This window comes from Bacillus sp. z50 (assembly GCF_058313585.1).
In genome coordinates, this window is record NZ_JBZFQL010000003.1 from 288,357 (window position 1) to 346,027 (window position 57,671).

Sequence of the window (57,671 nt, forward strand, 5' to 3'; positions counted from 1 at the left end):
AAGAAAGAAAGACAGTGATATTGAGCGTGGTAAACGCCAGCAGGAGATTCTGACAGCTATAATTGACAAGGCAGCTTCAGCTAAATCGATTACGAAATATGCTGATGTCATTGAAGGTATCGGTAAAAATATGAAAACCAATATGACCTTCAAAGAGATGAAGAGTTTCTCTAGCTATGTACTGGCAGCATCCAACCTTCAAATCGAATCCATTAGTCTGGAAGGGAAGGATTCTTACATTGGCGGTACGTATTATTATGAGTTAGATGAGCAATCCCTGGAAAATATTAAACAGGAGCTCCAAGCTCATCTTGATTATAAAAAGGATGCGGAAACAGATTCCATTCCTAATGATTCAGTTATAGTTGAATAAAGATTAATAAACATCAACCCCTAATTCTTAAATAGAATTAGGGGTTTTTTTAGCATTTCAAGAGATATTGGTAGGTACAAGACTGTATTCATTATGCGCAAGCTCAAAAGAATAGCAAGCGTATGGTATTTTTAATGTGCATTAATGAAATGAAGCGGAAGCGACAGTTTCCAGGTCCAATAATTAAAATCTCATTAAAAAGCTGCCATATATTTTTATGGCAGCTATAACAATTATTATTAAAATCTTTCTTTTGAATCAGCCGAACGTAATGCTAAAAGTTTGTGCAAAGGTTTATGATTTTCGCCAAGAAGGCCAATTCGTTCAACCATCAATTCAAGTGCTATAAGCAGAATAAAACTGAAGAATATTCCGCCCCATAGTGTGGCCATACTAAAGATGAAAGCAGCCAGTCCAAAGACAGCAGCCATTGCATAAATCATCAGTACAGTGGTTCTGTGGGAATAGCCTAATCGCAATAAGCAGTGATGCAAATGAGACTTATCCGGTGCATGTAATGGTTTCTTCTGCAGGAACCTCCGTACCATTGCAAAGAACGTATCAGAAATTGGTACACCTAATATTATAATCGGTATGATTAAGGAAATTACCGTAATATTTTTAAATCCTAACAGGGATAGTACGGATATCATGAATCCAAGGAACATAGCTCCTGTATCGCCCATGAATATTTTGGCTGGGAAGAAATTGAATTTCAAGAATCCTAATGTACTTCCAGCAAGAATCAAAGCAATCATGGCAACGAATATATCGCCAATTCTAAATACCGCCATCGCGGAGATGGTTAATAAAGCTATTGTTGAAACACCTGCTGCCAATCCATCCAATCCGTCAATTAGGTTAATAGCATTTGTAATGCCCACAATCCAAATAACGGTGATTGGGATCGCCATAAATCCAAATTCAATCGTTTCCCCAAACGGTGTATTAATATAGTTAACCTGGATATCGCCGACAATAACAATAATTAAAGCGGCAGCAATTTGCCCGATTAACTTCACTTTTGCATTCAATTCATATTTGTCATCAAATATACCAAGAATCAAGATGACGGCTGCACCCAAAAACATGGCTGAAAATGTGTCTGAACGGGCAATTTCCGGTGAAAAAATCGGAAGCGTTATAATAAAGCTGAGGAAAATTGCTAATCCGCCCATGCTTGGCATCACTTTTTTGTGCACTTTTCTATTATTGGGAGCATCGGTTGCTCCTATTTTATGCGCTAATTTAATTACAAATGGGGTGATGAGTATGGTTAGGCATATGGCAACTAAAAAAGCTGCAATTAACAAATTGTCCACCCTCTATCTTATAAGTCTGAATATAAATACCCAATATGATTATTTTTAAACCAAATTGCAGTAAATATAATAGTAGATTGAAATAGTTGTATAAATATATCAACCTCAACTATCAATTATATACGGTTTATGTCAAAACCTCTACTAAAAATTGATTTTTCCCCAGTGTTCTTACAAAATATGTAACTTATAAATATCTATTTTTAGTTAACTCTATAGAACTAGGATAGAGGGATGTGAAAAATTAACAAAATGAGCTGAAAGGGAAAAGATTTCCTTTCAGCTCATTTAAGCAATTTATGTTTTAAAACTCTTAGAAGAAATAAGGGAAGAACCAGCATCCGTTTCCAACGACTTGGCTGCTTTAGCAATCTATACAGCCATTCGAGATTTAGCTTAATCCAAAATTCGGGTGCTCTTTTCAGTTTGCCGGAAAAAACATCAAAGCTGCCGCCAATACCAATGAAGACCCCCTTGTTAAACTTATCATAGTGTTTGGTAATCCAGTTTTCCTGACGTGGAAAACCCATGCCAAGTAGAACGAGATCAGGTTCTAATGCACTAATTTTCTCGGCAAATTGACTATCATCTATATCGATAAAACCATGATGGTATCCAACCAGTTCAACATTGGGGTAGGATGCTTTGATTTTTTCAGCACAATTTTTGATTACTTCAGCTTCAGCTCCAAGCATATATATGCGTAATGGCCGCTTTGTATTCATTTTTAAAAATTCAAGCATCATATCATAGCCAGTTATTCTCTCTTTTAATGGTTTATTGAGAATTTTTGAAGCTATAATAATGCCAACTCCATCCGGTGTGATATAGTCAGCTTGAAGAATTATTGAACAGTAATCATCATGACTGCGTGCATATTCAACTATCTCCGGGTTGGCAGTGACAATAAAGGTTTTTTGCCCTTCATCTATCCGTTTTTTAATCTCTATATGAATAAAATCTTTCATTGTTGATGAATAAAAAGGTATATCTTCTATATAAACCACATTCTTCTTCATATCTTTGAGTCTGCCCTTCTAAAAATCGTACTTTCCTTATTTTACTTCACTGAAGGTTAAAAAGGAAATATCATTATTAATTCTCCAATAATAAGGTAAGGATAAACTGCCATTTGTTTGATTAGACAAGAATATAGGGAGTACTTCTCGAATTGAGTCTCTGCGAAGTAAGTGCTCGTTACATTGGGATTAATCAGAGTTGGTAAATTATAGCTTGAATAGCAGTGGAATATATGCACGATTTTTGGTAATATATGTTACTATTTTATTTATAATTGATTTTATTGCCAAGAAAAAGAGAGGGAAGTACATGTTATTTAGTTCGACTGTTTTTTTATTCTTATTCCTGCCCATAGTTTTAGTGGCATACTTCATGGTCCGTCCAGGACTTAAAAATATAGTGCTGTTGGCGGCTAGTCTGTTATTTTATGCCTGGGGTGAACCAAGATTTGTAATTGTTATGATTATATCGATTATAATGAATTACCTGTTTGCCTTATTTGTAGACGCTAAAAGGGACAAAAAGATTCAGGTTAAATGGATATTGGGAATTATGGTTGGCTGTAATCTATTACTATTGGGAGTTTTTAAATATGCTAACTTCCTAGTGGATAGTATCAATGGGATTCTTAATACTTCCATTTCTATACCAATCATTCCGCTGCCGATTGGTATATCGTTCTTTACATTCCAGGCTATGAGTTATGTAATAGATGTTTATCGGAGAGACGGTGATGTACAGAAAAACCCTCTTAATATGGCTTTATATATCTCTTTGTTTCCACAATTGATTGCCGGCCCTATTGTGCGGTATCAAACAGTGGCAGACCAAATTAAAGTACGCTTTGAAAACTTTGATAAATTTTCTGAGGGCGTAAAAAGATTTATCATTGGTCTCGCAAAAAAAATGCTGCTTGCCAATAACTGTGGGCTAGTAGCTGACCAAATATTTGCATTGCATCCTTCAGAGATGTCAACTGGTCTGGCTTGGATTGGAATTATTGCGTACTCCCTGCAGATTTACTTTGACTTTTCAGGATACTCTGATATGGCAATTGGTTTAGGGAAAATGTTCGGGTTTGAATTTTTGGAGAACTTTAATTATCCATACATATCTAGGTCAATAGCTGAATTTTGGAGAAGATGGCATATATCTTTAGGATCCTGGTTTAGAGATTATCTGTATATTCCATTGGGGGGTAACCGTAAAGGGAATTTAAATACTTATAGAAACCTACTAATTGTTTGGTTTGCCACAGGTTTATGGCATGGAGCAAGTTGGACTTTCATAGCATGGGGTCTATATTATGGATTATTTATTATGATGGAAAGAGCGTTCCTTGGTAATCTGCTAAAGAAATTACCAGCGGCTCTGCAACATGTATACTCACTAGTTATTGTAGTTATAGGTTGGGTTTTCTTTCGATCAGAAACCTTTGATTATGCATTTGCTTATATACAGACCATGTTTGGTCTTAATGGAACTGGCATATGGGATCTTGAGGCGAAATATTACAGTTTTGAATATGGAATTATTATTTTAGTGGCTATTATAGCTGCGACACCTATATTTAAATTACTACAAGAGAAATTAGTGTTTTCATCATCCAAATTGATGATTGGTGGAAGAGAAATGATGTCTGCTGTCTTTTACTTAGCTATATTTTTCCTTTCAGTTACGTATGTTGTATCTAATACTTTTAACCCATTTATTTATTTCCGTTTTTAAAGGAGTAATCACATGGAAAAAAAAGCGAGCCAATATTTTATAGCAATATTCTTCTTATGTTCTATTTTCATTTTTGGCATATGGTCCTTGATAGATAATGATCGTGTAAGTTCAGAAATGGAAGGAAGGACTTTGGAGAAGCGACCTGATTTAAATTTAGAAACTGTAACCTCCGGCGATTATTTCAGTAGGTTTGAGGACTATTATAATGATAGTTTTCCTTTGCGTAATCAGTGGATTGAAACTAATTCATCTGCGAGTCATAAAGTTTTTGGACAACACCTCTTCAAGGGTGTTTATATTAACGATGATGGATATCTGATTAGCACTGTGGAATTGGATAATCCTCAGGAATCCATCAAACGCGTCCATTCGAAGATTAATGATTTCACAACTGAGCTAAAGGAAAAAGATATTCCTGTCTTTTTTGCTTTAACTCCCAATAAGACAACGATGCTAGAGTATCAATTGCCTGATTATATAGAGAGTAGAGCCAATGAATTGTCTGACGAGTTATCCAAAGGTTTTAATGAAGATGTGAATTTACTTGATTTAAGATCAGCTATTGAGCCGCACATGGATGAAGAAAATATGTACTTTTATACCGATCATCATTGGAAGCCAAAGGCAGCGTATTATGCTTATAGTGAAATTATAAGAAATATGAATATGCAAATTCCCGATATTGGACAACCTTTACCAATGTCCTCCTACAATTGGAGGGAAGATATAACACCCTTTTATGGATCTGAGGCGAGAAAGGTTGGTAGAGAAAATATATCCCAAGCTGACACAATTACTATAGTGGAGAAAAAGTCAGAAGGAAAACCTCTTGAAATATCCTATAGGGGCAAAAGTAATCAACCGCTTTTTAATGAAGAGGTATTGAAAAAAGAAGATGTTTATACGAATCGTTATGTTAGTTATTTTTCTGGAGATGTACCAGAGGGTATTATCCAAAATCCAAACGTGCAAAATGGAAAAAGAGTATTAATCCTTAAAGATTCCTATGCTAATGCGATGATTCAATTCTTCCCTTCCCATTTTGAGGAAACAAGAATACTGGATTTAAGGTATTATAAACATATGACTGTTAAGGATTATATTAATAAAAATGACATTGATGCTGTGGTATTTGTCCACAATATTAATTCTATTCTCATTACCCCACAGTTAATTAAATTTTGATTTCTCGTAATAATAAAGAAAGGGTTGCGCTCTAAAATTCATCTACGGATTTTGGAGTGCAACCCTCTTTTTCTATTTAAATGGTAAATGATACATAACTTTCTCATTTAAAAATGAAGGTCACTATAATACCATACTCGAAAAATTGTCCTTTCCCCACTGTAAAAATCCTGCGAATTTCCTTTTTTAAGTTAGCTTAAATTCCAATGATTGTTTAATAAAGGTGATAAGTATTTCCCACTCTGTAATCAAAATCACTTAAAAAACCTGGTTTTCTTATACCTTATTTAACCAAAAATGGGTGCTATTTTTTTGGTATTTTCATTGTGAAAGAAGTTAAAATCAATAGGTGTGTTGTTGATGTTTTTACAAATTCTGACTGGATTCCTTGTTTGCTTATAACACAAAAAAACAGATAATACTGGGAGGGTACTAATGAGAAGGTTTGTAGCAACATTTCTGATTGTAATGCTGGTTCTTAGTTTGGTGGGACCTTATTATGCAGAAGCAGAGGGAAACACAACAGACAGCAGTCAAATTGAAACGGGAAATGAAGATACACTTACTAAAGAGAGTATAAATCCTGATTCAACAATTAACCAATCAGAAATAGAAAATGCGTCAGAGAGCGAATCAAATGAGAGTGATTTAATTGAATCTATTGATAAAGAAGAAACAATGATAGAGGATATTACAATAGATCAACCCGATAGCTCGACTATTGGAGAAACAAGCGAATCTGCAGAAGAAGATAAAAATAAAGTGCATGAATCTAATGATATAGATAGTGAACAAGTTCCTTTAGAAACACAGAAGGAAACAGCGGAAGAGATTGTAAATACACAGGAACAGGATGCAACATTAGATACTGAAATAAAACAGAAAATATTAGAATCATCTATAAGTAGGCTAGGACAAATTAAAAGTACAACTGCTAAAATATTCAAAGATTTAAATAATACCTCTTCTTTTTTCACAGCAGGTTCATCGTATACAAATTCCGTATATTATATAAAAAAGCAAGCTGATATGGAGGGGCAAACATATTATTTAATCAGTACTAAACCCAGCTCTGTGAATGGAGTAATCGGTTGGGTGAATGCTTCCGATCTAATATCATATACCCATGTTGGAGTAGATAAAAATGCCAAAACCCTTTATATAAAAGGGGATGGAAAAGCGTATAGTAAGGCATGGGGCGGAAGTAAAGATATTGTCTATTCTTCGCTATCTAGCTATAAAAATAGTGAATTTGCGGTGAATCTAACAGAAAAAGTCGGAAATAACATATGGTACCGTGGTATTTTAGGAGGCAAGACAGTTTGGATTCACTCAAGCTATCTTGCAGAAAAAGTTGAGAGCAATACAAGCCGTCTGGGTCAAATACTAGATTCCAAAGTTAAGATTTATAAGACAATAGGAGATTCTTCATCTGCTTTTACGGCTGGAACAAAGTATATTAATTCAGTTTATTTTATTAAGAAGCAAGCAAAAATTGGTGATCAAGTTTTTTATTTGATCAGTACTAAACCCAGCTCTGTGAATGGAGTAATTGGTTGGGTAAATGCATCGGATCTAAAATCTTATACCCATGTTGGAGTGGATAAAAACGCCAAAACCCTTTATATAAAAGGGGATGGAAAAGCGTATAGTAAGGCATGGGGCGGAAGCAAAGATATTGTCTATTCTTCACTATCTAGCTATAAAAATAGTAAATTTGCGGTGAATCTAACAGAAAAAGTCGGAAATAACACATGGTACCGTGGTACTTTAGGAGGCAAGACAGTTTGGATTCATGAATCATATGTTCATGAGGGGAGTGTAGTATTAAAGTCATATACTGACTATAATATAAGCCTTAGTAGCATGTTAGATATTCAAATGAAAGTTTCTCCAGTTTCTCCACAAACCGATAAGAGCTATAAGCTTTGGATTAGGGAGGATGCCTTTAAGTCAGGGAGTATAGCAAATGGTAAAGGGACGATACAGGGAGATAAATGGAATTTAAGAAGGGGACCTGGAACAAATTATATGGCTGATGGCCAAGTTAGTGGCGGGACTGTTCTTACAATTTATGACAATGCAGAGGGGGCAGACGGATACACATGGTATCATGTGAAAAATACTTCCGGATGGGTTAATGCTAATCCTGAAGATGTAAACCACTATTTAAATCCTACCAACTTTACAGGAACTTTAAAAGACTCCATGCAATTCGTTAAACTCTCCGAGAGTGCAAATTTGAATATAAATGAGGTTAATCAGAAAATATTAGCTGGTAAGGGAATATTGGCTGAGAAAGCAAAAGCTTTCATTGATGGTGGTAAGGCCAATGGTGTAAATGAGATTTACCTAATCGCCCACGCTTTACTGGAAACAGGAAACGGAACTTCTCAATTAGCAACTGGTGTCGAAGTAGGACGCGATAGTAAAGGAAATTTAGTTGTGGCTAATGATAGTAATAGAAAAAATTTAACAGCTATCAAAAAGACTTATAACATGTATGGAATCAATGCTATTGACAGTAATCCATTAGTAGGTGGTGCAACTTATGCATATGAGATGGGTTGGTTTACTCCAGAGGCTGCAATTAAAGGTGGAGCTGGATTTATAGGTAATGGCTATGTGAATAGAGGGCAGGATACTCTTTATAAAATGCGTTGGAATCCTCTATATGCTGCAACTTATGGGACAGCCTCACACCAATATGCTACAGATATTGCATGGGCATATAAACAAACCACTAGAATGTACCAGTTATATCAATTATTGGACGAATATCATATTGTTCTGGATATTCCTAGATATAAATAGTACTTGGTTTATTTTAAATACGTGTGAACAAATAGAAGATGTAAAAATATAAACCAATTAAAATAACCTATTTTAGGCCATCTTGAAGGAGATGATCTCTGTATTAAACAGGGATCATCTTTTTTTGTCTTAAAAACTATTCAATTGTTGTCGAAAGGATATTCTAATATTTAGATAAAAATAAGTACCTTACAAAGTGAACTTTTTTAAATGTTCTGCTCTGTAAGGTACAAATGAAATTTGCAAAACCTTTTTTGAAATTTTTACACACTAGTTAGGTTTCATTAGTTATTACCTTGTTTCAATTTATTAAATAAATCAATCCATTGTTTTTTTACAATTTCATTTGAGTAGTGTTCTTCTACTTTTTTTCTGCCCATTTCTCCTAATTTTTCAACTTTTTCTGGATCATTAAGCAATTTAATAATTGTTTTTGCGAATTTAGCGCTATCACCTTCACGAATTAAATAGCCATTTCGCTTGTGTTCGATAATATCGCTTGGCCCATATTTTACATCGTAGCTAATGAATGGTGTTTTATTTAATAAAGCTTCAATGATTACGATTCCGAAAGCCTCGTATTTTGAAGTCAAAATGACAGCCTGTGATTTAGCCATCTCATCATGTACATTGTTGCAATATCCTTTTAAAAAGATATTATTTTCCATGTTTAATTCTTTAATTAGCTTTTGATATTTGTCATGTCCATTACCGCTACCCCAAATATTTAAAATAGCATTAGGCTGTTTTTTAACAACGTTGCTGAAAATTGTTATTGCCTCAGGTATTCCTTTTGTATCAATAAGTCTTGAAAATAAGGATACTAGGTAAGGTTGTTTTTCGATTTTTTTTGAATCAATATCATTTAGTGCAATGGAATTAGGAATGACATCTAAGTTACCGGGATCACCGAACTGTTTGATGATATCCTTTTTTTGTTTGTCGGTAAGAATGACAATCGATTCTGCAGTGTTATAATGATCAAATAAAGCTTTATGATCAGGTCTAATTGGGCTGCCTACAGTCCTTGGCTCATCTAAGTGATTGGTGTGTATAGGGATAATTTTGTGTACAAACTCATCATTTACTTCAAATAATTTCGAAGAAGTTCCTATACCATCACATATAACAAAAGGCTTTTTTTCATGCCCCTTAAAGAAGTTATTTAACCAATGTATATGCAACTCCCTTAAATTGTTAAATCTATGAGATGTTGCGGAATCTCGATCAAAGAGAAATACATTTTGAATACTTTCTTTTTCATGATTATACCAGATGGATAGATAACAAAAACCATCAGGTGTATAGAATATTTCTTGATTCTTTTTATTAGAGTTTAGGTTAAAATAAGTATCCTTGTGATGGTATCCATTTTGTTTAAATTCAGAACGCTTTGTTCTGCATCTATTTTCATTAAAATAATCAATAAATAGCAAATTACCTTTAGTATCCCATTTTTTATACTTTGTATAGCTCCCATTTAGAAAGTAGCGGGCATAATTTTTTTGTTCAAATTCATCATTCTGGACTATTAAGGACTCTTCTTGCAAAGTATTTTCTTTATCGTACAAAGTCTTGTCTATACTTGCACCATTTGAATATTGCTTTATCAACTCATCATAAATATTTATAATTGATACATTTTCGTTTAATCGACCTATTTTTCTAAGTTCGTCTTCAATTTCAGAATAATTTAGAGTGAAATCTAATGTTAGAATATCCGCTTTCCATTCATTGTCGTTTAGCATATTTGCTCTGTTCATTAATGCCTGAGTTGCTCCACCTCGATTAAGTTTAATGTCATTAATTAACATATATACATGATCTTTCATATGAATTATTCTCCTTATTTTGTATGTCTAAAGAAATATTATTATTCTTATTATTATCCGTGTCTATTAAATTTTAACATAGTAATTATATAATGATTAATGAAAGCATCACGGAATTTGAATTCGTTAAATAAAATGCTTTATATTTCAGAATAGTTATAATAGAGGGACGCTTGAAATAGTAAATAAAAAAGTGTATAGTTTACATGGATTTTTAATATGTATACCCATGGTGAATTTTAATCCTTTTTGTCATAAATTTGAATAAAAATGAAATGAGGTAAGGTAATGATATATGCAGAAATATTAGCAGGTGGTAAAGGCACTCGTATGGGTAATACGAATATGCCCAAGCAGTATTTACCTTTAAATAATAAGCCCATCATCATTCATACAATTGAAAAATTTATGTTAAATGATCGTTTTGATAAAATTCTAGTCGTTACACCTAAAGAGTGGATTAATCATACTAAAGATATAATCAGGAAATTTATTGGTGTAAATGACCATATTGTAGTTGTGGAAGGCGGTAAAGACCGTAACGAATCTATTATGAGTGGTATTCGATATATAGAGAAGACATTTGGAATCAATGACGATGATGTCATTATTACTCATGACTCTGTACGTCCATTTTTAACTCATCGGATTATTGAAGAGAACATTGATGCCAGTCTTAAATATGGTGCGGTTGATACAGTAATTGAAGCAATAGATACAATCATTCAATCTGAAGATGGAGAAGTCATTTCAGACATCCCTGTTCGTGATACCATGTACCAAGGGCAAACTCCACAAAGTTTCAATATCAAAATGTTGACTGAACACTATAATTCTTTAACAGACGAACAAAAACGAATTTTAACAGACGCTTGTAAAATCTGTGCATTAAAAGGCGAAAAAGTTAAAATTGTTAAAGGAGAAGTGTTTAATATTAAGGTTACTACTCCATATGATTTGAAAGTGGCGAATGCTATTATACAGGGGCGAATAAACAATGATTAATCAGGTATATAGACTTGTATCTCCTAGGCAATTTGAAGTAGCTTATAATGATCGTTCACTACAGTACCATGAAGATTTTGTTGTAGTTAGACCAACGCATCTATCTATTTGTGCTGCTGACCAACGATACTATACTGGATCTCGAGGGAAAGAAGCAATGGCGAAAAAGCTGCCAATGGCTTTAATCCACGAAGCTATAGGTAAGGTCGTCTACGATCCTAAGGGTGAAATTAAGAATGGTACAATGGTCGTTATGATACCTAACACACCGACAGAGAAAGATGAAGTAATTGGTGAGAACTACTTGCGTTCCAGCAAATTCCGTTCAAGTGGCTATGATGGATTCATGCAGGATTATGTCTTTATGGGACGGGACCGCATTGTTGAATTACCAGAAGGAATTGACCCGTATGTTGTTGCATTTACGGAATTGATGACCATTACAACTCATGTTTTATCCAGATTTGAGAGTCGGTCTCATAAACGCCGCAATGTATTTGGCGTATGGGGAGATGGAAACCTTGGGTTCATTACGACTCTATTCCTTAAAAAAATGTACAAAGACTGCAAAGTTATTATTTTCGGTAAAACCGGATATAAATTGGACAACTTCTCCTTCGTGGATGAAGTTTATACAATTGATGAAATCCCGGAAGATTTGAGAATTGATCATGCATTTGAATGTGTTGGTGGGAAAGGAAGCCAATATGCGATTGACCAGATGATCGACCACCTTCATCCGGAAGGTTCTATATCTCTAATGGGGGTATCTGAGTTCCCAGTTGAGGTTAATACAAGAATGATTTTGGAAAAAGGAATCACACTAATTGGAAGCAGCCGCAGCGGACGTGAAGATTTTGTGAGAACAGTTAACTTCCTAAAAGAAAACCCGGATGTTGTTGAGTATCTGGGAACATTAGTTGGTGAAGTACAAGAGGTTAAGACAATCAGCGATATTCTATCTGCGTTTGAAAAAGATTTGACGTCCTCTTGGGGTAAGACTGTGATGGAGTGGAAAATATAAGATTTACTTTTAAGAGGGGCAGGAAGGCAAATAAATGAAACACTTACGTATATTACCTACATTATTTACTAAGTATCTTATTCAGCTTGCCTATTTCCTGACCTCTCTTTTTTTTAAGGTTGATCACAATAAAATAACGATTGCTACTTATCGCTCCACCGGTTTGGAAGGTAACCTAGCTTTTATTAAAGAAGAAATAGATCAAAATTATCCCAATATCAAATGTATCGTCCTTGCAAAGAAGTTTAATAGCTCTCTGGCTGGCAAAATAGAATATGCCATTCATTTAATAAAGGCTAGTTTTCATATGGCCACTTCTCGATTTTTTATTATTGATGATTTTTACTTCCCTGTATACGTTATTCATCCGAGGGGAGGAACCGAGATTGTACAAGTTTGGCATGCAGCTGGAGCTTTTAAAAAATTTGGTTTAAGTACGATGGGCAAGTCATTTGGTCCAAGTAGTGATTATTTAAAACATGTTAAAATTCATGGCAATTACTCAAGGGTTTACGTTAGTTCAAAAGAAGTTGTACCACATTATGCTGATGCTTTTGGAATGGATGAAGGACGTATATACCCGCTGGGTGTGCCGAGAACTGATTATTTCTTTGATGAAGAAAGGCAGAATCTTGTTAAGGAAAAGTTATACCGTTCATTTCCTGATTTGAAAAATAGAAAGTTAATCTTGTATGCTCCAACATTTAGAGGGAAAAGTCATTACCAGGAGACATTTAATATTCCTATTGATATGAGGTTAATGAAGGATAGTTTAAGTGATGAGTATGCCCTTTTAATTCACTTACATCCGTATATGACCAATGGGGTCAGATTAGATGAAAATCTAAAGGGCTTTGCCTATCATATTCATAAAGATTTTTCTATCGAAGAATTATTACTTCTTTCAGATATTCTTATAACGGATTATTCCTCTATCATATTTGATTACAGTATTCTTAATAGGCCAATCGCCTTCTTTGTTCATGATTTGGAATCATATTTAGAGGAAAGAGATTTTTACTATTCTTTTGAGTCGTTTGTTCCAGGTCCCATTCTTTATGAGAGTGAAGCTTTGATTAAATGGATAATCGATGAATCAAAAGATTTAGAGAAGATTAAATGCTTCCGTCAACGTTTTTTTGATCAGTTAGATGGAAAAGCGTCTGAGAGAATTGTAAAAGACCTTTTAGGTTAAAATTAAAAAGGGGTATATACCCCTTTTTTTTTATATAATATACGAAAAAAGTTTTTCTTTTGCATGTTTTTTTATACAATTAAATAAGAGTATTCTGATATAGATAGGAGAAACAACCATGTTTTCAAGAATGAAAAGAGTCATCAAGAGAATGCTATTTGGAAATAAACAATCCTCAACACCAATTGATCAAAACCCTGAGGTAATTTCAGACGTTTATTTGGAAGAAGATCCTTTGGTTATAAATGATAATGAAGTGATTGTAAAACGGGACATGTTAGAGGAATCCTTGCCGATTATTGAAAGACTTGCAAATCTAGAGGAAAAGCTTATTCCAAGAAGGAAAGTAACTTCTTTGGATTGGAATGGACCTATCATGGAAGTCGGTGGTTACTTTTATTTAGAGGGCATCCCTATGTTAGATGAAGATCTCGTTAAAAAGAGACTATTATTAGTAAATACAAAGGCGAATAGCAGCATCATTATCCCTTTAACAGATGTTGCTATAACAGAAGTTATTACAGAAAAAGACATAATAGATGAACAATATCATTGGGCTGGTTTTAAAGGTAAAGTTAACTTTGCTACTATATCTGATAAGAATATGCCTCTTTATCAAGGGGAATACCGTGTGTATTTAGAGGTAGAGGTTCATATACTTGGTGATCGAAAATATAGTAAGAGTTTTACATTGGGAAATGTCAATGAATTTTTGGCTAACGGATTCCATTCCACCAAAATGGAATACTTTACAGCAAAAAGAGAAATGGCTTTTAATTTGTTGGTAACATATGACCTGCCTAAGAAAACATTAAAAATCACCTCTACTAAATTAAAGGATATGGATCCAGCTGAGATGGCATTGGATGCAGAAGAAAAAGAAAGAGGATTTGTTTATAAAGCCTTATCTAAAGCTTTGTTTAATACGGCGTATCGTTTTTATTCCTTATATCCCTTAAAAGAAAATAAAATTGTGTTTGCTTCAGATAGCCGCGATGACCTCAGTGGAAACTTTCAATTTGTCTATGATGAGTTATTGCGTAGAAATGAAGGTTTTGAATTTAAATTTATGCTGAAAAGAGCGGTAGATGAGAAGAAAACATATAGGGAATTAATAGACCTTGCTAAACAGTTGGCTACCTCTAAATATATATTACTGGATGATTTTTACCCGCTGATTTATCCATTGAAAATTCGTGAAGGAGCCGAATTAATACAATTATGGCATGCTGTGGGGGCTTTTAAAACATTTGGTTTCAGCCGTCTTGGCCGTCCAGGTGGTCCTTCTCCAAAATCAATTAATCATAGGAACTATACGAAAGCGATTGTAAGCTCTGAAAAGGTCGCGAAGCATTATGCTGAAGGCTTTGGAATTGATCAGGAAAATGTTATTCCGACTGGTATTCCGAGAACAGATGTATTTTTTGATACTGAATATCAGCAAGAAGTTAGAGAGAGATTATATGAGGAATATCCATTCCTGAAAAATAAAAAAGTAATTATGTTTGCTCCAACTTTTAGAGGAAATGGACAACAATCAGCTCATTATCCTATGGAAGTCCTTGATTTAAAGAGACTTTATGAGAATTTAAGTGATGAATATGTATTTTTATTTAAAATTCATCCATTTGTTAAAAATGATATCAGTATCCCATATCAATACAGTGATTTTTATTATGATTTTTCTTCTTATAGAGAAATTAATGATTTGTTATTTATCACTGATATATTGATTACGGATTATTCCTCGGTTTGTTTTGAGTTTGCTTTATTAAACAAGCCAATGCTATTCTTTGCGTATGATGTAGAGGAATATGTGAGAACGAGGGACTTCTATTATGAATTCCATTCTTTCATCCCGGGTCCGCTTGTCAGAACGGCTGAGGAAATTGTTGCCGCCATTGCCGAGGGTGATTACAAAATGGAGAAAATACCTCCTTTTGTTAATTATTTCTTTGGGGAATTAGATGGTAAATCGAGCGCAAGGGTAGTTGATCAACTGATTTTAAATAAGAATCCGGAAGAAGATGCAGAATAGACTGACTAAAATAACTCCAATCTTTAATTGGGGTTATTTTTTTTATAAAAATTTTCCACACAAACAAAGGGTTTTTCCCTAGGTGTGTTGTATTTATTAAAAGATGTAATTTTATTACTAATAAAATTGGAAGAAGTGAAGACAACTATGTTAAAGTTCATAGCTGTTTCCAAAAATGTAGTACAAAAAATAGAAAGGAATAGAGGGAATTTATTTTATAGGTTTTTTCGAACCTATATATTTAAGTTACTTTATTATTATTTCTGTTTACTACCATTAAAAAAGAAAATATTGTTTATTTCTGATAGTCGTACCGAAATGGGGGGGAACCTAGGTTATATATATGAAAAGCTAATGGCAAGCGATAAAGAGTTTCGCTGTCATATGTTGTTTAAGGAAAGTACAGCTGCAAAAAAAACTTATAAAGAAATGCTATTACTTGCTTATAATCTTGCAACATCTAAGGTGATATTTTTGGATGATTTCTATCCTATGATCTACCCTTTGAAAATAAGAAAAGGAGCAGAATTAATTCAAGTATGGCATGCAGTAGGGGCTTTTAAAAGGTTTGGGTTTAGTCGTTTAGGTATGCCAGGAGGGCCTGAACCTGATTCGCAGAACCATAGAAACTATACTAAGGTTATTGTAAGTTCGAAAAATGTCATAAAGCATTATGCAGATGGTTTTCGAATAGATGAGAGTAAAGTGATTGCTACTGGTATTCCAAGGACGGATCTTTTTTTTGACGAGAAAAAAGGATCGGAAATTAAAGATAAATTATATAAACAGTTTCCCGCTTTTAAAGATAAAAAAGTAATTTTGTTTGCTCCAACTTTTCGGGGGAATGGGCAACAATCAGCTTACTATCCATTAGATTTTCTTCATCTTGAGAACATTTATCAAAATTTAAAAGACGATTATATTTTTATTTTTAAGCAGCATCCATTTGTCAAAGATAAGTGGGAAATACCAACGGAATATAGTTCCTTTTTTTATGACCTTACCGAGTATAGTGAGATTAATGATTTATTATTTATCTCGGATTTGCTCATTACGGATTATTCATCGGTTTGTTTTGAATATGCATTGTTAAACAAACCGATGCTATTTTACGCTCCAGATTTAGAAGATTATACGTCTGATAGAGACTTCTACTATGATTATAAAGAATTTATTCCAGGTAGATTAGCTACATCACAAGGTGAAATGATAAAGATTATTTCTGAAGGAGATTTTCAAAAGGAAAAAATTCAATCCTTTAAACAATATTTCTTTGATGAATTAGATGGTAAGGCTAGTGAAAGAATAGTTGATTTAATAACTGTAATTTTAGAAAAATAATCCCAACTCAGGAAAGGTACAACAATATGAACCAGGTTAAGGTAAGTGTTATCACCCCAGTCTATAATGTAGAAGAATATATTGAAGAAACTTTGGAGTCATTAGTAAAACAAACATTATCACCTATAGAAATAATTATGATTGATGATGGATCAAGTGATAAGAGTGCTGAGATAATTAAATGTTATCAGAAAAAGTATGCGAATATAATATACTTAAAGCAGAATAATGCAGGACCGGGAACAGCAAGAAATACTGGGTTAGATATAGCTAAAGGTGAATATATCAGCTTTGTAGACTCGGATGATATCTTGCCCACTGACGCCCTGGAGAATCTATATAAGGCGGCTATTGAAAAAAAGGTTGAATTAGTGATTGGAGCTTCTCAAAGTTTTAATAAACATGAAACCTGGTTTATTGCAAGCCATTATAATAATGGTGTATATACTGAAGGGTATAAGAACCTTATTTCCAATCAGGAATTACTATATTCTTTAGGTCCCTGTAATAAGCTCTATAGTAAATCTTTAATCCGGGATCTGAGATTCCCTACTGTAATTAAGGTCACTGAAGATCAACCGTTTGTAATTGAGGCCTATTTACGAGCGGGGTTTAATATATATACGATTGATAAGGTCATTTATCGCTATCGTACACGTGAAGCAGCAGATAACTTGTCATTATCACAAACTGTATTGGTTAATTCGGTTCATGTTATGCAGGATATCATGAAGAGCATCCTTGTTTCGAACCAGCTTTGGGAAAACTATATCGAAAATAAAGTTTCCCGTTATCATTTAAAGAAATATTATTATAATCGATTAGTATCTGCAGATATTTGGCCGGCTTTACGGAATGCTATAGACAGTCGGAATATTAAAGCCCAACTAGATACTATGGAGATTTTTTATTCATGGGTAAAAAATCTTGATATGACTTTATTTAATGATATTCCTGCATTGCATACGGTTATTTATAAGAATATCGTAAATCGTTATGATTTACTTACCAGTCCAGTTAAAAGACTGTATTTAAAATTAGTAAGAATGGCTCATTCAAAAATTTCATTAAAGAATGAAGTGAACATCAAGATTTATCAAGAATCATTCAACGCAGTATTAAAGGCAGGAAGAAAAAATAGTATGATTCCAATACTTCAGTATATTTATAAAAGAAAATATCAAAGAGCCACTTCAAAAATCAAAACGGCAATCTTAAGACATATAATATTTCCGGTAAGCGGATATATGCCTCAACAAAATAAAATTACTTTTGTTACTAATAAAACACAAGAACTGCAGGATTCCTTTGAATATATTTATAATCAACTGATTAAAATAAGGCCTGAATATAAGGTAGTAGGGCATTTTAAAAAGAAAAGGTCTTTTAGAGATTTCGCCAAATTATATTATGACATTGCTACATCAAAATATGTCATTCTTGATGATTATTACCCACCATTATATAAATTGAGGGCCAGAAAAAGAACAGAAGTGATCCAAACCTGGCATGCTGCCGGTGCCTTTAAGAAATTTGGCCATAGTGCAGTAGGTTACCGCGAAAGCAACACGGAAGAGTTTGAAAATCAAGCTCATGGTTCTTATACGAAAGTGGCTGTTACGAGTAAGGAAATTATCCCTCACTATGCGGAAGCCTTTAAAATATCTCATGAAAATGTATATCCGGTTGGCCTTCCGAGAACAGATGTCTTTTTTGATCAAGAAGGAATTGAATATTTAAGGCAAAAATATGCGGCGGTTTACCCAGCTATGCGTAATAAAAAAATTATTACGTATGCCCCAACCTTCAGAGGAGGTCCGGGAAAGCGCTCCAGCTTCAATATCCAGCTTGATTTGAAGAAAATGGCTAAAGAGCTTTCTGATGAATATGTATTGATCTTGAAACTTCATCCATCTGTTACAAAAGGTGTTGACATTCCGAAAGAAGTAAAGGATTTCGTACTAAATTTAAGTAAGAATGATATCAATAATGTTCTTTCCATTACAGATATACTAATCAGTGATTATTCATCCGTTATTTTTGAATATGCACTGCTTGAAAGACCGATGATCTTCTATGCGTATGATTTAGAGGAATATTTGCAGGATAGAGGGTTCTATTATGAGTATAGGGATTTTATTCCTGGTCCTCTTGCAGAATATACCGAACAAGTTATATCTCTGGTTCAACAAAATTCCTTTGATATTCAAAAGGTTAAAGCTTTTAAAGAACGATTCTTTGAAGACTTTGATGGACAAGCGTCCAAACGTTTTGTTGAAACATTAATAAAACCAATTAAAAAATCATGATCAATTCGATCATGATTTCCTTTTTTTGTGAGGTGAATTCACTCTTCTGGCATGTTATAAACATATATACCATCATGCACTGCAAAAAAACTTTATGTTACAAATAATACATGATTACGTTATAATTTAGATTGTATTCGACACAGGTTTGAAAGTTTTATGTATGAGTTATATAATTAAGAATATGTTTTTTGATGTTACTGTACGTTGCTCGTTTTTTGGTCAGTTACCAGTTTGTTAATGAACTAGGTAAGGAGATGTAGAAATGAAAAAGATTATTACGTATGGCACCTTTGACTTATTACATGTCGGTCATATCAATATTTTACGAAGAGCCAAAGAAATGGGCGATTATTTAGTAGTGGGCTTGTCCACTGATGAGTTTAATAAGGCGAAAAATAAAAAAGCTTATCATAGCTATGAAAATAGAAAACTGATTTTGGAATCAATCGAATTTGTTGATGAAGTGATTCCAGAGGAAAACTGGGAACAAAAGATTAAAGATATTAAGGAACATGATATAGATGTTTTTGTCATGGGAGATGATTGGGAAGGCCATTTCGACTTTCTGAAAGAGCACTGCCAGGTCGTTTATTTACCAAGAACGATCGGTATTTCAACATCTCAAATCAAAAAAGATTTATTTAAGGTGAAAAATGGCTAAAGAACTAGTTATTCAGTTGTATTTGTTGATCTTTAAAATAATATTTAATATTTTTAATCTATTTCCCCTCAAAAACAAGGTGGTATTTGTTGTATCTTTTGGTGATAACACTCAGTATGTGTATGAAGAAATGCGTCGGAAACATATTTCTTTTGACGTGGTTTTTTTATGTAAGGGTGCAAGCTATAAAAGATTTCAGCAATATGAGGATGCCACTATAGCTTTGATTGAAAATAAAAATCCGGTTGATTTCATTCAATCTATATATCATTTAGCCACATCTCGCTATGTAATGGTTGATAATTATTATGGTTTCTTGGCAGCTACTGACTTCAGACCTGAAGTGGAATGTGTTCAGCTTTGGCATGCCTCAGGAGCCATTAAGAAATTTGGTCTGGAAGATGCATCTGTTCAAAACAGATCTGATCAAGCAGTAAAACGATTCATGGATGTGTATAAACGCTTTAATAAAGTGGTTGTTGGTTCTGACATCATGGGCACTTATTTCATGAATGCATTTGATTTAAAGGGAGAAAATATCCTTAGAACTGGTATCCCCCGAACTGACTTTTTTTATAATCAGGCTGAAAAAGAAAATGTATTCAATCAATTAACTAAGGAAAACAGATTGCTTTGGGATAAAAAAGTAATATTATATGCACCAACTTATCGTGATAACGAACTGAATGAATTTCAGTTAGAATTAGATTTAAAAAAATTATATGATGAATTGCATGATGAATATGTTGTTATGTTACGTTTACATCCAGCGATTAAGAATATTCCGGACTATACTAAAATCTATCCCGATTTTGTCCTGAATTACTCTAAACCAGAGTACGATATTAACGAATTACTGGTGGTTGCGGACATTTTAATAACAGACTACTCCTCTATATCATTCGAGTTCTCTTTATTAAAGAAACCGATGATTTTCTTCGCCTATGATTTAGGTGAATACACAAAAGACAGAGGATTATGGGATCAATATGAAAAAATGGTCCCAGGACCAGTAGTAAACAATTCAGAGGCTATTATAGACCTCATTAAAGAGAACAGTTTTGATATGGACACGATTGAAGAGTATGCAAATAAATGGAATAAGTATTCAAAAGGACATTCCAGCGAAAACTTAATTTCATATTTGTTTGATGAAAAAACAATACTATCCAGACAGAGAGCGTTATAATAGACTCTTTGCTATACATGTATCTGTTGTAAAATAGTGGGGAAGGATATTCAAAATTTATGAAGTCTATGTTTACGGTCATACAAGAACAAATACGTTCATTTTATTTAATTCGACGATTGTCTGTATTTGAATTAAAAAGTGCTAATAACAACAATTATTTAGGTATATTATGGGAGTTCTTGAATCCCTTGATACAAATAGGAGTATATTGGGTAGTGTTCGGGATGGGAATCCGGGGAGGCAGAGAAATTGGTGACGTACCGTTTATCTTCTGGATGTTATCCGGGATTTCTCTGTGGTTCTTTGCTAATCCTGCCATTATGGATGGGACGAAATCGATTTATACGAGGATCAATTTTATCTCTAAGATGAGTTTCCCTATGAGTGCTATTCCCTCATATGTCATTATGTCGAAATTTTATCAGCATATTGTCATCGTGATTATTGTATCCATCATTTTGCAATTTGGTGGATTCCCAATATCCATTTATTATATACAGTTGCCTTACTTTATGGCTGCAGCGGTTATTTTGCTCTTTGCCGTTGCGCTTGTCACATCCACACTGGCTACCATTGTTCGAGATGTAACGATGATTGTACAAGCTATTATGAGGATGCTGATTTATTTAACGCCTATATTATGGGTATCAGATAGTTTGCCAGGATTTTTGCAAATGATTATAAAATTTAATCCACTTACCTATTTAGTGGAAGGGTATCGTGCAGCGATGTTAGGCCAATCCTGGTATTTCATCGAGCATTCACACTATACCTTATATTTTTGGGGAGTAACGATTGTGTTACTCATGATTGGATCAGCGCTTCATTTGAAATTTAGAAATCATTTTGTAGATTATTTGTAAAATGGAGTGAGGTCTACTATGAAAACAGTTATTGTAGAAAATGTTTATAAAAGATATAGAATGCATAGCAAAACCTCGGAAAAATTACTTGATATCCTTCTGCCGGGAGGATATGGAGATGATTTCTATGCGCTTCAAGATATAAGTTTTACAGCCAGTAAAGGCGATGTTATTGGACTGATTGGCGTTAATGGATCAGGAAAATCAACATTATCCAATATAATAGCGGGGGTTGTTCCTCCTACGATGGGTTCAGTTAAAACAGTTGGACAAACCTCCTTGATTGCGATTGCTTCCGGTTTGAATAATCAGCTGACAGGCCGGGAGAATATTGAGTTGAAATGCCTAATGCTTGGGTTCAATAAGAAGCAGATTAAGGAATTGGAGCCGGAAATCATTGAATTTGCTGATATTGGCAAGTTCGTTGACCAACCTGTTAAGAAATATTCCAGCGGGATGAAATCAAGACTTGGTTTTGCAATTTCCGTAACAGTTGATCCTGATATTCTGATTATCGACGAAGCTTTATCAGTAGGTGACCAAGCTTTTGCTGAGAAATCCAAAAAGAAAATGTACAGCTTTAGGGATCAAGGAAAAACGATTTTCTTTGTTAGTCATGCAATTGGACAAATTAAGGATTTCTGTAATAAAGCTTTATGGCTTGAGTATGGAGAAATAAAAGACTTTGGTACAGTTGAAGATGTTGTACCAAAATATGAGAAATTCTTAAAAGAATATAGAACTATGACTCCAGCTCAACAAAAAGCATTTAGAGAAGCTGCTATCCAAAAACAAAGCAGCTTGACGATTACATCTAAATAAAATACCTGAAAATTATTTTCATCAACAAGCTATCATCTCAGGATGATAGCTTGCTTGCGTTTTTTAAACTAAATCTGAAGATGGACACTAAAAGCGACCAAGGAACGGGTATTGTCAGATTAGAGAAAGTAACAAGTAATGTATAAGTTTGGAAGAAGGTGAGAAGACCGGATATGTCTTTCGTAATAAATGTAAAGGAATAGACAAGTGGCCATTATACAATTAGTTAACAAAGGAAGGAAAAGTAAAATCAAGATGAGATTAGCTTTTCTAGACAAAAAGAGAAAGAAGCAAAATTTCTAATATATATCTTGAAAATAGAACCCCTTAAGAGTAAATCTACCCCTTAATAAAATGGAGAAATCGATTACTGATCACATAAAACACACCAAAAATAAAAAGAAGACTTTATTCCTCATAAAGAAATAATACTACTATTCAACATAAATGTAATTTCAGCATCCTAACAACTTTGTTACGCAAATTTAGGATGTTGAAATTACATTTTTATAGATAGCCATGATTGATACCCTTGTTTCCTTCGGATAGATGGGCAAGCCTTCGCCAAGACGAACCTCCTCCAGCCCACCAACTCTCCATAATTTCTAAAATAACATAATTTAAGTTCGTTATAGTTTGATATGATGGGCTTATTTTTAGTGGTTATATTTAGGTGAATTACTAAAAAAGGAATAACAATGACCGATACATAGATTGTTAGTAATTTTGCTAATAGAAAATGGAATAACAAGATGTCATATGAACTGTTTTATATATTATGCAAAATAAAGGGGGATGTCCTATTGGATAAGCGAAATAGAATCTCGGCTATTGTTGTTAGTACTATGCTTCTTTTATTTGCAGCATTTACAACGGGGGAATCGGTTATAGAAACTGCAGGTTTTGGCAGCACTCACGTGGAGGCAGCTGCAACAACTTATTATAAAACAACAGACAAGTTGAATTTGAGAAGCGGCGCGAGTATAAAGAAATCTGTTATAACTACCATTCCTAAAGGAAAGCAAGTTGCGTACATTTCTAAAACTGGGGACTGGTACAAGGTTAAATATGGTTCTAAAACCGGTTATGTCAGCAAAAAATATTTGAGTAAGGTAACAAATTCATCTTCATCAGTAGCCAAATCCTCTTCAACTTCTACATCAAAAGCAACTTATCAAACAACTGCCAATGTGAATTTGAGGAAGAGTGCATCCACTAAAGGCAAGGTCCTGCTGACTATACCGAAAGGCAAAATGGTTGCCTATAAATCGAAGTCAGGCAGCTGGTATAAAGTGAGCTACAAATCCAAGACCGGTTATGTAAGTTCTAAATATATCAAAAAGACAACTACAAAAACCACAAAAACGGTCAAAATCACAAAAATAGCAGCAACCAAATTTAAAACAACCGCCAAATTGAATATGCGCTCCACATATTCAACAAAGGGAAAAGTCCTGGTTACCATTCCGAAGAACAAAATTTTGTCCTCAGCCGAAAAGTATGGCAGCTGGTATAAGGTGAAGTATGGATCAAAGACCGGCTGGGTCAGCGGCTCCTATATGAAAGAATACTATCAATATATAACAACGAAGACAGCCTATTTATCTAATAAAAAAACAAGTTCGTTACATTCCACACCAGATACAAAAAAGCAAAGGTATACTCGATTCCTACTAATAATGTATTTACATCTACCCAAAGAATCGTAAATAGCAAAGGAGAAACTTGGTATCGAGTATCTTACAAAGGCAAGAATTATTATGTCATTTCCAGCTTGGTTAGTAAGATAACTCCTGCTAATCTGACTGAAACAAGCTATCAGGCAAAGTCGAACACTTTCTTATATAAATCAGCAGGAGCTACGCATGGCAGTCTGCTGACTGTACCTAAAAGTACAGTCGTGAAAACAAATTATCGCGTGGGCAACTGGTATAAGGTCACCTATAAAGGGAAGACAGGCTATATTGATATCAGTAAATTTTCTAAATATACGGCACCGGCAGTAACTCCAGCTCTTGCACCCAAGCCAGTTCCGAATCCGCTGCCAAAGCCAACTCCAAAACCGGTACCCAAGCCCGTGCCCGTGCCTGTCCCTGATCGGCTAGCTGGAAAAGTGATTAATAAGAGTACTTATGTATTGATTACAACAGGTGCTGACTACTATGCGTCAAATGACACGAGTTCTAAAAAACTTGGAACGATACCTGGAGGGGAAGCTATTTCCAGTGCGTATCGAACAAATAACGGTTGGTATGAAGTGAATTATGGGGGCGAAAAAGGTTATGTGCCGGGGACGTATTTACTCACGCAAGCAGAGATGGACCGGGTTAAAAAGCTAGAGGGAAATAAAAATAGCTATCTGTTTATGGATTTACGTACTAAGTCCTCGGTAAACGCTAAACAAATAAATGATTATATTACCAAGGGAGCTAATGGTAAGAGTAGTGCCTTAGCTGGTCAAGGGCAAGTCATTATTGATGCAGCTAAAGCCAATGGAGTGAATGCCCTATATCTTGCAGCCCACGCTATTCATGAAAGCGGCTATGGAACTTCCGTTATTTCAATGGGTAAAAAGAATTTATTTGGTTTTGGCGCTTATGATCTAGCCCCTTATGTAGGAGCTGTTAAGTTTTCATCGATTGAAGCTAACATCGACTATATCGCCAAAGAATTAAAGGCTACCTATTTAAATCCAAAAGAATGGAGATATAACGGGGCCTATCTGGGATATACCGTGAAAAATATCAATGGTGCCAGAGTAGACAGTATGAGTAAAGGTATGAACTTTTACTATGCGAGTGACTCCAAGTGGGGAGAGGGGATTGGCAGACATATGTCCGGAATTCTTGCCTATAGCAAGGAAGGGGCGAGGAACGAAAAGGCTAATACATCTGTTCCAACGAAGCCAGCTAGGCCAAACACGTATGACAGTTTTCCTGCGGGTACAAAAGCAGTAGCAAATGACAATATCAAGCTTTATAGCAAAAAGGGAGATACCAAAAAAGTAGCAGCAACCATTAAAAAAGGAGCTAGCTTTAACCTAGTGAAAAAATGGAATGACTACTGGCTGGAGGTTACATATGGCGGTAAAACCTACCATACAAATGCGGTCAGTTTAAGCAAATATAATGAGTATATGACAGTTTTAAACCTAGCTCATATTACGACAACCACATTGAATGTTAGGAAAGCAGCTAGTACTGACTCTGATAAACTTGGTACATTTAAAAACTATCAATATATTGAATTAGTTTTGGATAAGGAATATAAACCAGAATTAAAAAACAATATGTATAAGGTCAAATACTCAAAAGATAAGATTAAGTCAGGCTGGGTTTCCAAATCTTATATTTCAATTGATTTAAATAAAAGTAAATAAGCAAGTTCAAAAGATGACAACTGAACTGTTCAGATGTCATCTTTTTTGCGTTTGCTGCTTTAAAAGATAGAAACGGTAGGTAATGAATTTTAAGAGATTGATTTAATAATTACCAATAAAACATATTTTGAAATATAGTGATATTATTTTAAAATAATAAATTATATAATTTGAAATGTGGTTTATTTATATATCAAGAGTTATAAGGAATTATAATTTTATTAAAATAATATTTATGTCTGATATTTTGTTACAAAGGAGGATCTTAATGAATAAAAGAAATAAGCTGCCATTCAAGGTCATGGCAACATCCGTTCTTTTATCTACCGGACTGGTTTTGGGTGGTGGTGTTGGGCCAACAGGTAGTTTAACGGGTATACAAGTAGCTGAAGCGGCTGATACATATTATAAAACAACCGATCATTTGAATATGAGAAAGTCTGCAAGTACAAAGGCGCAAAAAATCACAACAATTCCAAAAGGAAAACAGGTTACTTACATATCTAAAAGTGGCAGCTGGTATAAGGTGAAATACGGAACTAAAACTGGATTTGTCAGTTCGCAATATTTAACAAAAGTGACGGCGAGTTCAACAGTTTCATCTTCTGCCTCCACAACAAGTACTTCTGTATACACAACAACAGACAATTTACGTTTGCGTAAACAGGCATCAACCAGTTCAGCTACGTTATTGAGCATCCCAAAAGGGAAAACAGTGACGTATGTATCTAAAAGCGGCAGCTGGTATAAGGTGAAATACTCATCAAAAACAGGATATGTTAGCTCCAAATATATAAAAGTTTCTAAAAAAACAAGTTCCTCAGCTTCTGCGTCTACGTCTACATCTACAACGATGAAGGCCACTAAATACAAAACGACAGAAAAATTAAACATGAGATCCAACGCATCAACGAGTGGTACACGGATCCTTACTATACCAAAGGATAAAGTCGTCATAGCCACGGCGAAATCTGGCTCCTGGTATAAGGTATCTTACGGTGGTAAGACCGGTTGGGTAAGCGGCTCGTATTTACAAGAATATAATCAAACTACGACGACAAGCACGAATTACTATAATACAAAGGCTGCAAGTTCCTTATATAGTGCTGCTAATACAAATAAAGCAGCTGTTTATTCCATTCCAAAGAATAATGTATTTACTTCTACGCAACAGGTCGTTAATAGTATTGGAGAAACCTGGTATCGAGTTTCCTATAAAGGAAAAAACTATTATATTCAATCCAGTTCAGTAAGTAAGGTGACTGCAGCCCAGGTTACGAGCACCTCCTATACGGCAAAGGAAGCTACTTATTTATATTCCTTTGCAGGAGCAACACACGGAACACTAGTTACCATTCCTAAGGGAGCTAAAATAACCACTAATTATCGAATTGGTGATTGGTATAAAACATCCTATGGCGGAAAAACAGGTTACATTGATTTGACTAAATTTACAAAAATAGTTGCTACTTCGGAAACATCGATTAAGGCTACAAAATATAAGGTTACGGCTAATTTAATTTTACGTAAGACAGCTTCCGATTCCGGTGCGAAATTAAATACAATCCCTGCGAATACTGTTGTCACAGCTACTGCAAAATCTGGCTCCTGGTACAAGGTTTCTTACAGTGGTCAGACCGGTTGGGTAAGTGGTTCGTATTTGCAAGAATATAATCAAACAACGACGACAAGCACAACTTACTATAATACAAAGGCAGCAAGCTCCTTGTATAGTGCTCCTAATACAAATAAGGCAGCTGTTTATTCTATACCAAAGAATAATGTGTTCACTTCTACCCAACAGGTCGTGAATAGTATAGGAGAAACCTGGTATCGAGTTTCCTATAAAGGAAATAACTATTATATTCAATCCGGTTCAGTAAGTAAGGTGACAGCGGCGAACGTTACGAGTACATCTTATACGGCAAAAGAAAATACTTACTTGTATTCCTTTGCAGGAGCAACGCACGGAACTTTGGTTACTATTCCAGAGGGAGCTAAAATAACCACTGATTATCGAATTGGTGATTGGTATAAAACATCCTATGGCGGAAAAACAGGTTACATAGATTTGACTAAATTCACAAAAACAGTCACTTCAACGACACCGTCTTTTACGGCTACGGAGTTTAAAACAACGGCTAATGTGAATTTACGTGAGACACCTTCTACAACCGGTGGAATACTGGATACAGTACCCGTTAATACGGTTGTCACCGCTACAGCACAATCAGGCGATTGGTATCAAGTTACCTACAATGGCCATGAGGGCTGGGTAAGCGGTGCTTATTTGACAAAGTATACGATTAACCCCGGTAATAACGCCGGTGATCAAACAAATTTACCGAGCGGTTCTGCTATAACTGAAACAATGTATGTGCCAATCAGTGAATTGAATATCCGTGCTTCCGATTCAACTTCATCAGCTAAAGTTGGTTCAATCCCTAAATATACACAGGTGAAATCTACCTATAAAACAAGTAAGGGTTGGTACCGAGTGACATATGGTGGAGTAACGGGTTTTGTATCGGGAGAGTATTTAATTACAAAAGCGAATTACGATAAAATGAATTCTTATGAGGCAAATAAGAATTCCTATATGCATTTGGATCTACGTAAAAAATCCTCTGTGACAGCTGAACAAATAAATGCTTATATTGCAAAGAATGCAACTTCTGCTAATAGCGTTCTATATGGTAAAGGCTCTGCATTTATTACAGTGGCTAATAAATATGGGGTGAATGCCTTGTACTTAGCGGCCCATGCCATTCATGAAAGTAATTATGGGAAATCTACGATTGCGTTAGCAAAGAATAATTTGTTTGGTTTTGGATCCTATGACATTACGCCATTTGTAGGTTCAGTTAAATTTTCTTCTATTGAAGAGAATATTGCCTTTATTGCACAGGAAATGAAAGCCACCTATTTAAATCCATCTAACTGGAAGTACAAGGGGGCGACACTTGGATATACGATTAAGGACGCTAATGGAAATCGTATCACTGATTTAAGTAAGGGAATGAACTTTTACTATGCCAGTGATTCCGATTGGGGAAATAAGATTGCCAAACATATGTCTAACATCCTGGCTTATGGGAATGAGGGGGCAGTCAGCCAAAGTCCAAATACAATGGTTCCAGCCAAACCTAGCTATCCAAGCGGCAAGGATGTGTTCCCGACAGGTACAATCGCTGTTGCCAATTCATCTATTAGTCTAAGAAACTCAAAAAGCAGTTCAGCGACTGTGGCCGCAACGATTAAGAAGGGTGAGACCTTTAATCTACTGGAAAAATGGAATGATTATTGGCTAACAATCAGTTATAAAGGCAAAACGTATTATACAAATACGGTTAACCTAAGTACTTATAATAAATATATGACTGTGAAAAATTTAGCCCGTGTAAATGGTACCAGCACGCTGAATGTCCGTGCATCAGCTAGTACAACAGCCGCTACAGTAGGAACTTTAAAAAACCATCAATATGTCGAGCTTGTGGTAGACTCAAGCAATAATCCAGTTACTAGTAGCGGATGGTATAAGGTTAAGTTAGCTAATGGAACAGTTGGCTGGGCATCAGGTTCTTATTTAGCAAGAGAATTAAATAAATAGGATTTAGAAAAGAGGTTGTTGACCATGTCAACAACCTCTTTTTTCATTAAGTAAGCCATTAGTTATAGCGAATACGATGGAGATTAACTATTTAGACATAATATTTGATTGGTTAATCAGAAATTAATATATGTTTTAAAGTTGATTAAATCTGGATATTTACAAAATATTTGATAATTTTAAAACTTTATATAAAAATAAAGATATATAAAAATAGTAATTTAGTTTGGTGTCTTATTTACTAAAGAGGGAGATTTTATTGCAATGAATAACAGGTATAATCAACCACTTAAGGTTATGGCAACATCCGTTCTTCTATCTACGGGTCTAGTTTTGGGGAGCAGTCTTGAACCGACAGAAAGTTTTCTGGGAATGCAAGTGGCTCAAGCTGCTGAATCATATTATAAAACAACAGCCAATCTAAATATGAGAAAAACAGCCAGTATTAAGGGCCAAATTATCATAACCATTCCCAAAGGAAAGCAAGTCACCTATATATCTAAAAATGGAAGTTGGTATAAGGTGAAATATGGATCGAAGACAGGTTATGTCAACTCCAACTATCTGAAGATTGTATCGAGTTCGACCGCTCAGTCAACAAGTACATCCGTATATACAACGACAGCCAATTTGAATTTACGCAAAACAGCTTCAACCCGTTCGGTAATCTTAACGACCATCCCAAAGGGGAAAACAGTCTCGTATCTATCGAAGAACGGCAGTTGGTATAAGGTGAAATACGGAACAAAAACCGGTTATGTCAGTTCCAAATATATAAAGGTTACGAACAAAACAAGTGCACCTACGTCTGCGTCAACAACGATTAAGTCGACTAAATATAAAACTACATCCTATTTAAATATGAGGTCTAAAGCCACAACGAGCAGCAGTCGGCTCTTAACGATACCAAAGAATAAAGTTATTACAGCCACAGCAAAATCGGGCTCGTGGTATAAGGTCTCTTATAGTGGTCAGACCGGTTGGGTCAGCGGCTCGTATATAAAGGAGTACAATCAAACTACAACGACAAGTATTGCTTACTATAAGACGAATGCGACAAGCTCCCTGTATAGTGCTGCCAATACAAATAAAGCAGCTGTTTATTCGATTCCTAAGAATAATATATTTTCTTCTACCCAAAAAGTAGTCAATAGTATAGGAGAAACCTGGTATCGAGTTTCTTTTAAAGGGAAAAATTATTATATTAAAGCTGGATCAGTAAGTAAGGTATCTGCAGCAAATGTTACAAGTACCTCCTATACGGCAAACCAAAATACTTACTTATATTCATTTGCTGGGGAAAAACACGGGACTTTGGTTTCTATTCCAAAGGGAGCCAAAATAATAACCAGTTATCGCATTGGAGATTGGTATAAAACAACGTATGGTGGAAATACGGGGTATATCAATATGGCTAAATTCTCGAAAACGGTAACTTCATCAAGCACGTCTATTACGGCTACAATGTTTAAGACTACCGCCAATCTGAATTTAAGAAAGACAGCATCTACTTCCGGAGAGAAATTAGACACAATACCTAAAAATACGATTGTCACAGCTACTGCAAAATCTGGCATTTGGTATAAAGTGAGTTACAATGGTAAAACCGGCTGGGTAAGCGGTACGTATTTGGCAGCGTATAGTAGTTCCAGCAACAATACTAGCAGCAGCAACCCGAGTGGTTCTGGTGTTACGGAAAACATATACTTGCCGATTGCTAAGTTGAATATTCGTGCCTCCGATTCGACAACATCGGCTAAAGTTGGTTCAATCCCTAAATATACTCAAGTGAAATCTACCTATAAAACTAGCAAAGGCTGGTATCGGGTTACATATGGTGGAGTAACAGGCTATGTTTCAGGAGATTACCTAATTACAAAAGCGAATTACGATAAAATGAACTCTTATGAAAATAATAAGAATTCCTATATACATATGGATTTACGTACAAAATCATCTGTAACGGCTGCGCAGATTAATGCCTATATTGCAAATCATGCAACATCGACTAATAGTGTTCTCTATAATAAAGGATCTGCATTTATTACAGCAGCCAATAAATATGGTGTGAATGCCCTGTATTTAGCAGCACATGCCATTCATGAAAGTAACTATGGGAAATCTACAATCGCATTAGCGAAAAATAATTTGTTTGGCTTTGGATCCTACGATAGTACGCCATTTGTGGGCTCCGTCAAATTTGCTTCTATTGAAGAGAATATTGCCTTTATTGCACAGGAAATGAAAGCAACCTATTTAAATCCATCTAACTGGAAGTACAAGGGTGCAACGCTAGGTTATACAATTAAGGATGCGAATGGAAATCGAATCACTGATTTAAGTAAAGGAATGAACTTTTACTATGCGAGTGATTCCGATTGGGGAAAAAGGGTTTCTACCCATATGTCGAATATATTGGCTTATAGCAAGGAAGGGGCTGTCAGTCAACGTCCAAATACGACGGTACCAACTAAACCAAGCTATCCAAGCGGAAAGGATGTATTCCCAACAGGTACGATGGCTGTTGCCAATTCATCTCTTAGTCTAAGAAACTCAAAAAGCAGCTCAGCGACTGTGGCCGCAACGATTAAGAAGGGTGAGACCTTTAATCTACTCGAAAAATGGAATGATTACTGGTTGAAAGTTAGTTATAAGGGCAAAACATATTATACAAATACGGTTAGCTTAAGCACATATAATAAGTATATGACTGTAAAAAATTTAGCCCGTGTAAGTGTTGGTGGTACGAGTACCTTGAATGTACGTGCATCCGCTAGTACGGCAGCGGCTAAGGTGGGATCTTTATCGAACCATCAATATGTCGAGCTTGTGGTGGATTCAAGTAAAAGTCCAATCACTAATGGCGGTTGGTATAAGGTTAAGCTATTAAATGGAAAAGTTGGCTGGGTATCGGGTAGTTATTTAGTAAGGGAGTTAAATAAATAAGTTTAAGAAAGAGAGGCTGTTGATCATGTCAACAGCCTCTTTTTGTTGGTCATCATTAAGAAAGTGGGCACGAATAAGATTGAAACTATTATGGGAAGAGAATGAAATGCTAATGAAGAAAGTAAGCATTATTATAAGGAAATTGATGAATGAATGAATTAATTCAGTGCTTACCCTTAGAAAAACGCACCATTATTCGTAATTCTATTAATGGGGGGATTATATGTTTATAAGAGAATAAAATATATATCTAAATAATAGTTTAGTACGGTGCGTCTTATTTACTAAAAAGGGAGAGTTCAATGAATAAAAGCTATAGGCAACCAATTAGAGTTATGGCAACATCCGTTCTTCTATCTACTGGTCTGATTTTTGGACCTGAAATTGGATTGAAGGATCGTTTTTGGGAGGTAAAAGTAGAAGCAGCTGCGGAGACATATTATAAGACAACAGCTAATTTAAACTTGCGAAAGTCCGCAAGTAAAACTGCATCAATACTTACAACGATTCCAAAAGGGAAACAAGTTACATACATATCGAAAAGTGGCAGCTGGTATAAAGTTAAATATGGAACAAAAACAGGATATGTCAGTTCTAGTTATTTAAAAGCCGTTTCTCAAACAAGTACATCAGTATACACAACGAAAGCTAATTTGAATTTACGAAAAACAGCTTCAACCAGTGCAGCTATCTTAACGACCATCCCAAAAGGGAAAACGGTCTCGTATCTATCAAAGAGCGGCAGCTGGTATAAAGTAAAATATGGAACGAAAACAGGATATGTAAGCTCAAAATATATCAAGGTCACTAAAAAAACGAGCTCCTCTGCTTCTGTTTCGATTAAGTCGACTAAATTTAAAACGACAGCAAATTTAAACATGAGGTCAAAAGCATCAACAAGTGGCACTCGACTCCTTACTATACCAAAGAATAAAATTATCACGGCTACGGCAAAATCAGGCTCATGGTATAAGGTCTCTTATAGTGGTAAAACAGGCTGGGTAAGCAGTTCGTATATAAAAGAATACAATCAAACTACGACTACAAGTACCACTTACTATAAGACGAATGCGACAAGCTCCTTGTATAGCGCTGCCAATACAAAAAAAGCTGCGGTCTATTCTATACCAAAGAATAATATATTTACATCTACTCAAAAGGTAGTTAATAGTATAGGAGAAACTTGGTATCGAGTTTCCTATAAAGGAAAGAATTATTTCATTAAATCCGGGTCTGTAAGTAAGGTGTCTGCAGCTAAGGTTACTAGTACTTCCTATACGGCAAAAGAAGCGACGTATTTATATTCCTTTGCTGGGGAGAAACATGGAACATTGGTTGCTATCCCTAAGGGAGTCAAAATAACAACCACTTATAGAATTGGGGATTGGTATAAAACAACGTATAGAGGAAAAACGGGTTATATCAACATAGCTAAATTCTCGAAAACGGTATCATCAACAGACACGTCAATTACAGCTACAAAGTATAAGACGACGGCCAATCTGAATTTACGAAAGACAGCGTCCACTTCCGGAGAAAAAATGGACACTATTCCTGTAAATACAATCGTGACGGCCACAGCAAAATCAGGAGATTGGTATAAAGTGAGCTATAATGGTCAAACTGGTTGGGTTAGCGGCACTTATTTGGTTGCATATAGTAGTACCTCAAGCAACACTCCGAGCGGTTCTACTATTACTGAAACAACCTATTTGCCGATTGCTGATTTGAATATTCGTGCCTCCGATACGACATCGTCTACTAAAATCGGTTTAATCCCCAAATACACACAAGTAAAATCAACCTATAAAACCAGTGAGGGATGGTATCGGGTAACGTATGATGGAGTAACAGGCTATGTATCAGGAGATTACTTAATTACAAAAGCGAACTACGATAAAATGAACTCTTATGAAGCGAATAAGAATTCCTTTATACATATGGATTTGCGTACGAAGTCCTCTGTTACAGCTGCACAAATTAATACTTATATTGCGAAGAATGCAACATCGAGTAATAGTGTCCTCTATAACAAAGGCTCGGTGTTTATCACTGCCGCCAATAAATATGGCCTAAATGCCTTGTATTTAGCAGCACATGCGATTCATGAAAGTGATTTTGGAAAATCGACGATTTCTTTGGGGAAAAACAATTTATTTGGTTTTGGATCCTATGATCTAGCACCATTTGTAGGCTCTGTAAAATTTTCCTCCATTGATGAGAATATTCTCTTTATTGCACAGGAAATGAAGGCGACTTATTTAAATCCATCTAACTGGAAGTATCAGGGGGCAACACTTGGATATACCATTAAGGATGCCAATGGAAATCGGAGTGCAGATTTAAGTAAAGGAATGAACTTTTACTATGCCAGTGATTCCAATTGGGGAAGTAAGATTGCCAACCATATGTCCGAGATTTTAGCTTACAGTAAGGAAGGGGCAGTCAGCCAAAGTGCAAATATGACAGTACCAGCCAAGCCAAGCTATCCAATTGGCAAGGATGTATTTCCGACAGGTACAATTGCTGTTGCCAATTCTTCTATAAGTCTAAGAAATGAGACAAGCAGCTCTGCGACTGTGGCAGCAACAATTGGAAAGGGTGAAACCTTTAATCTATTGGAAAAATGGAATGATTACTGGTTGACAGTCAATTATAAAGGCAAGAAATATTATACAAATACGGTCAGCTTAAGCAAATATAATCAGTATATGACTGTTAAAAACTTAGCTCGGGTGAGTGTCAGTGGTTCGAGTACCCTGAATGTACGGGCAACAGCGAGTACTGTGGGCGCTATATTGGGATCATTGCCAAATCATCAATATGTCGAGCTTGTGGTGGATTCAAGTAAAAACCCAATTAAAAGTGGATCTTGGTATAAAGTTAAATTATCAAATGGAACACAAGGCTGGGTTTCTTCTGCTTATCTAACGATGGAATTAAATAAGTAATATCTTTAAAAGTTGTCGGAATTCTGACAACTTTTTTGTTTACATCAGGGGGATTTTGCATTTTTTGACCATCAAATCACTTTAAACTAGGCACAAGCTCTATCAAATTAGGATCGTTCAGACTTCCCCAGTAAAAATAGGTAGATATAATCTCTTAATTTTTGTATGATTTTGTTAAATGATATTATTTCTATTTAAGGAATTAAATGTTAATAATCTAGTCTTATGGATTTAGTAAGTATTCTAGTTTGAAATGGGGGTAAACAAGTGATTTATGCAGAGATTCTGGCAGGTGGGAAAGGTACCTGAATGGGTAATACCTTACTGCAGCTATACCCATTTATAATGTGGCCAGGCATTTAAATGGAATTAATCGAAGCAATAAAGCAGGATCGTTTCGATTAAGCTATACCGTGCGCTCTTATTTTACAGAAAAATTTGACAATATATCTCAGTGTAAAACTGCCGTCTACAGTTATGAATAGAATGGTGGAGGGGTTGGGATGATGAAAGCCAGGACAAATAAAAGCGATGTTTACAATATGCACGGCCTTCTGTGAATTCTATTGTCGTTCATCACTATACAGAAAGTGGAGTAGAGTTAACAATCTATCCCAGTGTAAAAGGTTGGTATGAACTACGCCCGGTGGATACGGACGGAGTAATGAATACAGAATTTGTTCAAGTGAGTGATGTTGACTATTAAGGAGGATGGAAATGAAGGGAATTATATTGGCAGGCGGAAGCGGTACCCGACTATATCCATTAACCAGTGCTATTTCTAAACAAATGCTGCCGGTTTACGATAAACCGATGATTTATTATCCTTTATCCATATTGATGCTGGCAGGTATAAAGGAAATCTTAATCATTTCAACTCCAGAAGATACATCACGTTACGCACAACTGTTAGGAGATGGTTCCAATATTGGCATAAGCCTTTCCTATGCTGTACAAGAAAAACCGGAGGGGCTAGCACAGGCTTTTATTATCGGTGAAAGCTTCATTGGCGAAGATTCTGTTGCGCTCATTTTAGGGGACAATCTATTTTATGGACAGGGATTATCCAAAATGGTACAAAAAGCGGCATCGAAGGAGTATGGAGCTACTGTATTTGGCTATCATGTACATGACCCAGAACGCTTTGGTGTAGTAGAGTTTGATAATAAGATGAAGGCTATATCCATAGAAGAAAAACCGAAGAACCCGAAGAGCAATTATGCTGTGACAGGTGTCTACTTTTATGATAATAGAGTGGTAGAATATGCGAAAAGAATTGAGCCATCTGCCAGAGGTGAATTGGAAATTACAGATTTAAACAGCATCTATCTCGAAAATGGCGAGTTGACCGTAGAAATCATGGGACGCGGTTTTGCTTGGTTGGATACAGGTACGCATGAGAGCCTGCTCGAAGCATCCACATTCATAGAAACAGTGGAAAAAAGACAACGGCTTAAGATTGCCTGCCTAGAAGAAATCGCCTATCGAATGGGCTATATTGATGCTGAGCAGGTCAGACAATTGGCTGAACCACTTTCGAAAAATGAGTATGGGCAGTATTTGATGAGGATGATCGAGCAAGATCAAATGACGCCTAAAGAAGAGGTGGAATTATGAATGTTATTGAAAGCGGATTGAAGGGTGTTAAATTAATCGAACCTGCCGTTTATGGGGACCATCGTGGTTTCTTTACGGAAAGCTATAATGAAAAGCTATTTCATGAACATGGCATCCTTGATCAGTTTATACAGGATAATCATTCCCTTTCAAAGGAAGCCGGCGTATTGAGAGGGATGCATTACCAATTGGAACCTAAGGGCCAAACCAAATTAGTACGTGTGGTAACAGGAGCAATCTATGATGTAGTGGTAGACATACGAAAAGGATCGCCAACTTTCGGGCAATGGGAAGGATTTATTCTCAGTGAATTTAATAAGCGCCAATTATTCGTTCCAAATGGGTTTGCACATGGATTTTGTACCATTACGGAAAATGTAAATGTACTTTATAAGGTGGATGAATTATATTCACCTGAACATGACCGGGGAATTGCCTGGAATGATGAGGAGCTAGCTATTAAATGGCCAGTTTCGGTTCCAATTTTATCTGATAAGGACCAAAAACATCCGATGCTTCATGGAGCTGATTATAATTTTGTTTGGGAGGATGCCTAATGAACATTTTGGTTACAGGAGGAGCGGGCTTTATTGGAAGTAATTTTGTCCGTCATCTATTAACTACCTATCCTGATTATCGAGTTATTAATTTGGATTTACTAACTTATGCGGGTAATATACATAACTTGGATGATGTGATGGAGAATCAAAATCACTATTTTGTCCAAGGGAATATCACGGACCGTGAGCTAATCAAAAGCTTAATCGAACAATATGATATCCAGGCAATTGTTAATTTTGCGGCTGAGTCACATGTGGACCGCAGTATTTTGGATCCAGGAATATTCATTGAAACGAATATTCAGGGAACATTGGCTTTATTGGATGCAGCGAAGGAATGTCATGTACAAAGGTTTTTACAGGTATCGACGGATGAGGTCTATGGATCGCTGGGGGAAACAGGGTATTTTACGGAAGAGACACCGTTAGCACCGAACAGCCCATATTCAGCAAGTAAAGCAGGAGCAGATATGCTCGTCCGTGCTTATCATGAGACTTATGGCTTGTCGGTTACTATCACACGCTGCTCAAATAATTATGGGCCTTATCATTTTCCTGAAAAATTAATTCCATTGATGATAACGAATGGAATAGATGGGGACATGTTACCGATTTACGGAAATGGAGAGAATATCCGCGATTGGCTGCATGTTACCGATCATTGTGCCGCGATAGATTTAGTGCTCCATAAGGGGAAAAGTGGAGAAGTGTATAATGTTGGCGGTCATAATGAGCGGACCAACAATGAGATCGTTCAAAAAATTGTAGAGCATCTCGGTCTCTCAAGTGATAGGATTCACTATGTAGAGGATCGGCTCGGGCATGATCTCCGTTATGCGATTGATCCCACAAAGCTCGAAACTGAGCTAGGCTGGAAGCCAAAGTATACCTTTGATACGGGGATTGTGGAAACAATTGATTGGTATGTCAATCATGAGGAATGGTGGCGTCCATTAAAGGAACGCGCCAAACTGGGTAAATAAGATGAAGATACTAGTAACGGGAGCGAATGGCCAACTCGGGACTGAAGTTGTTACCCTGCTAAAGGAGGATGGGATACACACGGTATTCCCCTTTATTAAGGAAGAGTTGGATATATCTAATGAACAGGAAGTTTCCGAGACCATATCTTCCATTCACCCGGACTGGGTTTTGCATTGTGCAGCTTATACGGATGTTGAAGCTGCGGAGGAAGAAGGCAGGGAAGCGAATTGGAGAATTAATAGAGATGGATCTGCTTATATTAGTAAAGCGGCAGCGGAGACTGGGGCTCGAGTTATTTATATAAGTACAGATTATATATTCGATGGAACAAAAGAGGCGGCCTATTTACCGTCAGATCAAACAAATCCTATTAATCAATATGGTGCGGCTAAACTTGCGGGTGAAGAGGAAATTTTAAAATACAGTCCTTCTGCCTACATCATTCGTACTTCTTGGGTATTTGGAGAACATGGCCGTAATTTTGTTTATACCATGCTAAATTTAGCTAAGAAAATGGATACGATTAAGGTGGTCAATGACCAATATGGAAGGCCGACCTATGCGCATGATTTAGCGGCATTCATGGTTTATATTGTGAATCATGAAGTCGAGGCAGGTGTCTATCATTTTTCGAATGATGGAGTGACAACATGGTTTGAGTTTGCTAAAGAAATATTAAAAGGTAAACGGGTAGAGGTTTTGCCTGGGACATCAGCTGAATTCCCACAAAAGGCTGCAAGGCCAAAGCATTCTGTCCTGTCCTTGGATAAAGTGAAGGATACAGGTTTTATCATACCAACCTGGAAGCATGCACTAGAGCGCTTTATGAAGCAAAGAGTCCATTGACCGATCTGATCATGACAAACTAAAAAGCTGCGATTATCCTAAAAAACGGATAGTGCGCAGCTTTTTTAGTTCTGGTGATTTATTTACTCAAGCTTTATCTATTTGTGACCAAGTATTTGCTAGAAGTCTTAAAGGAAAATGCGAGAACTATTTTCTTTGTCAGCCATTCCATTAAGAAAACTATAGAATCAACTATAAAATGAGAGTGTTGATTACATGAGCTAGGCTATAAATACCTATACTTAATTAGAGTGCGCCTAAGAAGATACGTTTTCTTAGACAGCTAATTTAAGATCCTATAAATTAATAGTTATAGTACCAACCGTTATAGGCGTACTCGTATTTATTCCCCAGTTCATCCTTATAGGATAGTACATACATTAAATCGATATAACTATTATCAGCAAAGAGATTGTCAGGTACAAGATAATTCAAGGTGTTTTGCCCTATTTGGAAGTTATATGTTTGCTGATCATAATAGCTACTAAGATTGCCGGAGTTATAATGATTATAATCATAGACAGTTATTTGCATCTCTGTATCTTTTGATAAGTTTGTTACTATATCGATGCCCGTATTATGTGTATCTACGGAATGACTTTGAATCCACTCTGGATATTCCTCATAATAATTGCTTAAGATAGAGCCGGTTACTTTTGTTTCTCTGCCCATCTGTGTTTTGGCTTTAATAACGTAATTGAGAGGTTCGTAATACCAATAATCGTTGCCATCGTCACTTACTCCATCCCACGTGAAATTCTGAATTCCCGCCTCTTGTTTTACATTTTTACTGATAGTCTTAACTAGAGAATCATCTCCGTCATAAATTTCAACCGTGACGGTAGCAGGATCAGAGAGTTTATAGAAGACCTCAATATCTGTTTCATAATACTCTTTAGATTTATTTTGTACGTGCTTCGGATACTCAACTTTAATAACTTGGCGATCCACATTAAGATTTGCACTGTAAGTTGCGTTATTTTTATACTTGTCAGATGCGTTGATTCTGTAGGTATAAACTCCATCTCCAATATACTCACCATTAGAATTGGTTCCATTCCAAGAGAAATCATAGCTGCCAGCCTTCTGGTCCTCATCTTTTAGGATTGTTTTTACAAGTGTCGAGCCTTTATAAACATTGATAGACACACTGGAAGCTTTAATGAGTGTATATGGAATAGCAACGTCCGTATTACCGGTGATATTCTTTGTTCCTTTGCCACTTACAAAATTAGCACGATGATCTTCGAGGTTGAAAGTTTTACTCTTAATCGTTTTTTTATTACCGATGAGATCTTTTAACTCATACTGAAAAACATAAATTCCTTCTGTAACAAATTTATTCTTACTGTCTGTTCCATTCCAACTATGTTGTATGGATGAAGGATCATACAATTTGTTAGTAACCAGTGTTTTTACTTTCGAACCCTTGCTATTCAAAACAGAAACAGTCATATATAGTTTTTCTTTGGATTTAAAGGTTGCATTCTGTTTATTCTTCTCTGTTGCTTTAAATGGGGTAGCTATATTATTTAGAGAGCCATTTATAGTCGTATCCACAGTGATACTTGATTTAACTGTTTTTCCTTTGACCTTCGTTAGAGAGATGGTTTCGAATGACAGTTTATAACTGCCATCCTTCACTAGCTTGTTACTGGAGTTTTTCCCGTTCCAAGTAATTGATTGTTTGCCACCTTTGATGGTCTTGCTCTTCATAATTGTTCCAACTGTTTTCCCCGTACTATCCAAAACTTTAACAGTTACTTTTGAATCTTTGTTAAGTACATAAGGAACTTTTATTGATGTAGTGACCTTGTGTGAAAAATTGGCAGCTTTACTGGTGACTGTTGGGGCTACATTATCCTTAACTGTCACAGTTTTGGTTTTATAAATGTTTTTGCTGCCTCTAGTCATTCTTGCAACAAGCGTATATTTTCCTGATTTGGCGTAGCTATATGATCCTGTCTTTCCGTCCCATGATGTGGAAATTTTCCCCCAACTCCACGGTTTATTGGAGACTAAACTTCTAACCAATTTTCCTTTGGAATCCTTTACATAGATTGATAGTTTTGACGAGCCATATGCGCTTACAGAGATGTTATGTTTATTTTTCCCTGTAGCAGTGAATTTTGTACTCGCGGTTATCGTTGATAACTGCCCAGGTGTATTTGACATTGCTTTGCTCGCATCAATTCGACCATATCCATATAAAGAATCCCAGCCTTTTTTCCCGAGGTCTTTGACAGATTTATTCATAATAATTTCTATTTGGTCTGGTGATAACCAAGGATTTTTAGAAAGCATTAGAGCAGCTACTCCACTTACTAAAGGAGCCGCCATTGATGTTCCATCCATATATTCATAAGAACTGCCGTTGACGGTAGAATAGATATCTTCACCAGGAGCTGAATAATTTATGTAGTTTCCAAAATTAGAAAAGTATGAATCGCTGTCTTTCTTATTAGTGGAACTAACTGCCAACACATGATTTAAAGCAGCTGGATAAGAAGTGTAGGAGGTGCTGTCATTACCTGCAGCTGCAATAATAATAGCGCCCTTCGAATGCGCATATGCCACTGCACTGTCTACATATGAACTGTAAGAATAACTTCCAAAGCTTAAATTCAATACTCTTGCACCATTATTGACTGCATATATAATTCCATCACCAATACTATAAGCGTCTGCATATTGCCCATTGAAAACTTGAACAGGCATGATTTTAACCTTTGGAGCTACACCTGATATACCGATTGTGTTCTGAGTAGCTGCAATGATACCAGCTACATGGGTACCATGAGCTGCCGATGTTATCGTCGAGTTGTTGCGTACAATATTTTTTTGCTTAGTAATTTTCCCTTTTAGATCTGGATGATTTGTCTGCATTCCATTATCGATAACAGCAACTATGATCGAAGAGGATCCTTTTGATTTATCCCATGCTTTTGGCATATTGATTTTTGGTAAATGCCATTGTTTTTTATAATGTTTATCTTTTGGGGTATAAGCCGTTTTGTATAATATATTTGGTTCAACCAATTGAACGGATTTGTGCTTAGAGAGCCTTTTGGCAATAGAAGATAGGTCAGTATTTTTTACTACAGAGACTAAAGAATAATTTCCTGTTTCAGAAAAGGATAGCTCACTACCTTTAATGCTGTTGATGATTTGCTTTCGCTGACCCTTAGAAAGGACAGATTTAAACTTAACAATCAACTCTTGCTCTGTGTATTCTTTCTCATCCGCAGTACTGAATAATTTTATACCGCCTTTTTGAGCATTGTTCTGTTTTTGTAATGTTTCCGCAGCGTTTACATTGGCAGTGGAAACCATGAAACAAAACAAAAATACAATAAAGGCACTAATTCCTTTAATTAATGAATTCCTCATTCAATATCCCCCTAGTTTAAATGCATTAATTACAATAATCCCCTATTTATTATATCGGATAAATATGGTAATATTTAACTATTTTAATAGTTATACTTTGGATCTTTTTAATAGACTTTAATATGGATTCTTTTCTATAAAAATTGTTTTTAGTGGCTAATTGTCGAGTTAATAAAAAGTGTGGGTTGTATTTTGGCTTAGTTATTTTGCATTAGGTTGCTATGGTTAAAGTTAGCGGGGAAGTTGGCCTAAATTTTAATAGAATTGAAAATTATTTCATGGCGTATACAGTTTGAAGAATCTGTGCTGAAGATGTTGTGGATTTCCTGAGTTAAAACAGGAGTGGATATTTTTTTCACGTGTGCCTCTGCCGATAAGGAGGTTGCCAATAGACAGGCAACGAGTACCGTGAGGCTGAATAGAACCTGGTATACTCTTTTCATAAATAACCCCTTCTTTGTCCAATATCGTATTGATTCATTTTACCTAATTGCAACTATAATTCTTGTTGTATTTTGTCGATAAAACTAAACTTTTTTCCTGAGATTTTAGACAAAGAAGGGGGAATTGAGTTCTTTTAGAATTAGAGGTCATGCTCGAGGTATAGCATTTCGCCTTCTTCTATGGATGCCTGTCCATTTGATAAATCCGTCATCCAGTCTATGAAGGCTTCCTTTGCGTCTTCCTCTGCGTAGGATTCAATCATGACTCGGTCCAGATAATGAATTTCTTTAATGGCATAGTGCGAATTTCGAAGTTCATTTTCAATTTTCCCGAGAAGTGTATAATCGAACGTGGATTTCATGATGCGCATTAATCTTCTTTCCACCACACCGGTTGCGTTAATTCCTTCAGAAGCTGCTCCGCCGTATGCGCGGATTAATCCGCCAGCCCCAAGTTTAATTCCTCCGAAATAGCGTGTCACAACCACCGCAGTGTCCTTCAAGCCCTTTTTCTTAATGACTTCGAGAATAGGGACACCGGCTGTGCCGCTAGGTTCACCATCATCATTGGCTTTTTGGATGAGGTCATTTTCACCGATCATATAGGCTGAACAATTATGGGTCGCATCCCAGTGCTTTTTCTTGATTGATTGAATAAATTGTATGGCTTCTTCCTCTGATTCCACGCGATTCACATAGGCAATAAAGCGTGACTTTTGGATGATTTGTTCAGATTCGCCATATCCCTTTACTGTTTTATATGAATTCAGCATTTAAACTGCCGCCTTTCTCTTTATATCCCTTCTAGTATACTTTATTATTCGGTTCGTACGACATCTTTATTACAGAAGAGTAATATGCTGTGATGGAGATGTGAAATAGTAAAAAGTAAAAAAATACTGGTAATCGTGCTATAATTTAACTATTATGTAGTATTTCACTGGTATATTAACTTATTTACCCAATAATTTCTAAAAACACCCACAAAGGAAATTCGTGAAGACCGAACTATTTTATATGAATTGGTACAGAAGAAGCGGAGGATTCTTTTGCGTCAAACAGGAGGTAAGATTATGCGGGTACCTAAGCTGGATGGAAAGGCACTCGATAACATCCTTAATCATATGATCAGTACCGTGGACAATAGTAAGGGAGAAATATATGAAATAGGGGAACACTGTCAGCATGAATTTGCTCAACTTTCTTCTGAATTAGAATCTGTTAAAACAATGGTGCTGAAGGTCATTGCTGATGGGGATGAGCTTGATCAAAAGGCGCGTGAATCCCGTAAATGCTTATCAGATGTTTCCTCCCGTTTCAAGGAATTTACGGAGGTACAAGTGAGGGCAGCCTATGAACAGGCACATACGTATCAGGTTGACCTGACCATGAACAGAGAGCTGGAAAAACAGCTCCGTAAACGTCGAGATGACCTTGAAAGAAGGCTCATTAATCTAAAGGAAACTATTGATAGAGCTGAGAATCTCGTTTCGCAAATCACGGTTGTTCTGCATTATTTAACAAGTGACCTGCAGGACGTGTCTGAGGTTCTCGATATGTATAAACAGAAACAGGACTTTGGCTTTAAAATCATTGAGGCCCAGGAAGCCGAGCGCAAAAAGCTTTCTCGTGAAATTCATGACGGTCCTGCACAAATGCTTGCCAATGTGATGGTCCGTTCAGATTTAACGGAGCGGATATTCAGGGAACGCGGTCCTGAGGAAGCGTTGCTGGAAATAAAATCTCTGAAGCAGATGGTTCGGAGTGCGCTGGCTGAGGTTAGGCGAATTATCTATGACCTGCGGCCTATGGCCTTGGATGATCTTGGGCTTATCCCGACTCTGCGTAAGTATTTGCAAACCATTGGTGAATACAATTCAGAGATTGATTTTAAATTTCAGATTTATGGACAGGAAAAAAGACTTGAGCCGAATTATGAAGTTGCGTTATTCAGGCTTGCCCAGGAAGCAGTCCAAAATGCAATCAAACATGCGAATGCCAGCCTGATTCAGGTTAAACTGGAACTTTTGAATGATAAAGGGACATTGACTGTACGGGATAATGGCCGTGGATTTGAGCCGCATAAACAAAAGGAAGGTTCCTTTGGAATCATGGGAATGAATGAGCGTGTTGAGACACTTGAAGGAGAAATGACCATTCAATCAAGTGTGGGTGGAGGTACGCTTGTCTATATTCAGATTCCATTAAAGGCATCAATAATTGTGTAATTTTTTTATAAAATAGTTTTTTAGTTATATTTATTGTAAATGTTTGGAGTTTACTAGTAGTCAAGAATATAATTAGGATAATGACTACTTACTGTAAAAAGATGGGGGATGAGAGATAATGACAACTACAATTGCAATCATAGATGATCATCAATTATTTCGCGAAGGGGTTAAACGGATTCTCGATTTCGAATCTTCTTTCTCGGTAATCGCTGAGGGGGACGATGGCAGCGAGGCGATCTCAATTGTTGATACATATCATCCGGATGTTATCATCATGGATATCAATATGCCAAACGTCAACGGGGTTGAGGCAACAGGCCAGTTGATTGAGAAATTTCCGGATTCCAGAGTAATTATGCTTTCAATTCATGACGATGAAAACTACGTAACCCATGCTTTAAAAACAGGTGCCCGCGGCTATTTATTAAAGGAAATGGATGCGGATGCCTTGATTGACGCTGTTAAAGTTGTTGCAGATGGTGGTTCCTACCTGCATCCGAAGGTTACTCATAATCTAGTACGTGATTACAGAAGATTGGCAACGGATGAAGCAGCAAATGGCGATAATGTCATGAATGTCGAGATTCGCCGTCCATTGCATTTGCTGACAAGACGTGAGTGCGAGGTCCTTCAATTATTGGCTGATGGCAAAAGTAATAGAGGAATCGGTGAGACTTTATTTATCAGCGAGAAGACCGTTAAAAATCATGTAAGTAATATCCTTCAAAAGATGAATGTAAATGATCGTACTCAGGCGGTTGTATATGCGATTAAAAACGGCTGGGTTGAAGTTAGATTATAATAGATGATAGATTTAAGCGCCGGCCAATTGGTTGGTGCTTTTTTAATCGGGATGGATTCTGTCAAACTGTCAGTTTATATATTTTTTTTCAATAGTGTATATACATTTTTCATATTTTGTTAAAGTTTTTAATAAAGATTAGGGTAGGAGAGGAGATATTGTGAATCAACCGTATACAATTAGAGATGCTAAAGAGAAGGATTTAGCACGCATCGTTGAAATTTATAATTCTACTATTCAGAGCAGAATGGTGACAGCTGACACGGAAATGGTGGATGTAGGAAGTCGCTTGGAGTGGTTTTTGAATCATACCTCTGAGAAAAGGCCTTTATGGGTTATGGAAAATGATGGTATGATTATAGGGTGGCTCAGTTTTCAGGATTTCTATGGACGACCTGCTTATCAAGCTACTGCTGAAATCAGTATCTATATTGACCCGGCTTATCGAAAAAAAGGAATAGGAGCAAAATTTTTAGACTATGCAATTAAGAATGCTCCCACCCTCAGGATTCATACATTGCTGGGATTTATTTTTGCCCATAATGAGCCAAGCATACGTCTATTTAAGCAATTTGGATTTGAAGAATGGGCTCATTTGCCTAGTGTAGCAGAATTAGATGGAGTGCAAAGAGATTTGCTGATTTTGGGTAAAAAAATATAGATTGAAAAGTTTAAAAATTACCATTTTAACCAATGTAATGCAAACAGACTGATTATGATTTAAAATGGAGAAGATAATAAGGAAAATCTCAATAATAAGGATGGTTTTCAATAATGAGAACTGCAATAGTTACAGATAGTACAGCTTATATACCAAAAGACCTGCGAACGCAATATGATATACATATGATTCCGCTAAGTGTAGTGTTTGGAGATGAAGTGTATCAGGAGGAGAATGAAATAACTGCTTCTGACTTTTATGAAATGGTCGAGCGTTTGGATATGCTTCCAACGACCTCACAGCCAGCAACCGGAAAATTCGTTGAAAAATATGAAGAGCTTGCGAAGGACTATGATGCTGTGATCAGTATCCATTTATCGAGTGGAATTAGCGGTACCTATCAAGGTGCTATTACAGCTGGAGAAATGGTAGATGACATTAAGGTTTATGCTTTTGACTCCGAGATCACTTGCATGATTCAGGGATTATTTGTACTCGAAGCAGCCAAAATGGCGAAGGAAGGCAAACATCCTGATGAAATCATCGCACGCTTGCATGAACTCCGCGAATCATCTAATGCTTACTTCATGGTAGACGATCTATCCAACCTGCAAAGGGGCGGCCGCTTAAATGGCGCTGCAGCTCTAATTGGCAGCTTGCTTCAAGTGAAGCCAATCCTGCATTTTGAAAACAAAGTGATTGTCCCTTTTGAAAAAATCCGTACGAAGAAAAAGGCATTAAAACGTATAGTCGAGCTTTTTGAGCAGGAATATAAAAAAGGTGAGCCTCTTCAGGCTGTTTTAATCCATGGCAATATTGAAGAGGAAGCGACTGAAATGTTAAATGAGCTAAAAGAGAAATTCCCTGAAGCGGAATTTAGACTAAGCTATTTTGGCGCAGTTATTAGTACTCACTTAGGCCAGGGAGCAACGGGACTTGGCTGGACAAAACGATATAATTAACTAGTAATATGGGGCTTGGCTGTTTGGCCGCCCCTTTTTATTTAAAAGGAGGTTTTCAATTTGAACGTGAAAGCATCCAGACACTCAACAGGATCCTCACCTATATCTCTGCAACAGCTCCTCATTGGTAAAGAACTCCTCATAACTGAAATTCCAAATGAATTAAAGGAACAATTGGATTTAAATGAACAAATTTATTCTGTGAGAGGGATTGAGAATGGTATATGCAGACGCTGCGGCAATACGGATTCCCGTTTGTTTGCAACCTTCCCCCACAGTGCGTGTGGTGAAAACTGTCTGTATTGCCGCCATTGTATTATGATGGGCCGAATCAGCTCCTGCTCTACTCTTTTTGGATGGAAGGGGGAAATGCCTCGCTGGAGTCCTGAGTTAGCCCGGCTTCGTTGGGATGGTTCACTTTCCTTCTCCCAAAAGGAGGCTTCAGAAAAAATCATGGAAGCTGTCCGAAATCAAATGGATTTACTCATTTGGGCAGTATGCGGAGCCGGGAAGACAGAGATGATCTTTGCCGGTATAGAAGAAGCTCTTTTCTCAGGCAAAAGGGTTTGCCTGGCGACTCCTCGTACAGATGTTATCCTTGAGCTTGCTCCAAGGCTGCGCAGGGTATTTCCAGATATTCCAATCGTAGCCCTATATGGTGACAGTCAAGAAAAACAGCTTTTTGCTCCATTTGTCTTATCGACCACTCACCAGCTAATGCGTTATGCCGATGCCTTCGAAGTGATGATTATTGATGAAGTAGATGCGTTCCCTTATTCCTTTGATCCTCATCTCCAATATGCGGTTCAAAAGGCGTGTAAGAAAGATGCTGCTGTTATTTATTTGACGGCAACGCCTTCAAAACAGTGGCAGCTCGAATTTCAACAGGGTATAAGAAATGGAATTCTCCTCCCTGCCCGTTTTCACAGACACCCTATTCCTGTCCCCACTATGAAATGGGTTGGAAACTGGCAATCCTCCATTCAGAAAAATAAACTCCCCAATCCTCTCTTGTATTGGCTCAAAACTGCTATCGAATGTAAGAACCCCTTCCTTATTTTTTTCCCGAATATCGCATTAATGGAAAAAGCCCTTCCTCTCTTTCAAGGCTATGCTCCTGAAATTCTTTCTGTCCATGCAGAGGATTCGGAACGTAAAGATAAAATAATGAAGCTGCGCAGAGGTGAGATTCAGGGCTTACTGACAACCACGATATTGGAAAGAGGCGTTACGATTCCTAAATTGAATGTAGCGGTGATTGGGGCTGAGGATGAAATCTTTACCGAGTCAGCACTCGTCCAAATTGCAGGACGGATTGGAAGAAGTAAGGACCATCCTCGCGGTGATTGTGTATATTTTCATTATGGAAAAACTAATGCCATGCTTGATGCGATTCAGCAAATCAACCAAATGAATAGAGAAGCTGTCAAAAGGGGGCTGCTGGATTGAAGATTTTCCAATCATCACTTTGTCTATATTGTCACAGCCCTATTCGTGAGAGTGCAGGCTGGGCGAATATCTTCTTTTTAGAGGAGGCTGATTTGCTCTGTCTGGCCTGTCGCTCCAGGCTTATTTCGATTCAGGGGAATACGTGTGTGATTTGCTGTAAACCGCTTCAGACGGGAGACAAATGTCCGGATTGTGAAGAATGGCTGGTGGATCCCATGTTTGGTCAAGCACTTGATTATAATGTCTCCTTATATACCTATAATCCGTTTATGAAGGATGTGATTGCCCGATTTAAATATCGGGGTGATTATGAATTGGCACGTATATTTGCTGCCGAACTGCGTAAAAAAGCGCCGAAGGCTCATTTTGTCATTCCGATTCCGCTGAGTGACGAGCGCCTGAACGAGCGTGGGTTTAATCAGGCTGAAGCAATCGGTATGATGGCTGGAATGGTCTTGGAAAATGGGTTAGTTCGTGTACATGGTGAAAAACAGTCTAAGAAGAGTCGGTATGAGCGTATCCACACTGAACAGGTCTTTCGTATCCATCCTAAAGCCTCAGATTTTCAGGACAAAACGATTCTTATACTGGATGATATTTATACGACAGGCACCACCTTGAGGCATGCTGGTGCGCTTTTAAAGGAGGCGGGGGCAAAAAGGATCATTTCTTTGACGATTGCACGATAATCTTTATCTTTGAAGAGAATATCCGATAAGTAATCTAAGAGCATTTCCTGAGGAGGTAAAGAATATGAATGAATTGACCAACTGTCCGACTTGCCAGGCTCTATTCGTGAAAAATCAATTCAGAGATGTATGTGAGAGCTGCTATAAAAAAGAAGAGGCCATTTATAATGATGTATACCATTATATCCGTAAGCGAGAGAACCGCACGGCAACGATTGTTCAGGTGGTGAAGGCAACTAGTGTAGATGAATCTTTATTAATGAGATTTATCAGGAGTGGAAAGCTGCGTATTACATCCAACCCTAATTTGGGCTATGCCTGTGAGCATTGCGGTTCCCTCATTCGCGAGGGCCGCTTTTGTGCAGACTGCAGGGATGATCTTCAGGCAGACCTTGTGAGGCATGAACGGGATGAGGTACTCTATAAAGAGATAGAGGAACGTGAGCGCCAAATGACCTATTACCGAAAAACGCACTAAAAATAAGCATTTAGACCTGTTAAGTCCTTTTTGAATATTGCTTTTTTGTATGTCATAATTTTCATCACAGACAGTAAACAAATTACCCTTGATGTCGATACTAACAGTAGATAAGCAAGAAGGTCTTCTTGATGATCTGCCTGAGACATAATATGACTCAGATTAAAAGATCAACATAGACCTTGGAAGCTAGTGTGACGGAAGGGAAAGTGAGGAACGCGAAATGAAAATTAATCATCTTAATCAATATGGCGTAAATCCGTACCAAAAGGCAGTTAATAAAGCCGATACCTCCATGAAGCCTTCTCAGCTTGCCGATAAAGTGGAAATTTCCAGTAAAGCGAAAGAATTGCAACAGCTATCGAGTGTAGAGGTTGAGCGTCAGGCTAAAATAGACGAAATTAAAAAGCAGATAGAGAACGGCACCTATCAAGTGAATGTCAATGAAACAGCAAAAGGCGTATTGGATTTTTACTCAAAAAACTAAACCTGAAGCCAGTATAAGGTTTGTACTGGCTTTCTTTTTTTATATGGGGTGAACTAATTAATGTCAGCTCAATCTATCATTCAAACCCTTCAGCAGCTGGTCGATCTGCACAGAGAATTGAACAAAATGGCTCAGGAAAAAACAGAGGCCATTAAAGCAGAAGAGTTAAAGTCGTTAAGCAGTCTGCTTGTTCAGGAGAGGAAGCTAGTCGTTGCGATTGAACGGCTTGAGAATGTGCGGCAGAGTGATGTACATGCCTTTCTTAGAGAAAAGGGCGTGCAGAATGGAACCGCACTCTTATCAGAATGTATTCAATATGCTTCGGAAAACGTGCGAACAGAACTTACCAGCCTGGGCGCTGAATTGCGAGAAGAGATTATCAGTTTAAAAGAGCGGAATGAATTAAATCAGCAGTTAATCTATCAATCTCTTCAATTTGTGAATCTGAATTTAAATCTTATGTTACCAGAGAATGAGAGCTATACATACGACAGGCCACAGGATCCAGAGGGTGCAAGAAAACCAAGTAAATCGCTATTTGATTCGAAGGCCTAAAAAGAAACAGGGGGAGCATTTATGACATCAACCTTTCATGGGTTAGAAACAGCCAGGCGCGGACTGACGACTCAGCAGGCAGCTTTATATGTAGTGGGCCAAAACGTTGCCAATGCCAATACACTCGGATATTCACGCCAACGGGTTAACATGGCAGCGGAAACGGCTTACCCAAACCCGGGTATGAACCGCGAACAAATTCCTGGTCAAATGGGTACCGGTGTTAAAGCGGGCTCCATTCAGCGGGTTCGTGAAAGCTTTTTGGATGTTCAATATAGAAGCGAAAGCACGAAGCTAGGATATTGGACGGGGAGAGCGGAAGGGTTAAGCAAAATAGAGGATGTCATGGACGAGCTTAAGGGAACAGGGCTTAGTGATTCCATTGATTCATTTTGGCAATCCATACAGGACTTGGCCACCAATTCTGTCAACTCAGGTGGTAAAGCTGTTGTACGTGAGCGAGGAATTGCACTGGCTGATACGTTTACCTACCTGAACAGCTCCCTAAATATGGTACGCTCCGATTTGAAGAATGAATTGAATGTGACGGTTGAAAAGGCCAATAGCATGCTGGGAAGCATCGACCAGCTTAATAAACAAATTGCAGCGATTGAACCGCATGGCTATTTGCCGAATGATTTATACGATTCCCGTGATTTGTTGATTGATGAACTATCCTCCATGATGAATATAAAGGTCGATTATGTGAAAAACGGCGGTAATTCACAGGCGCAGGCAATGGGATCGGCTGTAATAAAGCTAAATAACGGCACGGCTGAACCGTTGACTTTGGTTGATTCTACTACAGTTAATCCTATTGCTTTAATGTTTAATGGGGAGGATGGTGCGGTGGATACCATTTCAATTGGTGGGAATGCAGTACCTACTGCTACCTTTATCTCTGAGGGCATGCTGCTGTCCCTTTTGCAAACATACGGATATACAAATACAGAAGGAAAACTGGCAGGGGATTTGCCGGATATGATTAAAGAACTTGATCATATGGCTTATACCTTTGCGACAGAGTTTAATAAGGTTCATAAGGATGGTCTAAGTGCGAAGGAGCTTGCAGCCTGGAAAACAGCTCTCGAGAGTGATCCAGCTGCGAAGATAGAAGATTTTAATGAAGATATTCTGTTTTTTACTGATGAGTATAATGCTGATCCTCAGAACGTCAAGGGCTTTGCCAGCCGCATTCGAATATCCGATGAAATAAAAGAAAGCTACGATTATATTGCTAATGCGTCCGTTGCTACTCCTAATGATGGTGATGCAAGCAATCTATTGAAGCTTGCGGATGTCTTTTATGAAAAGTTCAATTATAAGGATGCATTAGCTGACTCTTCTCCAGCTGCTGAAAAAGAAAGTTTAGGCGCTTACCTGCAAAGTGTTATCGGAACATTGGCGGTTAAAACGGAACAGGCTGACCGATTATCTGTGAACAGTGCGACTTTGCTGCAAAATGTCAGCGACCGACGTTCTTCCGTCAGTGCAGTTTCATTGGATGAAGAAATGACCAATATGGTTCAATTTCAGCAGGCATATAATGCATCAGCACGAATGATTACAATGATTGATGAATGTCTCGATAAAATAATCAACGGCCTTGGGGTCGGTGGCAGGTAGGTGAATAGGTATGAGAGTCACACAAAGTATGGTTGCAGCTAATTCTTTACGGAATATTAATAAGAGCTACGGATCGATGGCGCAGTATCTTGAACAGCTATCAACAGGTAAAAAGATTACAAAGGCCTCTGATGATCCAGTGATTGCCCAAAAGGGGATGTATTATCGGACAAGCCTCAATGAAGTAGAGCAATATAAGCGCAATTTATCAGAGCTATATCTTTGGATGGACAACTCAGAGGCTTCGATGGATCAGGGGAACAAAAGTTTTCAGCGTATCCGTGAATTGATGATCCAGGCAAAAAATGATACAAACGAAACGGCTGACCGGGAAGCCATCGCAAAGGAAATCGCTCAGCTGAAAGAGGACTTAGTATCCGTAGCGAATACGCAGGTTGCCGGCCGTTATATTTTTAATGGAACGAGTGTGAATGCAGCACCTGTTACCTCCGATGCAAATGGTGTCGTGGTCAATTCAGAGAATGATCCCTATCTGGTGGAAGTATCAAGAGGAATTCAATTGAAGGCAAATGCAGATCCTTCTCAGCTATTCAGTCAGGAATTATTTAATACAATCGGAGAGATTGAGAGCGAGTTATCAGCGGATGATATGGATCTTGATTCTTTACTCCAGAAATTCGATGGTTTGGTCACTGCCTTTTCAGCGGAACGCTCCGACCTTGGCGCCCGCTATAATCGCCTGGAGCTATTGGAATCCAGAATAGATAACCAGGAGGTATTGGCGAAAAAGGTACTGAGCGAAAATGAAGATGTAGACATGGAAAAGGTCTATACGGATTTTATTACGCAGGAAAGTGTGCACAGAGCTGCTTTACAAATGGGAGCGAGCATCATTCAGCCAAGCCTGGTTGATTTCTTACGATAAAAAAAGATGAGTTGACTCAAGAAGCGCCCAGTGGCCAATTGGGTCAACTCTTTTTGTATGTTTTGAGGAGGAGAGACTATCCATGTCCATTGCCCAATTACAAATGAACTCAACATCAGCGCAGCTCGGCTACCAAATCAAACGTATTAATCAATCGATTGAACAACAGATTGCAGATGTATCGATCGAACAGATATACAGCCTCAGAAGGTGAATATTCAGGTACAAACCCATCAGCCAACGATTAATTATTCCAGGCAGTATAAGCTATTACATGAAACAATATCAATCTCTTGAATTTTTTATAGCTAATCAAAATCCATTCGAAATGAAACTATAGGGGTGAAGCTAACGTGAAGCTGACAACAAAATATCATGGTGAGCAAGTGATCGAAGAAAAAGTTATCATTACCTTTGATGAAGGTATTCCCGGCTTTCCGAACGAACAGAAATTTGTGCTGCTTCTTTTAACAGATGATCAATCATTCTTTGTGCTTCAATCTGTGAAGACACCGAATCTAGCTTTCGTGGTTACAAGTCCGTTCCTAACCTACCCTGATTATGAATTTAAATTAGATGATGAAATTGTGGAATCATTAGGGGTAACAGAGGAACATATTACGGTGTTTTCGATTGTGACAGCGAAGGAGCCATTCGAGGAGTCAACGATTAATCTTCAGGCTCCGCTTATTATGGATACGAAGAAGGGTAAAGGAAAACAAATCATTCTGAATCAAACAAACTACCAAACTAGAACACCTTTATTTCCAAAAGTAGAAAGCAAGGGGGAGTAAAGCATGCTTATTCTATCGAGGAAAAAAGATGAATCCATATTAATCGGTTCCGATATTGAAATTACAGTTGTTTCTGTACAGGGCGATCAGGTTAAGCTTGGCATTAAAGCCCCAAAGCAAGTCGACGTCTATCGAAAGGAACTATTTGAGGAAATTCAGCATGAAAATGTAGAAGCAGCGGAGGTTACGGTTAATATTGGAGATTTGATTAATAACTCTAAAAATAGGACGAAAGACTCATAGAGAGCGATTGAAATCACCCGATACAAATAGTGTACAAGAGAAGGAAAGACGGCCGCTTTTCAACTCTTGTACATAAAAAGGACCACATGGACGTGATCCGTTAAATCAGGGAGGATTTTTTATTATGATTATTAATCACAATATCGCAGCTTTAAACACGCACCGCCAATTGAGTGTTGCTAACAATGCCCAAGCTAAAAACATGGAGAAATTATCTTCAGGTCTACGTATTAACCGTGCCGGAGACGATGCTGCTGGTCTATCCGTTTCCGAAAAAATGCGCAGTCAATTACGCGGCTTAGATCAAGCATCCCGTAACAGTCAGGATGGGATCTCATACCTGCAAACAGCAGAAGGCGCTTTAACTGAAGTTTCTGCAATGGCTCTTCGTTTGAAAGAGTTGGCTGTACAAAAGGAAAACGGAACTTACAATACGGATGACGTGGCGAATATTGACCTAGAAATGGCAGCTTTGGGAACAGAAATCAATAACATTATCAATACAACAGAATTCAATGGTAAAAATGTATTCGCATCTGAAGTTGATATTACGGTAACAGAAGATGCAGCGGTTAAATTGACTATTGCAGCTGCGACATTAGATTCAACAAAAGGTTTAACATCTACAAGTACAGTAGCGGATATTGATACAGCTATTGGTGAAATCAACCTGCAACGTGCTACTTACGGTTCTCAGCAAAACCGTCTAGAGCATACGATTAATAACTTGAATACAACAAATGAAAACTTAACTGCTTCTGAATCTCGTATTCGTGATGTTGACATGGCAAAAGAAATTATGGAGCAAACGAAAAACTCCATTCTTTCTCAAGCTTCTCAAGCGATGCTTGCGCAGGCTAACCAAACACCGCAAAATGTGCTTCAATTGCTGCGTTAATTTTATAGAAATCGGAATCCTCTATGGGTTTCGATTTTTTTTATATAAAAATGTTAAAATTTTATATTAAAACTATTAAATGTTAAAATAAATTTCCGATATAGATTATGTAAGAGAAACAGCCCGAAAAAATTTCATACTGAATACTCAGGACGAGTAAATATTTCTTATTGAATCTTCGCAGGACGCGAATGTGAGATAGGGGATGTTTACTTTTTTTATGTGTACTAAAGCATAAGGAGGGTAATGTTCTCTATGGGGGTCTTACAAACTGATCACTTTTCTCAAGGAGGAGGACCACAACTATGCTAGTACTTGGTAGAAGACCTGGTGAATTTATAAAAATTGGTGATGACATCACTGTAAAGGTCGTTAAAAGTGAAGATGGACACCTTCGCTTAGCTATTGATGCCCCCAAACACGTAAAAATTACGCGTGGGGAACTATTAGATAACCAACAAAACAAATAGATACCTATTTGCTCATGGACGAGCGGTACTAAACTACGATGCAGGAAGCATCCCAGTTTCAGAACCGCTCGTCTTTTTTTTATCTCGTTATTACTGGAAACCCCCATCCTAGGCAACGGGCCAGTTTCCATTAATATATAAATTTAAAATCTAACAGGTGGAAAAGGAAGTCCACCTACACATTCCAAGGAGGAAAATTAAATGATTATCAATCACAATATCACAGCGTTAAACACACACCGTCAATTGGGTGCGGCTACAAATGCACAATCTAATTCTATGGAGAAATTATCTTCTGGGCAACGTATCAATAAAGCAGGCGATGACGCAGCAGGTTTGGCGATCTCTGAAAAAATGCGTGCGCAAGTACGTGGTTTAGATATGGCATCAAAAAATGCACAAGATGGAATCTCTTTGATTTCAACTGCAGAAGGTGCATTGAATGAAACTCATGATATTCTACAACGTATGCGTGAGCTTGCTGTTCAATCAGCTAATGATACGAATACTGAAATAGACCGTGGTGAGCTTCAAAAAGAACTGGACCAGTTAGTGGAAGAGATTGACCGTATTGCTGGTAATACAGAATTTAATACTCAGAATCTTTTGGGGAAAAAAAATGAAGCAGGAGAATTTACAGGAACTGCACAAGAATTCACATTCCACATTGGTGCTAACAAAGGACAAAGTATTGAGATTTCTATCAATTCCATGGATGCAGAGAGAATTGGAACAAGTGGTGATACAGGTGCTAAAATAAGTTCACTAAAATCTGTTTCCACTGATCCTACTAAAGCTGGCGCACTTACAACTCAGACAACAGCGGATGCAGCCATTACTACTATCAATGATGCTATCGAAATGGTTTCCTCAGAACGTTCTAAACTAGGTGCTTCACAAAATCGTTTAGAACATACTATAAACAATTTGAACACTTCATCTGAAAACTTAACAGCTGCCGAATCTCGTATTCGTGATGTTGAT

General features: G+C 36.9%; 46 protein-coding genes and 1 pseudogene (2 of these 47 cut by a window edge). 41 read left to right on the plus strand and 6 right to left on the minus strand.

From position 1 onward, the window contains the following. Positions 1-373: the 3' end of an LCP family protein gene (locus tag AC4G3N_RS10800; RefSeq protein WP_491090197.1), read on the plus strand. The gene continues 644 nt to the left of window position 1, outside the view; the window shows 373 of its 1,017 coding nt (coding positions 645-1,017); its start codon lies off the left edge, out of view; its stop codon occupies positions 371-373. 239 nt (positions 374-612) lie between these two features. Here AC4G3N_RS10800 and AC4G3N_RS10805 read toward each other — a convergent pair whose 3' ends face one another. Together AC4G3N_RS10805 and AC4G3N_RS10810 are read right to left on the minus strand one after the other, a co-directional pair. Next, positions 613-1,686 (minus strand): glycosyltransferase family 4 protein, encoded by a 1,074-nt coding sequence (locus tag AC4G3N_RS10805; protein WP_139892142.1) that lies wholly within the window; start codon positions 1,684-1,686, stop codon positions 613-615. A 293-nt stretch (positions 1,687-1,979) separates the two neighbouring features. Then, positions 1,980-2,714, minus strand: coding sequence for a WecB/TagA/CpsF family glycosyltransferase (locus tag AC4G3N_RS10810; protein WP_491090198.1), 735 nt, complete (start codon positions 2,712-2,714; stop codon positions 1,980-1,982). Positions 2,715-3,024: 310 nt separating this feature from the next. Here AC4G3N_RS10810 and AC4G3N_RS10815 point away from each other — a divergent pair, with 310 nt between their 5' ends. The 3 genes from AC4G3N_RS10815 (at position 3,025) to AC4G3N_RS10825 (ending at position 8,445) form a co-directional block, all read left to right on the plus strand. Next, positions 3,025-4,443, plus strand: coding sequence for an MBOAT family O-acyltransferase (locus AC4G3N_RS10815; protein WP_139892144.1), 1,419 nt, complete (start codon positions 3,025-3,027; stop codon positions 4,441-4,443). A gap of 12 nt (positions 4,444-4,455) precedes the next feature. Further along, positions 4,456-5,631 carry a DHHW family protein gene (locus AC4G3N_RS10820; protein ID WP_139892145.1) on the plus strand — a complete coding sequence of 392 codons (1,176 nt, stop codon included), beginning with the start codon at positions 4,456-4,458 and terminating at the stop codon, positions 5,629-5,631. Between the two features lie 435 nt (positions 5,632-6,066). Continuing rightward, entirely contained in the window at positions 6,067-8,445 is a 2,379-nt protein-coding gene (locus tag AC4G3N_RS10825; RefSeq protein WP_491090199.1) for an N-acetylglucosaminidase, read from the plus strand. A 284-nt stretch (positions 8,446-8,729) separates the two neighbouring features. Here the strand turns inward: AC4G3N_RS10825 and AC4G3N_RS10830 are convergent, their stop codons facing one another. Beyond that, positions 8,730-10,277 (minus strand): glycosyltransferase, encoded by a 1,548-nt coding sequence (locus tag AC4G3N_RS10830; RefSeq protein WP_491090200.1) that lies wholly within the window; start codon positions 10,275-10,277, stop codon positions 8,730-8,732. 288 nt (positions 10,278-10,565) lie between these two features. Between AC4G3N_RS10830 and AC4G3N_RS10835 the strand changes: the two genes are divergently transcribed. The 20 genes and pseudogenes from AC4G3N_RS10835 to rfbD all read left to right on the plus strand — a co-directional run bounded on the left by AC4G3N_RS10835 (position 10,566) and on the right by rfbD (position 39,623). Then, entirely contained in the window at positions 10,566-11,282 is a 717-nt protein-coding gene (locus tag AC4G3N_RS10835) for an IspD/TarI family cytidylyltransferase (RefSeq protein WP_491090201.1), read from the plus strand. Further along, the gene (locus tag AC4G3N_RS10840) at positions 11,275-12,306 is read left to right on the plus strand and encodes a ribitol-5-phosphate dehydrogenase (protein WP_491090202.1); all 1,032 of its coding nucleotides are present in this window, start codon (positions 11,275-11,277) and stop codon (positions 12,304-12,306) included. The genes AC4G3N_RS10835 and AC4G3N_RS10840 overlap by 8 nt, the downstream gene beginning before the upstream one ends. Positions 12,307-12,340: 34 nt before the next feature. After that, the gene (locus AC4G3N_RS10845) at positions 12,341-13,501 is read left to right on the plus strand and encodes a CDP-glycerol glycerophosphotransferase family protein (RefSeq protein WP_491090203.1); all 1,161 of its coding nucleotides are present in this window, start codon (positions 12,341-12,343) and stop codon (positions 13,499-13,501) included. A gap of 118 nt (positions 13,502-13,619) precedes the next feature. Further along, complete coding sequence (locus tag AC4G3N_RS10850; protein ID WP_491090204.1) at positions 13,620-15,539, plus strand: CDP-glycerol glycerophosphotransferase family protein; 1,920 nt, start codon at positions 13,620-13,622, stop codon at positions 15,537-15,539. Between the two features lie 87 nt (positions 15,540-15,626). Next, complete coding sequence (locus AC4G3N_RS10855; protein WP_139892151.1) at positions 15,627-16,880, plus strand: CDP-glycerol glycerophosphotransferase family protein; 1,254 nt, start codon at positions 15,627-15,629, stop codon at positions 16,878-16,880. Positions 16,881-16,906: 26 nt separating this feature from the next. Beyond that, a complete protein-coding gene (locus tag AC4G3N_RS10860; protein ID WP_491090205.1) occupies positions 16,907-19,189 on the plus strand; it encodes a bifunctional glycosyltransferase/CDP-glycerol:glycerophosphate glycerophosphotransferase in 2,283 nt (760 codons plus the stop codon). A gap of 265 nt (positions 19,190-19,454) precedes the next feature. Continuing rightward, positions 19,455-19,853, plus strand: a complete 399-nt coding sequence (gene tagD, locus AC4G3N_RS10865) for a glycerol-3-phosphate cytidylyltransferase (protein ID WP_066105967.1) — start codon at positions 19,455-19,457, stop codon at positions 19,851-19,853. After that, a complete protein-coding gene (locus tag AC4G3N_RS10870) occupies positions 19,846-21,042 on the plus strand; it encodes a CDP-glycerol glycerophosphotransferase family protein (RefSeq protein WP_491090206.1) in 1,197 nt (398 codons plus the stop codon). Before tagD ends, AC4G3N_RS10870 begins: the two co-directional genes overlap by 8 nt. A gap of 59 nt (positions 21,043-21,101) precedes the next feature. Further along, positions 21,102-21,908, plus strand: a complete 807-nt coding sequence (locus AC4G3N_RS10875) for an ABC transporter permease (RefSeq protein ID WP_139892154.1) — start codon at positions 21,102-21,104, stop codon at positions 21,906-21,908. A gap of 18 nt (positions 21,909-21,926) precedes the next feature. After that, positions 21,927-22,706, plus strand: a pseudogene (gene tagH / locus AC4G3N_RS10880) (teichoic acids export ABC transporter ATP-binding subunit TagH); the annotation flags it as partial. Between the two features lie 827 nt (positions 22,707-23,533). After that, positions 23,534-24,439: an SH3 domain-containing protein gene (locus tag AC4G3N_RS10885; RefSeq protein WP_491090207.1), complete on the plus strand. Its 906-nt coding sequence runs from the start codon at positions 23,534-23,536 to the stop codon at positions 24,437-24,439. A 65-nt stretch (positions 24,440-24,504) separates the two neighbouring features. Next, positions 24,505-26,109, plus strand: a complete 1,605-nt coding sequence (locus tag AC4G3N_RS10890) for an SH3 domain-containing protein (RefSeq protein WP_491090208.1) — start codon at positions 24,505-24,507, stop codon at positions 26,107-26,109. Between the two features lie 268 nt (positions 26,110-26,377). Further along, positions 26,378-29,719 (plus strand): SH3 domain-containing protein, encoded by a 3,342-nt coding sequence (locus AC4G3N_RS10895; protein WP_491090209.1) that lies wholly within the window; start codon positions 26,378-26,380, stop codon positions 29,717-29,719. Positions 29,720-29,983: 264 nt separating this feature from the next. Continuing rightward, positions 29,984-32,665: an SH3 domain-containing protein gene (locus tag AC4G3N_RS10900; protein WP_491090210.1), complete on the plus strand. Its 2,682-nt coding sequence runs from the start codon at positions 29,984-29,986 to the stop codon at positions 32,663-32,665. Positions 32,666-32,967: 302 nt separating this feature from the next. Further along, positions 32,968-35,616, plus strand: a complete 2,649-nt coding sequence (locus AC4G3N_RS10905) for an SH3 domain-containing protein (RefSeq protein ID WP_491090211.1) — start codon at positions 32,968-32,970, stop codon at positions 35,614-35,616. A 556-nt stretch (positions 35,617-36,172) separates the two neighbouring features. Next, positions 36,173-36,322, plus strand: a complete 150-nt coding sequence (locus AC4G3N_RS10910) for a hypothetical protein (protein WP_491090212.1) — start codon at positions 36,173-36,175, stop codon at positions 36,320-36,322. Between the two features lie 11 nt (positions 36,323-36,333). After that, positions 36,334-37,233 carry a glucose-1-phosphate thymidylyltransferase RfbA gene (gene rfbA / locus AC4G3N_RS10915; protein ID WP_148630592.1) on the plus strand — a complete coding sequence of 300 codons (900 nt, stop codon included), beginning with the start codon at positions 36,334-36,336 and terminating at the stop codon, positions 37,231-37,233. Then, positions 37,230-37,790: a dTDP-4-dehydrorhamnose 3,5-epimerase gene (rfbC, locus tag AC4G3N_RS10920; protein ID WP_148630594.1), complete on the plus strand. Its 561-nt coding sequence runs from the start codon at positions 37,230-37,232 to the stop codon at positions 37,788-37,790. Before rfbA ends, rfbC begins: the two co-directional genes overlap by 4 nt. Next, a complete protein-coding gene (rfbB, locus tag AC4G3N_RS10925; protein WP_490552653.1) occupies positions 37,790-38,776 on the plus strand; it encodes a dTDP-glucose 4,6-dehydratase in 987 nt (328 codons plus the stop codon). The genes rfbC and rfbB overlap by 1 nt, the downstream gene beginning before the upstream one ends. Position 38,777: 1 nt before the next feature. Further along, on the plus strand, positions 38,778-39,623 hold the full coding sequence (rfbD, locus tag AC4G3N_RS10930; protein ID WP_491090213.1) for a dTDP-4-dehydrorhamnose reductase: 846 nt from the start codon (positions 38,778-38,780) through the stop codon (positions 39,621-39,623). Between the two features lie 303 nt (positions 39,624-39,926). Here rfbD and AC4G3N_RS10935 read toward each other — a convergent pair whose 3' ends face one another. The 3 genes from AC4G3N_RS10935 to AC4G3N_RS10945 all read right to left on the minus strand — a co-directional run bounded on the left by AC4G3N_RS10935 (position 39,927) and on the right by AC4G3N_RS10945 (position 44,229). After that, positions 39,927-43,013 carry a S8 family serine peptidase gene (locus tag AC4G3N_RS10935; protein ID WP_491090214.1) on the minus strand — a complete coding sequence of 1,029 codons (3,087 nt, stop codon included), beginning with the start codon at positions 43,011-43,013 and terminating at the stop codon, positions 39,927-39,929. Positions 43,014-43,261: 248 nt separating this feature from the next. After that, complete coding sequence (locus AC4G3N_RS10940; protein ID WP_491090215.1) at positions 43,262-43,456, minus strand: hypothetical protein; 195 nt, start codon at positions 43,454-43,456, stop codon at positions 43,262-43,264. A gap of 140 nt (positions 43,457-43,596) precedes the next feature. After that, entirely contained in the window at positions 43,597-44,229 is a 633-nt protein-coding gene (locus AC4G3N_RS10945; RefSeq protein ID WP_140461808.1) for a YigZ family protein, read from the minus strand. Between the two features lie 300 nt (positions 44,230-44,529). Between AC4G3N_RS10945 and AC4G3N_RS10950 the strand changes: the two genes are divergently transcribed. From AC4G3N_RS10950 to hag, 17 genes are all read left to right on the plus strand, one after another. Further along, entirely contained in the window at positions 44,530-45,684 is a 1,155-nt protein-coding gene (locus AC4G3N_RS10950; RefSeq protein WP_066106003.1) for a sensor histidine kinase, read from the plus strand. Positions 45,685-45,802: 118 nt separating this feature from the next. Beyond that, the gene (locus AC4G3N_RS10955) at positions 45,803-46,489 is read left to right on the plus strand and encodes a response regulator (RefSeq protein ID WP_066106006.1); all 687 of its coding nucleotides are present in this window, start codon (positions 45,803-45,805) and stop codon (positions 46,487-46,489) included. Between the two features lie 160 nt (positions 46,490-46,649). After that, on the plus strand, positions 46,650-47,150 hold the full coding sequence (locus AC4G3N_RS10960; protein WP_491090216.1) for a GNAT family N-acetyltransferase: 501 nt from the start codon (positions 46,650-46,652) through the stop codon (positions 47,148-47,150). 113 nt (positions 47,151-47,263) lie between these two features. Next, positions 47,264-48,112, plus strand: coding sequence for a DegV family protein (locus AC4G3N_RS10965; RefSeq protein WP_066106009.1), 849 nt, complete (start codon positions 47,264-47,266; stop codon positions 48,110-48,112). A gap of 66 nt (positions 48,113-48,178) precedes the next feature. Further along, positions 48,179-49,561, plus strand: coding sequence for an ATP-dependent helicase ComFA (locus AC4G3N_RS10970; RefSeq protein WP_306821557.1), 1,383 nt, complete (start codon positions 48,179-48,181; stop codon positions 49,559-49,561). Next, positions 49,558-50,250, plus strand: a complete 693-nt coding sequence (locus AC4G3N_RS10975) for a ComFC family protein (RefSeq protein ID WP_491090217.1) — start codon at positions 49,558-49,560, stop codon at positions 50,248-50,250. Before AC4G3N_RS10970 ends, AC4G3N_RS10975 begins: the two co-directional genes overlap by 4 nt. 64 nt (positions 50,251-50,314) lie before the next feature. Then, the gene (locus tag AC4G3N_RS10980) at positions 50,315-50,728 is read left to right on the plus strand and encodes a TIGR03826 family flagellar region protein (RefSeq protein ID WP_066106015.1); all 414 of its coding nucleotides are present in this window, start codon (positions 50,315-50,317) and stop codon (positions 50,726-50,728) included. A 223-nt stretch (positions 50,729-50,951) separates the two neighbouring features. Beyond that, positions 50,952-51,215 (plus strand): flagellar biosynthesis anti-sigma factor FlgM, encoded by a 264-nt coding sequence (gene flgM / locus AC4G3N_RS10985; protein ID WP_066106018.1) that lies wholly within the window; start codon positions 50,952-50,954, stop codon positions 51,213-51,215. Between the two features lie 60 nt (positions 51,216-51,275). Further along, positions 51,276-51,770 carry a flagellar protein FlgN gene (locus AC4G3N_RS10990; RefSeq protein WP_491090218.1) on the plus strand — a complete coding sequence of 165 codons (495 nt, stop codon included), beginning with the start codon at positions 51,276-51,278 and terminating at the stop codon, positions 51,768-51,770. Between the two features lie 21 nt (positions 51,771-51,791). Then, positions 51,792-53,396 (plus strand): flagellar hook-associated protein FlgK, encoded by a 1,605-nt coding sequence (gene flgK / locus AC4G3N_RS10995; protein WP_139892167.1) that lies wholly within the window; start codon positions 51,792-51,794, stop codon positions 53,394-53,396. A 10-nt stretch (positions 53,397-53,406) separates the two neighbouring features. Next, positions 53,407-54,282 (plus strand): flagellar hook-associated protein FlgL, encoded by an 876-nt coding sequence (gene flgL / locus AC4G3N_RS11000; protein ID WP_148630606.1) that lies wholly within the window; start codon positions 53,407-53,409, stop codon positions 54,280-54,282. Positions 54,283-54,364: 82 nt separating this feature from the next. Beyond that, positions 54,365-54,496: a hypothetical protein gene (locus AC4G3N_RS11005; protein ID WP_302621341.1), complete on the plus strand. Its 132-nt coding sequence runs from the start codon at positions 54,365-54,367 to the stop codon at positions 54,494-54,496. Positions 54,497-54,635: 139 nt separating this feature from the next. Then, positions 54,636-55,076 (plus strand): flagellar assembly protein FliW, encoded by a 441-nt coding sequence (gene fliW, locus AC4G3N_RS11010; RefSeq protein WP_066106029.1) that lies wholly within the window; start codon positions 54,636-54,638, stop codon positions 55,074-55,076. Positions 55,077-55,079: 3 nt separating this feature from the next. Then, positions 55,080-55,319 (plus strand): carbon storage regulator CsrA, encoded by a 240-nt coding sequence (gene csrA, locus AC4G3N_RS11015; protein ID WP_066106032.1) that lies wholly within the window; start codon positions 55,080-55,082, stop codon positions 55,317-55,319. A gap of 124 nt (positions 55,320-55,443) precedes the next feature. Continuing rightward, positions 55,444-56,217, plus strand: a complete 774-nt coding sequence (locus tag AC4G3N_RS11020; protein ID WP_139892171.1) for a flagellin N-terminal helical domain-containing protein — start codon at positions 55,444-55,446, stop codon at positions 56,215-56,217. Positions 56,218-56,522: 305 nt separating this feature from the next. Further along, entirely contained in the window at positions 56,523-56,687 is a 165-nt protein-coding gene (locus tag AC4G3N_RS11025) for a carbon storage regulator (RefSeq protein WP_066106037.1), read from the plus strand. 201 nt (positions 56,688-56,888) lie between these two features. Then, on the plus strand, positions 56,889-57,671 hold the 5' portion of the coding sequence (gene hag, locus AC4G3N_RS11030; protein ID WP_491090219.1) for a flagellin Hag. It continues 114 nt past the right edge of the window; 783 of the gene's 897 nt are visible here — the first part of the coding sequence; its start codon is at positions 56,889-56,891; the stop codon falls past the right edge of the window.

Excerpts from the sequence above, each read along its gene's own strand:
- AC4G3N_RS10810 (WP_491090198.1), bottom strand. The coding sequence starts at position 2,714 with ATGAAGAAGAATGTGGTTTATATAGAAGATATACCTTTTTATTCATCA.
- AC4G3N_RS10815 (WP_139892144.1), top strand. The coding sequence starts at position 3,025 with ATGTTATTTAGTTCGACTGTTTTTTTATTCTTATTCCTGCCCATAGTT.
- AC4G3N_RS10820 (WP_139892145.1), top strand. The coding sequence starts at position 4,456 with ATGGAAAAAAAAGCGAGCCAATATTTTATAGCAATATTCTTCTTATGT.
- AC4G3N_RS10825 (WP_491090199.1), top strand. The coding sequence starts at position 6,067 with ATGAGAAGGTTTGTAGCAACATTTCTGATTGTAATGCTGGTTCTTAGT.
- AC4G3N_RS10830 (WP_491090200.1), bottom strand. The coding sequence starts at position 10,277 with ATGAAAGATCATGTATATATGTTAATTAATGACATTAAACTTAATCGA.
- AC4G3N_RS10835 (WP_491090201.1), top strand. The coding sequence starts at position 10,566 with ATGATATATGCAGAAATATTAGCAGGTGGTAAAGGCACTCGTATGGGT.
- AC4G3N_RS10840 (WP_491090202.1), top strand. The coding sequence starts at position 11,275 with ATGATTAATCAGGTATATAGACTTGTATCTCCTAGGCAATTTGAAGTA.
- AC4G3N_RS10845 (WP_491090203.1), top strand. The coding sequence starts at position 12,341 with ATGAAACACTTACGTATATTACCTACATTATTTACTAAGTATCTTATT.
- AC4G3N_RS10850 (WP_491090204.1), top strand. The coding sequence starts at position 13,620 with ATGTTTTCAAGAATGAAAAGAGTCATCAAGAGAATGCTATTTGGAAAT.
- AC4G3N_RS10860 (WP_491090205.1), top strand. The coding sequence starts at position 16,907 with ATGAACCAGGTTAAGGTAAGTGTTATCACCCCAGTCTATAATGTAGAA.
- tagD (WP_066105967.1), top strand. The coding sequence starts at position 19,455 with ATGAAAAAGATTATTACGTATGGCACCTTTGACTTATTACATGTCGGT.
- AC4G3N_RS10870 (WP_491090206.1), top strand. The coding sequence starts at position 19,846 with ATGGCTAAAGAACTAGTTATTCAGTTGTATTTGTTGATCTTTAAAATA.
- AC4G3N_RS10875 (WP_139892154.1), top strand. The coding sequence starts at position 21,102 with ATGAAGTCTATGTTTACGGTCATACAAGAACAAATACGTTCATTTTAT.
- AC4G3N_RS10895 (WP_491090209.1), top strand. The coding sequence starts at position 26,378 with ATGAATAAAAGAAATAAGCTGCCATTCAAGGTCATGGCAACATCCGTT.
- AC4G3N_RS10900 (WP_491090210.1), top strand. The coding sequence starts at position 29,984 with ATGAATAACAGGTATAATCAACCACTTAAGGTTATGGCAACATCCGTT.
- AC4G3N_RS10905 (WP_491090211.1), top strand. The coding sequence starts at position 32,968 with ATGAATAAAAGCTATAGGCAACCAATTAGAGTTATGGCAACATCCGTT.
- rfbA (WP_148630592.1), top strand. The coding sequence starts at position 36,334 with ATGAAGGGAATTATATTGGCAGGCGGAAGCGGTACCCGACTATATCCA.
- rfbC (WP_148630594.1), top strand. The coding sequence starts at position 37,230 with ATGAATGTTATTGAAAGCGGATTGAAGGGTGTTAAATTAATCGAACCT.
- rfbB (WP_490552653.1), top strand. The coding sequence starts at position 37,790 with ATGAACATTTTGGTTACAGGAGGAGCGGGCTTTATTGGAAGTAATTTT.
- rfbD (WP_491090213.1), top strand. The coding sequence starts at position 38,778 with ATGAAGATACTAGTAACGGGAGCGAATGGCCAACTCGGGACTGAAGTT.
- AC4G3N_RS10935 (WP_491090214.1), bottom strand. The coding sequence starts at position 43,013 with ATGAGGAATTCATTAATTAAAGGAATTAGTGCCTTTATTGTATTTTTG.
- AC4G3N_RS10940 (WP_491090215.1), bottom strand. The coding sequence starts at position 43,456 with ATGAAAAGAGTATACCAGGTTCTATTCAGCCTCACGGTACTCGTTGCC.
- AC4G3N_RS10945 (WP_140461808.1), bottom strand. The coding sequence starts at position 44,229 with ATGCTGAATTCATATAAAACAGTAAAGGGATATGGCGAATCTGAACAA.
- AC4G3N_RS10950 (WP_066106003.1), top strand. The coding sequence starts at position 44,530 with ATGCGGGTACCTAAGCTGGATGGAAAGGCACTCGATAACATCCTTAAT.
- AC4G3N_RS10955 (WP_066106006.1), top strand. The coding sequence starts at position 45,803 with ATGACAACTACAATTGCAATCATAGATGATCATCAATTATTTCGCGAA.
- AC4G3N_RS10965 (WP_066106009.1), top strand. The coding sequence starts at position 47,264 with ATGAGAACTGCAATAGTTACAGATAGTACAGCTTATATACCAAAAGAC.
- AC4G3N_RS10980 (WP_066106015.1), top strand. The coding sequence starts at position 50,315 with ATGAATGAATTGACCAACTGTCCGACTTGCCAGGCTCTATTCGTGAAA.
- flgM (WP_066106018.1), top strand. The coding sequence starts at position 50,952 with ATGAAAATTAATCATCTTAATCAATATGGCGTAAATCCGTACCAAAAG.
- AC4G3N_RS10990 (WP_491090218.1), top strand. The coding sequence starts at position 51,276 with ATGTCAGCTCAATCTATCATTCAAACCCTTCAGCAGCTGGTCGATCTG.
- flgK (WP_139892167.1), top strand. The coding sequence starts at position 51,792 with ATGACATCAACCTTTCATGGGTTAGAAACAGCCAGGCGCGGACTGACG.
- flgL (WP_148630606.1), top strand. The coding sequence starts at position 53,407 with ATGAGAGTCACACAAAGTATGGTTGCAGCTAATTCTTTACGGAATATT.
- AC4G3N_RS11005 (WP_302621341.1), top strand. The coding sequence starts at position 54,365 with ATGTCCATTGCCCAATTACAAATGAACTCAACATCAGCGCAGCTCGGC.
- csrA (WP_066106032.1), top strand. The coding sequence starts at position 55,080 with ATGCTTATTCTATCGAGGAAAAAAGATGAATCCATATTAATCGGTTCC.
- AC4G3N_RS11020 (WP_139892171.1), top strand. The coding sequence starts at position 55,444 with ATGATTATTAATCACAATATCGCAGCTTTAAACACGCACCGCCAATTG.
- AC4G3N_RS11025 (WP_066106037.1), top strand. The coding sequence starts at position 56,523 with ATGCTAGTACTTGGTAGAAGACCTGGTGAATTTATAAAAATTGGTGAT.